Below are 56,596 nucleotides of genomic sequence, written 5' to 3' on the forward strand. Positions count from 1 at the left end.
GGTGCGCATTCCCCGCGGCTCGGAAAAGACCGACTGGGAGGTCGAGCTCGGCGTCGTCATCGGCAAGACTGCAAAATATGTCTCCGAGGCCGACGCCCTCGACTATGTCGCCGGCTACTGCGTCTCCCACGACGTCTCCGAGCGCGGCTTCCAGACCGAGCGTGCCGGCCAGTGGACCAAGGGCAAGTCCTGCGACACCTTCGGCCCGATCGGCCCGTGGCTCGTCACGAAGGACGAGGTCGCCGATCCGCAGGACCTCTCGATGTGGCTCAAGGTCAACGGCGAGACCATGCAGGACGGCTCCTCGAAGACCATGGTCTACGGCGTCGCCTTCCTCGTCTCCTACTTGAGCCAGTTCATGAGCCTCCACCCCGGCGACGTCATCTCCACCGGAACACCCCCCGGCGTCGGAATGGGCATGAAGCCGCCCCGCTACCTCAGGGACGGAGACACCGTCGAACTCGGCATCCAGGGCCTCGGCACACAGAAACAGACGTTCAGAGCCGATTGATGACTGCAAGAGAGACGAGGCGACTGCCATGACCAAGATCACCAGCCTGCGCAGCATCGACCTGCGCTTTCCCACCTCGCAGAGTCTCGACGGTTCGGACGCGATGAACCCGGATCCGGACTACTCCGCCGCCTATGTCGTGCTCGGCACCGACACGCCGGGCCTCGAAGGTCATGGCCTGACCTTCACCATCGGCCGCGGCAACGAGATCTGCTGCGCGGCGATCGATGCCCTGGAGCACCTCGTCGTCGGCCTCGACCTCGACTGGGTGAAGGCCAATCCGGGCCGCTTCTGGCACTATCTTACCGGCGACAGCCAGTTGCGCTGGATCGGGCCGGACAAGGGGGCAATGCATCTCGCCACCGGCGCCGTCGTCAATGCAGTCTGGGACCTCTGGGCCAAGGAGGCCGGCAAGCCCGTCTGGCGGCTGGTCGCCGACATGTCACCGGAAGAGATCGTCTCGATCGTCGACTTCCGCTACCTGACCGATGCGCTGACGCCCGCGGAAGCGCTCGATATCCTGCGGAAGGCCGAGGTGGGCAAGGCCGAACGCATAGCTCTCCTCGAGAGGGAGGGCTATCCCTGCTACACGACCTCGGCGGGGTGGCTCGGTTATTCCGACGAAAAGCTTCGCCGCCTCTGCCAGGAAGCCGTCGACGAGGGCTTCACCCATATCAAGCTGAAGGTCGGCCGCGATCTCGAGGACGACAAGCGGCGTCTCAGGATCGCCCGCGAGGTGATCGGCGACGATCGCTTCATGATGATCGATGCCAATCAGGTGTGGGAAGTCGGAGAGGCGGTCGAGTGGATGAAGGAGCTCGCGCCTTACCAGCCGTACTTCATCGAGGAACCGACGAGCCCCGACGATATCGCCGGCCACAAGGCTATCCGCGAGGCGATCGCGCCGATCAAGGTCGCAACCGGCGAGATGTGCCAGAACCGCATCGTGTTCAAGCAGATGATCGCCGGCGGCGCCATCGACATCGTCCAGATCGACAGCTGCCGCATGGGCGGCCTGAATGAGGTGCTGGCAGTGTTGCTGATGGCGGCGAAGTACCGGTTGCCGGTCTGGCCGCATGCCGGCGGCGTCGGTCTCTGCGAGTATGTCCAGCATCTCTCGATGATCGACTATCTCGTCGTCTCCGGCACCAAGGAAGGCCGCGTCATCGAATATGTCGATCATCTCCACGAGCATTTCCTCGAGCCCTGCCGGATCGAAAACGCGGCCTACATGCCGCCGAAGCTGCCGGGCTTCTCGATCGAAATGAAACCGGAAACGCTTTCGCACTACCGCTTCGGCGGCTGAGCATGCTGCACCGGGAGGCGGAGGACGTCGCTCCGCCTTTCGGGATTGACCCCTGCCCCTTCAGGCCGGGGCGTGAACGCGCAATGAGGAGAGAAGCGTCTGCTTGGACGTAGTGAGATGATCGGTCATCGCCGCCTGCGCGGCGGCCGCATCCCGCGCCTTCAACGCCGCAATCAGCCGCAGATGCTCGCCGATGGCCGCTTCGTTTCGCTGGCGTTCATGCGTCTTGTCCCATTGGAAATGGTAGTGGAAAATCAGCGAGACGATCTTCTGGAATTCCGCGGCAAAACGGTTGTGGACCGCGCTACCGATCAATGTGTGGAACTCTTCGTCCAGCAGCGAAAAATCGTGGAACCGCTCATCGATCTCGGCGGCGAGCGCTCGATGCTTCCGTTCGAGATCGTCGAGCCGTGCCCAGATGGGATCTTCAGGCGGCAGCCGGACCAGGTGCGACACCGCGTTCAGTTCCAGGATCATCCGGAATTCCGACAGTTCGACAGCGAATTCCCGCGTAAAGCCCAGAAGTTCCCAGCCGCCTTTCGGCCTGCGCCGCACGAGGCCGAACCGGCTGAGTGACGCCAGGAACTCATGCAGCATCTGCGGTGTGACGGAAAACTGCCGCCTGAGCTTGGCGACATTCAGGGCCGTTCCGGGCGCCACGTCGAAGCGGAGAATCCAGTCGAGAAACTGCCGTTCGAGTTGCTGCTCGCTGATCTGCCCGGACTGGACCTCCAGCCGATCCTTGTCCTTCGGCGTTCGAAGAAGCTGCTTCTGCCGGCCGACCCAGGTTATGATCTTCGCGTCCTGCAGCTTCTCCAGAATGGCGCGCACGACCGTGCGGCTGACGTCAAGCCGCTTCGCCAGGTCGTTTTCTGACGGCAACTGATCGCCGGCAGCCATGGTCTTGCAGAGGTCGAGCGCTTCGTTGAATGCTTCTCGAAACCGTTCGTCAGTTCGCGCCATTCATGCTCCAGGTCGGGATAGCATCATCGCACGCCGGCGAGTGCTCTATCGAGGTGGGTATAGCCGCCGTCGACGAAGAGCCATTGTCCCGTGAGATGCAGCGCCTGCTGCGAGAGTGCAAAGGCCACCATGGCGGCGATTTCGCGGGCTTCCGTCATGCGCTGTCCAAGCGGGATGCGCGCGGTAATCTCCGCCAGTTTCTCGGAAGGATTGTCGAAGGTCGCAATCCAGCGTTCGTAGAGCGGGGTCATCACCTCCGCAGGAATGACGGCATTCACGCGGACGCCGTCGCCTGCAAAGGCGGCAGCCCATTCGCGCGTCAGGCCGAGCTGCGCCGCCTTCGCCGCGACATAGGCCGAGGTCCCGCCCTGGCCGGTCACGGCGGTCTTGGAGCTTATGTTGACGATCGCACCCTTGGACTGCCGGAAGTCGTCCGCCAGCAGATGGACCAGCGTATAATAATGAATGAGGTTCTTCTCGAGCGAGGCGCGGAAGGCTTCCGGCCCGGCCTCGATGCCGACGCCGTCGTTGATGCCGGCATTGTTGACGAGGCCGTAGACGGTGCCGAAGCGCGCGCGCGTCTCGTCGACCGCCTTGCGACATTGATCGTCACTTGAAAGCTCGACTTCAACGAATGCCGCCTTCGCACCGAGGGAGGCGAACCATTCGGGGTCCGGGGGTCGTCGTGCGAAGATGACGGGGGTGGCTCCTTCGGCTGCGAGCAATTCCGTGATCGCGCCACCAATTCCGGCAGCACCGCCCGTGACGATGATGACTTTGCCTTCAAGTCCAAGATTCATGAGATATCTGCCATACTGAAAAACTGCTGGCCCGCAAGTGCGGGCCAGCAATTCCGGTTAGATCAATCGTAAAGAACAGCCGAGATTTCCGGGCTGTCCATATTGGTCTTGTCGTACCAGTAGAAGCCGGTGTCGATCGTCTTCGGGAGGCTCTCTCCCTTGATCGCGGCGACGGCGGCCTTGACGGTCTCGTAGCCGATGCCGACCGGGTTCTGCGTGATGGCGCCGGCCATGACGCCGTCCTTGATCGCCTGCTTCTGCGCAGCGCCGGAATCGTAACCGATGACGGCGACGCCCTTGGTGCCGGTTTCCTTGATGGCATTGACGATGCCGATCGCCGAACCTTCGTTCGCCCCGAAGAACCCCTTCAGATCCGAATTTGCAGCCAGGATCGCCTTGGCGATTTCGGTCGACTGCAGCTGGTCGCCGCCACCGTACTGGATGTCGACGATCTCGATATTCGGATGCTTCGCCTTCATCTGGTTCACGAAACCATCGCGCCGGTCGATGCCGGTCCGCGAGGTCTGGTCGTGAACCACGAGAGCGACCTTGCCGGCATCTCCGATCAGCTCGGCCATCTTGTCGGCGGCAAGCGCTGCCGCAGCGACGTTATCCGTCGTTGCCGTTGTGACGGGGATATCGCTGTCGACGCCGGAGTCGAACGCGATGACCGGGATCTTCGCATCCTGCGCCTGCTTCAGGAGCGGAATGGCCGCCTGCGTGTCGAGGGCGGCGAAGCCGATCGCCTGCGGGTTCTTGGCGAGGGCGGCAGACAGCATGTCGATCTGCTTGTCGACCTGCGTCTCGTTGTCGGGGCCTTCGAAGGTCACCTCGACGTTGAACTCGGCGGCGGCCTTGTCGGCACCGGCCTTCACCGCCTGCCAGAACTGGTGCTGGAAGCCTTTCGAAATCAGCGGAATATAGGTCTTGTCCTGAGCATATGCCGCCCCTCCGGCGCCCTGGATGGCGACCGCACCCAGTGCGGCCATGATGCTACGTCTCGTAATCATTTCACTCCTCCATTTTTCGGCGACATGCCGTTGCTGCGATTTGAGACTGCGTTGCGGGACGTTGATCGTCCTTCTCGGAAAAGATTTGCATGCTCCTCACATGCGTTGGCGGCGAACCATGTCGGCGTAGACTGCCAGGATGATGATCAGCCCGGTGACGACCGTTTGCCATTCCTGCGCGACCGACAGGATCCGGAGTCCATTCAGGAGGACGGACATGATGAATGCGCCGATGATCGTACCGAGGATCGACCCCCGTCCACCGGCCAGCGACGTTCCGCCGATGACGACGGCGGCAATGGCGTCGAGTTCGTAGCCGAGACCCAGCGCGGGTTGCGCCGAATTCAGTCGGGACGCGATGATCAGGCCCGCGATCCCGCAGATCCCGCCCGACAGGCTGTAGACGCAGATCTTCCAGAAGTCGGTGTTCACGCCGGACAGCCGCGCCGCTTCTTCGTTCGACCCAAGCGCGAACGTGTAGCGACCGAGAGCCGTGCGATTGAGGATGAACGCCATGAAGACGGCCAGGACGAAGAGAACGAGCACACCGTTCGGGATCGGAAGGAACGGAAGCACGGTGCCGATCAGCGAGCCGGTCGAGATCTGCGAGAACCCCGGCGTTCCGTTGAAGTAGATGGGCTTCGTCCCGGAGATGACCAGCGACAGGCCCTTCAAAATGAGCATCATGCCGAGCGTCGCGATAAAGGGCGGGATCTTCATCCGTGCGATGAGCGTGCCGGAAACGAAGCCACAAAGAGCACCCGTTCCGATCGCTGCCGCGATCCCGAGCGGAAGCGGCATCCCGAGATAGGTCAGAACCACGCCGGCGATCACCGCCGTGAACGTCATCAGTGTCCCGACGGAAAGGTCGATGCCGCCGGTTATGATCACCATCGTGACCGCCACGGCCAGCACGCCGTTGACGGACGTCGCCTGCAGGATACCGATGAGGTTCGAGGTCTGCAGGAACTTGTCGGAGGCCAGGCTGAAGAAGATCAGCATAACGATCAGGCTGGCGGAAGCGAGAAGCTTCTGATGGACCCCGGATGATGCCTTCTTCTTGATTTCGTTTTGAACCGTCAGCGTCATGCCGCCTCTCCCCCCGATTCGCCCCGGCGCTGTGTGGCCAGGTGCATTATTTCTTCTTGTGTTGTCGTCTTTCCTCCGGGGAGGATGCCCGTCAGGCGTCCTTCGCACATCACCGCGATCCGGTGTGACAACCTGAGCACCTCGGGAAGCTCGGACGAGATCACGATGATCGCCTTGCCGTCGCGCGCAAGCGATTGCAGCAATCGGTAGATTTCCGACTTCGCACCGATGTCGATGCCGCGCGTGGGTTCATCGAAGATCAGGATATCGCAGTTGCGCAGGAGCCATTTCGCCAGCACGACCTTCTGCTGATTGCCACCCGACAACAGCCGGACCTCCTGGCGCTCGGACGGTGTGCGGATACTCAGCTGCTTGATGTAATCGCGTGTGACGCCCCCGAGTCTGGCATCCGAGATCACGCCGAAGCTGTTTGAGAAGCGGGGAAGATTGGGCAATCCGACATTGGCGGTGACGTCAAGGCCGAGCGCCAGGCCGAGGTGTTTGCGGTCTTCGGAGAGATAGCCGATTCCGGAAGCCACCGCGTCCTTCGGACTGCCTATCGAGGCCGTCTTGCCGTGCACGACGATTTCCCCGCCATCTCTTCGGTCGGCGCCGAAGATCAGTCTCGCGACCTCGGTTCGTCCGGCCCCCATAAGGCCGGCAAAGCCGAGGATCTCGCCCGCCTTCACGGTGAAGCTCACGTCCCGGACAGCCTTGCCTCGCGAAAGCCCGCGGACCTCCAATGCGACCGGCGCATCGGATAGGTCGGGAATGTCCACCTCGGTATTTTCCAGTTCACGCCCGACCATCATTGAGATGATCGTCGAAATCGGTGTGTCTGACGCCTTGACCGTGCCGACATAGGCGCCGTCCCGCATCACCGTCACCCGATCCGCGATCTTCTTGATCTCATCCATCTTGTGGCTGATATAGACGATCCCCACGCCCTCCGACTTCAGCCTCTCGATGATCGTGAAGAGATCATGGACCTCCTTGTCATTGAGTGCGGCGGTCGGCTCGTCCATGACGAGCACACGGGATCTGTGGGAAAGGCTCTTGGCAATCTCGACCATCTGTTGCTGGGCAACCGACAAGGTCCGGACCTCGGCCCTCGGGTCGATGGAAATGTTCATTGCCGAGAATATGTCCTGCGCCGCCTGGTTGAGGGCAGCCTCGTCGAGGCGCCAGAAGGTCTTGCGCGGTTCGCGGCCAATAAAGATGTTCTGGGCGACGGTCAGGTCGTTCATCAGGGCAAGCTCCTGATGGATCATTCCGATGCCAAGTGCCTGGGCGGCATGTGGGCTGGGAATGGCGACCTCTTCTCCGGCAATACGGATCGTTCCTCCATCCGGCTGCCATATGCCGGAGAGAACCTTCATCAGCGTCGACTTTCCAGCTCCGTTTTCGCCCATCAGGGCGTGAACCTCACCGGCAACGAGGTCAAAACTTACGCCCCTCAGCGCATGCACGCCGGGGAAACGCTTGTCGATCGCCTCGAGTTTGATGAGTTCATGCATGACCCGACCTCCAGGCAGGCAGCGCGACCAGCGCCTTGATCAGTCCCGACCGGTCGGCCGCGAGTTCGGGCAGCCGCTCCGGCAGTTCTTCGAGGGACAGGACGGTCGAGACGAGCTTGCCGCCGTCGATCGCGCCAGAGGACAGCGCTTCCATCACATGGAGGAAATCAGGCCTCTGCGCGTTCCGGCTGCCGACGAGCTTCATCTCGCGCTTGTGGAACTCGGCGTCCGAAAATGTGAGATCACCCTTGACGACCGACACCAGCACATAGGTGCCTCCATGGGCGACGTGAAGAAAGCCCGCCTCCATCGCCTTCGGATTGCCCGTCGCGTCGAAGACGATGTCGAAACCGTCTTCGAGCCCGCCAACGAGGAGAGGCTGAGTGGCCAGGTGAAGCTGCGAAAAGCCCAAGGATCTCGCGGCCGCGAGACGTTCCTCGCTCATGTCCATCATATGGACCTCCGCACCGGCCAGACGCGCAAAGAGCGCTGCCCCCAGCCCGATCGGTCCGGCGCCGGTAACGAGAACCCGGTCGCCGGAGGCCGCTTCGGACCGGCGTACCGCATGAGCGCCGATCGCGAGAAACTCGACGAGGGCTGCATCGCGTTCCGACAGCTTGGACGCGTCATAGAGATTGCCGGCAGGAACCGCGATCCTTTCGCACATTCCTCCGTCCCGGTGGACGCCGAGAACGCCGATCGCCATGCAGCAGTTCGGCTTGCCGCGCAGACAGGCTCGACACTTGCCGCAGGCTATATAGGGATTGATGGTGACGAGCTGGCCCTTTTTCCACCCCTCCGCGTCTACCGCCACATATCCGGAAAGCTCGTGACCGATGACACGCGGATATTCCAGATAGGGATGCTTGCCCTCGAAGATGTGGTAGTCCGTCCCGCAAAGGCCCGCGGCGGCAATGTCGACGAGCACCCATCCGTCCGGCGCGGCGACCGGCAGATCTCTTTCGAGCAGACGAAACTCGCCGGGCTCCACGCACACGCCGCTCACCATGCGACGGACCGATGTCGACTGACCGCTCATATGTCCTCCCCGACCGTATGTTTTTTATGATTATAGACATCCTACAGTCGGCGCAAATGTTTTTTATTTTTTTGAGCAGATACGCTGACACGGTCGACCGGCAGAGATCTCGGCGGCCGGTTCCGGCGGCACACGTCCGCTCGCCAAGAGGTCGTCGCGAACGAGGTCAGCCGGGCCAGCTTCGCGCGAGGATCTGCACCGCGCGGAGGATCTGCGCCTCTTCCAGCGCCGCATAGCCGAGGCGAAAGGCCTGCGGCGCGGGGCCGCCAAAAGCAAACCGCGTACCCGGCAGCAAGGCCAGACCAGCCCGACCGGCACGCTCGGCCCAGACATCCACCTTCACGTCTTCGCTCCGCAGCCAAAGTGCCAGCCCGCCGGCCGGCAGATCAAATGCCACCCGCGTGCCCAGCTCTTGCGACAAGGCCCTCGCCAGCAGATCGCGACGGATGCGATAGACCCGCCGCGCCTTGCGGGCATGGCGCCCGAGTTCGCCGTCACGGACCAGCTCGGCCAACGCCGCCTCCAGCGCGACATCTCCCTGCCGATCGATCGCCGCCCGCGCCGTCGCCATACGGGTTAGCAGGGGCTCCGGCGCCACGACATAGCCCAGCCGGATGCCCGGCGAGAGCAGCTTGGAAAGAGAGCCGACATAGATCAGCGGCAGGTCCGCCGGCGCGCGCGTCGCAAGGGGCAGGACCGGGCGACCCTCGAAGCGATATTCATGGTCGTAGTCGTCTTCGATCAGCGTGATGCCATGACGCTGTGCCAGCTCGAGAAGCTGCAACCGCCGGGCCGCCCCCATGGTAACCGTGGTCGGATACTGGTGGTGCGGTGTGACATAGACCGCCCTGATGCGTGGATCGCACATCAGGGCAGCCTCCAGCGCGCAGACCGACAGCCCGCCGGCGTCGACCGGTATGCCATGGACGCCCGCCCCAGCGGCGCGGAACGCCTCCCAAGCGAGCGGATAACCGGGCTCCTCCACGGCAATCACCTGACCAGGCTCGATGACCGCTCTCGCCGCCAGAAACAGCGCCATCTGGCTGCCGCGTGCGATCAGCACGCGTGCAGGATCCGCAACCACGCCCCGGTCGGAAGCGAGATAGGCGGCGAGCGCCTGGCGCAGGGCAAGCGTGCCGCGCGCGTCTCCGTAGTCGGCCCCGGCCCGAAACGCCGGAGACAACAGCGCCCGGCGAAAGGCTCGCGCCAGCGCCTTGTTTGGCACCAGCTTCGGGTCGGGTGCGCCATCGGTGAAAGCCAATGCCGGGCGGACTTCCGCCGGCTCCTCCGGAACCGGCACGACACGCGAAGCCATCATGCCCTGAGGCAGATCCCCAGCGACGAATGTGCCACGCGCCCGCTCGGCACGCAGCCAACCTTGCGTCAGCAGCTCCTGGTACGCGGCATCAACCGTATTGCGATGCACTCCTAGCTCCCGCGCCAGCGCGCGTGTTCCCGGGAGGCGGGCACCGGGCGCCAGGCGGCCACGGGTGATGTCACGAATAATCGCATCGGCAATCGCCAGAAACACGGGGCCATGCGGCTTCTTCTCTATGTCCAGGGCAAGCAGATCACGCACCATATCGTTCCGGCCTATCACGATTCCAAAAACTGGACCTTCTGTATGGGCCAGTTATCTGCGAGACCGATACGGAAACGCAAGAGGACATCCGTGTCGAAATCCGCCCTTATCCTGCGCCACCTGGCCTTCGAAGACCTCGGCAGCTTTGCCCCTGTTCTGGAGGACGAAGGCTATCGGCTCCTCCTCGTCGAAGCCGGCATCGGCCCGCTGCCCGATCCGCTGGGCGCCGATCTCGTCGTGGTTCTGGGCGGCCCGATCGGCGTGAACGACGGGCGATCCCATCCGTCAATGGCAGCGGAACGCGACTGGCTCGCACCGCGCCTCGCCGCCCGCCGACCGACGCTCGGTATCTGCCTCGGCGCACAACTGATTGCGGCGGCAGCCGGCGCAAGGGTGGCCCCCATGCCCGGCAAGGAAATAGGCTTCGCTCCGCTGGAACTGACTGCGGCTGGACGAAAGGGGCCGCTCGCAGCCCTTGATGGCGTGCCGGTTCTACATTGGCACGGCGAGGCCTTCGAGACACCCGTCATGGCAGAGAACCTCGCGGCGACCGGCGCCTGGGCCTCGCAAGCCTTCGCGCTTGGGCGGACCGTGCTGGGGCTGCAATTTCATTCCGAAGCCGGAGAACTGCCCGCCTTCGAACGCTGGCTGATCGGCCACAGCGTGGAACTTACGCAAGCCGGCATCGCGCCCGAGGATCTTCGGCGAGCCGCTCAAGCAAACGGTCCTGCCCTGAGGGTCGCCGGACAGGCGATGCTCAAAGCGTGGTTGCGGGAGCTGCCGGCATGATGAGGATCACGCTTCTGACCGGCCGAGCGAGCCCCCTTCCCCACAGCGATGCCCTTAGCGGGATCAACAAGACACCGGTGGACCAGGCATTGGCCCTCGGTCGGCAAGGACTCGAAGGCGACGAACAGGCGGACCGCCGCGTGCACGGCGGGGTCGAAAAGGCGGTGCATCACTATCCGTTCGATCACTATGCCGTGTGGCGCAGCGAGCTTGGTCCCCTGCCTCCGCTGCTCACGCCCGGCGGCTTCGGCGAGAACATTTCGACGACCGGCCTGACCGAGACCACGGTCGCCGTAGGGGACGTCTTCCGGCTCGGCACCGCAATCCTGCAGGTGTCGCAGGGACGGCAACCCTGCTGGAAACTCAACCGCCGGTTCGACGTGCCGGACATGGCTTGGCGGGTGCAACAGACCGGCCGCACCGGTTGGTACTACCGTGTCCTGCAGCCGGGCGCCGTAGGGTCCGGCGACCGACTGGAACTGATCGAACGCGTCGCCCCCGACTGGAGCCTGCGCCGGATCTGGCACGCGCTCTATGTCGACCGGCTGAACCGACGCGAACTGGCAGGCATTGCCTCGCTCGACGTGCTGGCCGAAGGCTGGCGCAAATACGCGGTCCAGAGGCTGGAAAGCGGTCGGGTCGAAGACTGGAGCAAAAGACTGGACGGTACTGCATGACCCGCCCCCCTTTCGTAATCTCAATCCAGAGCCAGGTCGTCTTCGGCCATGTCGGCAATTCCGCCGCCGTCTTTCCGATGCAGGCGGCCGGGCTTGAGGTGGCATCGATCCCGACCGTCGTGTTCTCGAATACCCCAGATTACCCGACGCTTCGCGGCCGTGCCTTGCCGCCGGAGTTCTTTTCCGACCTGCTGCACGGTGCGCGGGAGCGAGGCCTGCCGGAGCGTGCGGCATTCATCGTCACAGGCTACATAGGCTCGCTCGACGTCGCCCTCATGGTGGCGGATTTTGTCGCCGAGGCGATGACGGCAAATCCCGAGATCACCTATCTTTGCGACCCGGTGATGGGCGATGCCGGTCCCGGCCTCTACGTCCCCGAGGCCATTGCCGACGTGATGCGCGAGCGACTGCTGCCGATGGCCGACATCGCAACACCCAATCCGTTCGAACTCAGTTGGCTGACCGGCCGCGAGATCGTGACAGTGGCGGACCTGGAAGCCGCAAGGCAGGTCCTGCGCATCGCGGCAGATGCCCGACTGATCGCCACCGGCTGCACTCTCGAAGACACGCCTGACGGCCATATCGAGAGCGTCATCCTCGGTTCCGACGGCATCAGCCGTCACCCGACGCCGCATCTGCCGATCGCCCTGCCCGGAACCGGCGATCTCTTCGCCGGTCTGATTGTTGCAGGATTGGGGCACGGTCTGGCACTGACCCGCGCGGTCGAAACAGCCCAGGTTCTGACCTCCCGCGCGCTGGGGCATGCAAGCGCGCTCGGCGCCGGCGAGGTGGTGCTCAGTGAACAGGAGTTCCGCCGGGCGTTGCTGACACTCGGTCCCGGTAGGGACGGCCGGTGAAGACATCGTTTACGCTGGCCCGCTGGTCACGAAGACCTTTCCGCTCCGCTGTCCGTTCCAGCGGCTACGATCACGTCGAAGGGTCATGGCGCTTGCGCACTATGGCGCCACGCAGGCGATCTTCCAGCGCTTGTGCCCTCAGCGAGGGCGACGTGAACCTGTGTTCGAGCGCTCTGCATACCGTGCGGCATGTGCGGTTACCGATCAAAATGGAGGGAAAACCGCACAGCTCGTCGTCTTCATTTAACGAACGATAATGTGACCCGTTTTTGGAGTTTCGCTTATTGGTCCCGGATAAGGGTAGATGTCGACCAACGATCGGACGATATAAGCACCAAAATCATCTCTCTTTTCGTGCAGCACCGCAAGGCCTGACATGTCCCTGCCCGACCTTTTCCGGAGAAGAGGTGAACGGCGCGCACCCGACACACTGCGATCAACCCGCTCGACCATCGGGCATCGTCGTGGCGATGTGAGACCGCCATCGCTACCCCTTTCCGAGAGCGCCGATGTCCGCCGGCCCGCGAGCAACGCAGCCGCAGAGCCGTGCCGGAAGAGCCCTCCCCTGTCCTTGAGGAATGGAAGGGGAGACAAAGCTGGAAAGGCGGATTGAAAATCGTCAGAATGAACGCGCCTCACGGGCCGGTTCGCATGGGTGAGTCGGGTGAGTCGCAGCGATTCTCCATCTTTACTGAGGTGGATCACAGCGAAACCAAGCACCGTCGCTGTCCGGACCTCGCGAAACCCAGGGCACCACCTCCGGCGGCCACACGGCTTAAGAGGCGGAAACATATGGCGAATCCGCGGCAGACGCTGTGCCAGCCCATCCGATCCATGCGGCGCCGGCACCCGTTACGGAACAGCCCGGCTTGTCTCCAGCAGAGAATCGCAGATAATAACGGTTAAGAGGCAAGAATAGCCTGAATACCGTTTTTTGAGAGCAAGCGCATAATGAGCACCAATCCATCCTTGGCTGTCGACGACTCCCTGCACTTTGAGGATCTCATTCTCGAGCAGGGCGACCTGATTTCCAAGAAACTGCACCTGCTCAGCGTGCAGCGTTTTCCGCCCAATGCACGCAAGAACCTCCGCTCCTTCTCGCTGGCAGAGGTTGCCAACTATATCGGCGTGTCGCAGAGCACGCTGAAGAAGCTCCATTTGGAGGGCAAGGGCCCCCTCCCCCAGACCTCCTCTTCCGGCCGGCGTTCCTACACGGCCGAGCAGATGATGGAACTGCGCTACTACCTGGATCAGCATGGGCGGTCGGAATCGAAGAACTACGTCCCCCATCGTCGGCCGGGAGAGCGACTGCAGGTCATCGCGGTCGTCAACTTCAAGGGCGGTTCCGGCAAGACCACGACTGCCGCGCATCTTGCGCAGTATCTCGCATTGACGGGCCACCGCGTGCTCGCCGTCGACCTCGACCCGCAAGCATCGCTCTCCTCGCTCCACGGCTTCCAGCCGGAGCTCGACCAGATGCCCTCGCTTTACGAGGCGATCCGCTACGACGATGAAAAGCGTTCGATTGCCGACATCATTCAGCCAACCAATTTCCCCGGCCTCGACATCGTTCCAGCCAATCTCGAGCTGCAGGAGTTCGAATACGACACGCCGCTTGCCATGTCGAACCGCTCGTCGAACGAGGGGAAGACCTTCTTCACGCGTATCTCGCGGGCTCTGTCGGAAGTCGACGATCGCTACGATGTCGTCGTCATCGACTGCCCGCCCCAGCTCGGCTATCTCACCATTACGGCGCTCACGGCGGCGACGAGCGTCCTGATCACCATTCACCCACAAATGCTCGACGTCATGTCGATGGGGCAGTTCCTGCTGATGCTGGGCGGCATCCTGAAGCCGATCCGCGATGCCGGCGCCGAGGTCAATCTCGAATGGTATCGCTACCTGATCACCCGTTACGAGCCGATGGATGTTCCGCAGGCCCAGATGGTCGGATTCATGCAGACACTCTTCCACCAATACGTGTTGAAGAACCACATGCTGAAGTCGACGGCGGTCTCCGATGCCGGGATCACCAAGCAGACGCTCTATGAAATCGACAAGAACCAGATGACCCGCTCCACTTACGAACGGGCGATGGAATCGCTCGAATCGGTGAACAATGAGATCTGCGAGTTGATCCACAAATCGTGGGGGCGCTGAGTTGTCAGCTGACAAAAACGAGGTTTTCGCGTTTATTTTCAGAATGATGCGCGAGAAACGGAGAGAATAGATGGCACGCAAGAACCTTTTGGCCGGATTGGTAGCTCCCGAGAGCGCGCCTGCTCCGCAATCCTCCAATACCGCCTACCCCATGCGCGGCGCCTCCAAGAACATGATCCGTTCTCTGGACGAGCTGGCAAAGCAGGCCGACAAGTTCCTCGAAGGCGAGGCCGTCGTCGAGATCGATCCCAAGCTTATCGAAGGCTCGTTCGTCTCCGATCGTCTGGAAGATGCGTCCGAACAGTTCGCCGAGCTGAAACAGGCAATCCTGGAACGCGGTCAGGATACGCCGATCCTTCTGCGGCCGCACCCTACCCTCCCCGGGCATTACCAGGTGGTCTTCGGTCATCGGCGTGTGCGAGCGGCCCGCGAACTCGGACGGCCGGTCAGGGCTGTCGTGAAACAGCTAGACGACAAGTCTCACGTCATCGCCCAGGGGCAGGAGAATTCCGCCCGGGCGAATCTGACGTTCATCGAACGCGCGCTGTTTGCACGCCGCCTCTTCGACCTCGGTTACGATCGCAATGTCATCTGCTCGGCGCTCGCAGCCAACCAGGCAACCGTATCGAAGATGATGTCCGTCACCGATCGCATCCCCGCCGATGTCGTCGAGCGAATCGGCCCCGCGCCGTCCGTCGGACGCGAGCGCTGGGTCGAACTCTCGCTGCTGGTCGGGAAGGCCTCGAACGCGGAAAGGGTGCAATCCCTGACGCAGGGCACAGACTTCACCAGACTTGAAAGCGACGAACGGTTCAACACGCTGTTTTCGGCCCTCAATAGGTCCGGTAAGGCCGTCAAGAAGACGGAAATGCCAACCGCGAAGCTTCTCTGGCAACCCTCTGACAAGGGAGTTTCCGCGCAAATATCAAACACCGGCAAGGCGTTCACGCTCGCGATGAAGGCGAAGAACGCTGCGCGCTTTGGCAAGTACCTGTCGGACAATCTCGACCGGCTCTATGCCGAATTCATGGACGAAATGACCAACGAAGGAGATTAGCGCGCAAAAGAAAAAGGCCCCCAAACGTTGCCGTCGTGGAAGCCCTTCTCAGGTGTAGCAAGCTGAGATTCTCATTTCCACGATTCATAGTCAAGAGTCTTTGGCACCGATTTTGGTGAGCGGACGTCTTTTGCCTAATCAAAGGTGAAAGAAATGGAACGTGGAAGTGTGACGACGCCTTTCGGGCGGCGGCCAATGACGCTTGCCTTATTGAAAGGCCAGCTCGATATCTCCCGGCCGTCGACGCAACGGACGGTCGACAAGTGGCATGTGTTTCGGGACGTCAGTGAAGCACGGGGAATGCTGGGTCTCGGCGATCGGGCGCTTGCCGTGCTCCATGCGCTGCTGTCTTTCTATCCCGAACAACAGCTCAGCGAGGGCGGACGCCTCGTCGTCTTCCCTTCGAACGCCCAGCTGAGCATCCGGGCCCACGGGATCGCCGGTTCCACGCTGCGCCGACATCTGGCCGCGCTCGTCGACGCAGGCGTCGTCATCCGCAAAGATAGCCCGAACGGCAAACGCTTCGCCCGAAAGGACAGCCGCGGCGCAATCGAGCAGGCCTACGGCTTCAGCCTTGCGCCCCTCCTCGCGAGGGCCGACGAATTCGCACAGCTGGCCCAGCGTGTGGTCGCCGAGCGTCAACGGCTCCGTCTCTTGCGCGAGCGGTTTTCGCTGGCACGCAGGGATGTCGCCAAACTGATTTCCGCAGCCATCACCGCAGAGACGCCAGGAGAATGGCACGCTCTCGAACAGCAATACGCAACGCTCTCGTCCGCCGTCGGTCGCACCGCCTCAGCCGAAGAACTGGACGCTGCGGTCCATGCACTCGACGAACTTCGCATTCACCTCGTCAAGTTGCTGGAAATTCATCTCAATTCACAAGATTTGGGCGCCGATGACCGCCAGATTGAGCGCCACATAGAGAATCCAGAATCCGATTCCATCTATGAATCTGAACAGGCACAGGAAACACCGCGTGATGAGAAATTGGCGCACCTCCCGTCTCCGGCTCCAGTAAACCAAGCCGTATTTCCACTCGGTCTGGTCCTCAAGGCGTGCCCGGATATCGCAATGTATGGCCCGGGAGGTACCGTCTGCGGCTGGCGTGACCTCTTTTCGGCGGCAATCGTCGTCCGCTCGATGCTCGGCGTCAGTCCGTCGGTGTATCAAGACGCCTGCGAGGCGATGGGACCAGAGAATGCGGCAACTGTCATGGCCTGTATTCTCGAACGAGCAGGGCATATCAGCACAGCGGGAGGCTATCTGAGGGACCTGACGGCCAAGGCTCGCAATGGTGTCTTCTCCGTCGGTCCGATGCTTTCCGCTCTCATCAAGACAAGGCACGAAGCCCAGCCTCGGGGCGAGGAGGTTCCTGTCCGAGCGAAACAGCAGGCAGAAAAGCGATCAAGTCCACCGTTGGCGGATCGATTGTAGGTCGCTGACGAGTGGGAAGGCGGCAAAGAGCATGAGCGGCAGGGCCAGGATCATCGCAGCCGGAATCCCGAGCATCTTGAAGAGAATGGCACCACAGATGCCTCCAATGAAGAAAAGGCCGATCAGGCTGGACAAGAGGCGCAGTTTGTCCCGGTCCGCTATCACCGGCGGACGGCCTTTCACCTCGGGGCTGTTGCGATAGAAGAGCTTTCCGATCTCGATACCGACGTCTGTCACCAGACCGGTCACGTGAGTTGTCCGGATACGCGCGCCGGAAAGCTTGGTGATCATCGCATTCTGCAGGCCCATGATAAAGCAGAGGAGCGCGACCGTGACCGCAGTCAGGATACCCTCCAGCAGCCCCGAGAGCCCGAAGGCGGCCATGGCGAATGCTTCGAAGGCAAGCGGCAAGGCATACTGGGAATGGAGGTCCTTGCGCTTCGCCCAGTTGATCAGGATCGCCGAGGTCGCGGCGCCGAGAACAAAGGCCACGAGCGCGGAAAGGCCACCCAGGAAGAGCTCCAGGTTGCCGAGGACGAGGTTGTCGGCCATCGACGAGACCATGCCGGACATATGGGACGTATATTGTTGAACGGCCATGAAGCCGCCGGCATTGGCCGCACCTGCGACAAACGTCAGGTAGAATGCGAGGTGTCGGTCACTGGCTTCTGTCCGGTGACGATCGGCGAGGGTTCTGATGTAAGCTTGCATGGGATGAAACTGCGGCGGGCTCGAGGGACTGATGAGAAGCTATTGACCGGCCGCAAGACTTGCAAGCGCTACCATCGGTATAGATGGGGTATCCGGTAACCGCGGGGTAGGGGGGGGCGGAAACTGCGACGACCGACCGCACCGTCAGGCCAGATAGGCGTAATAGGCCCAGACGACAACGAAGGCCAGAATAACGCCGGCAAACACCACTGCCTTGCGGAGTGCCGGTTGCGCCTTCCTCTTTTCTTTCGGCTTCGGCGGTCTCTTGAATTCGATGACGTTGGACATAGCCATTCCTTCGTTGGCATTTCGTTAGGACGAGCATTCTCATATACCCAAGAAATGGTTCTCGACTGCTCACGTCAAGGTGACAGTCTGCCTCTCCTGTCCTCCGCAACAAGAAAAGGCTTCGTCCGGCGCAGCGTTCTGACCGATAGGCAACCCATCGGGACCGCCACCGATGCCCGCTCGGCACACGCATGGCGAAGGGGGCTTCGCCGGACACGCTCGGGCATTCACTTCAGATGCAGCGAGCGGCTCGAAAACACCCCGGCTGGCGACGTCTCCGTGCCACCGGTTTCAAGGCCTGCAGCAAGGGCAGCGCGCTTTACCAGGCGTGCCACCTCCTGATCGTGCAGCCGATCCTTCCCGACTATCTTGCCGCCGCGAAGCACGCGACGGAAAACCGGTCCAGTTGCGATTCTGCCGAGCCGCATCCAGGTTCCGAGAGCCGTCACTGGACAGGAATGATCGGCTGACGCGTGAGCGATTTCGACTTGCCGCTGGCCGCCCTTGCCCGTCAAGGTCACCGTGACGCCCTGCGGGCCGAACGTGACCCAGCCGCGTCCGTCGACGCTTTCACCAGGCCCCGCATCAAGGCCGGTGATCTCGGAACGCGTGAGGCGACCGGCAAAGCCCAGCAGCAGAATGGCCCGATCACGCAGGCCCTTGAGGCTTCCCCGGTCGAGGGTTTCCAGCATCGAGGCAAGATCACCCGGCGTCAGCATCTCCTGGCGGGGAGCGGGCGGGCCAGCCGAGCGGCGGGCATCGGCGAGCGCGTTAGTGATCGCATCGTCCTGGCGGGGAAGAGCGAAGCCGCGCCGTGCATAGTTCCATGTCAGCGAGGAGAGCCTCCGCTCGATTGTGGAAGCGGAATTGGCTCGCCCCTCCTTGCGCCCCTCTCCCGACGCACAGGCGCGGATGTAGCGGGCGACAAGCTGTGGGTCGGCGGGGAGGGGAGGGGCGGCTTCCCGCCGGCACCATGCTGCGAAATGCTTCCAGTCCGACGCATAGGCGCGACGCGTGTGGGAGGATGCCGGCTCACCTGGAATGTCCGGCGCAGCGTCCGGTTCGCTGGACGATGGTGCCGTATGCGGGTCAAGTGCAGAGGCAGCGCGTAGACGGTCGTCTCTGGTTGGCGTATCCTTCGTTGTCGTGGTGGCTTTCTCGGGCATTGTGGGGTCGTTTATCTCCGTTGCGGCGACGATATACCGACGAGCGCGGACGAACAAGGAATTGAACGCGATTATCGTTCGTAATTTCCTGTCGGCAAGCTGTGCGCTTTCGAGGCATGAGGTGTTGAAAAGCGCACATCTCCGCTATGCTGCCTTTCATGGATTCTTTCACTGATTCGCCCATCATTGCTTCGCCCCGGGCCGCCGCTGCGCCGGCATGGGCGCAGCCGCGCGGCACCGCCGACAGCGAGGCGGATGCGGCCTTTGTGGCCGGTGCGGCACTGACGATGCTGTACGAGCGTGTCCGCGAACCGCCTGCATGGGCGGGATGTTGGCGCAATCGGCTGGCGCTTGCCTCGGCGCAGGCTGCCGTCCGCCTGATGGGACGCAGGGAGGATGAAGCAGCACTCCGCGATGCCGTGTTCCTCTGTCCTCCCGGGGGAGACCCAGGACCGGCGGGCCGCGTTCTGGTCGCCTACAGAAGGCTGGCGTCACGCAAGCCCGTCATGCGCGATGAGATGATCCGGGAGGTCAGCGATCTTCTCGCCGTTCGCTGGAGTGAGGCGCTAACCGGCGTGCCCGCTGTCGTCGACGAATTGTTGCAGTCGCGACGGGCGGTGCCGTTCGTCATCGCCGCACTCGTTGAACGGGTCGTCGCGATGCGGCCGGATGCCGAAGTCCTCGCATGGTGGCTGGCAGACTGGGTGCTCGCGCGGCTCATCCATCTGGACCTGCCGGTTCCGTTCTTCACGCAGGCACGCTACGGGGCGGCATTTCGCACCACGAGCGGCAACGGCCGGCTCCGGCCCGGCGACGAAGGCTTCGCCCGCGCTGTCTGTCTGGCGCTTGCCTTGCAGGTGCCGGAGACGCTCCGGCTCGCAACCGAGATCGAACGACACGCCGACAGCCTGGTTGCTGTTTCACCGAAGCTTCGCACAAAGGGCGGGGAAGGCGTCGTTCAAAGACTGCTGGCGGACGATGCCGTCGCCGCCTCGCTGCCGGGCACAGGGCTCTCCCGGTGGGCAGGTCGTCGCCTCTTCGAACGGCTCGAGGCGTTCGGCGTCGTCCGGGAGCTTTCCGGTCGCCCGACCTTCCGGATCTACGGATTGTGACGATGGTCGACGCAACCACGACCGAACGAATGGCAAGCCGGCGCAAGAGCGGCGACGCGGCTCCCCTCGACCGCGAGCTCGCACACGTCTCACCGGCGGCTCGCTGGCGCGAATGGATGATGCGGATCGAGGCCGTCATCTTTGCCTCGACCGAACCAGTGACCCGCGAAACACTGGCGCGCGTGGTGGGTTCCGGGTGCAGCGTCGACCTGCTGATCGATGATCTGCGCGAGGAGATACGCGATCGACCTTACGAGATCGTATCCGTTGCCGGCGGCTTCCAGCACCGCACGAGGGCGAGCTACGGACCGGCGATCCGCGCCGCCGCGGTTCCTACCCGTTCGGCCAGTTCCGCGCTCTCCCAGCATGAGGCGGCGGTGATCGTGGCGGTTGGCTATTTCCAGCCGGTGACACGTAGCGAGCTGTCGAAGATCTTCGGCAAGGAGATTTCCCGGGATACGATCGCGAGCCTGAAGGCGGCCGGCTTTCTCGCGTCCGGCCCGCGAAGCCCAGCGCCCGGCGCTCCTTACACCTATGTGACAACGAAGCACTTTCTCTCCACCTTCGGCTTCGAGACGCTACGGGATCTGCCCGATATGGAAGCGCTCGAGGATGCCGGATTGCTCAACCGGTATGCGCAGGCCGACACCGACCGATTGATGGACGCCCAGGACGGCGAGGAACTGACTGAGGACGAGGAACTCTAACGGCTCGAGGACGCTGCCGAGGAGGCCGACACCGCATTGTGGTGAGCCTGCGTCATCCGAATTGCGATGGCCGCGACCGTGGCCTGATGAAGACAGACGAAACCTGCTGCAATTCGGCGTGTACGTTTTCCTGAATGCGATTCACGGATGCTTCAATGTCCGGCGTTTTGAGCTCGTCGTGGAACTCGACGTCGATTGCGGCCACAACATCGGACGGCCCGAGATGGACCGTGAGGATGTCGACAACGCCGGCGACGTCGCGGTCGGATGCCGCAAGCTCGGATATGCGGCGCCGGACAGCCGGCAGCGCCTGCTCCCCGATCAGCAAACCCTTGCTCTCGATCGCGAGAAAAATCGCGGTCGCCGCAAGCACAAGGGCGATGCCGATCGAACCGATCCCGTCCAGGACGGGCATCTCCAAGACATGAGCGGCGGTGATGGCGACGAAGGCGATCACCAGGCCGAGCAGCGCGGCGGAGTCCTCGAACAGCACAGTGAACGTCGTGGGATCCTTGCTGCGTCGAACGGCAGCGAGATAGCTTTGATGACCCTTTTCGTGTCGGAAGTGCCGTAGCGCGAAAAACCACGCCGATCCCTCGAAGACTGCAGACTGGCCGATGACGACATAGTTGATCGCAATATTTTGTGCCGGTGCCGGATGACGCAGATGCACGATGCCTTCGTAGAACGATACGCCGGCACCCACCGCAAAGACCAGCAGCGCGACAACGAAGCTCCAGAAGTAGACTTCTCGCCCGTAGCCGAGTGGATGCGTCTCGTCGGGAGGGCTCGCGGCCTTGCGCAGGCCGTGTAGCATCAGGACCTGGTTTCCGGTGTCCACGACGGAGTGGACGCCCTCGCTCAGCATTGCTGAACTGCCGGTGAAGAGCGCGGCGGTAAACTTCGTAGCTGCGATCAGCGCATTGCCTGCCAGAGCGGCATAGATAACGGTCCTGGATCCACCTTGAGCGGCCACACGTTTCTCCCCTGCAGCTTTGCCGCAGGGGCAACCCTCTGCCGCCTCCTTTGTTCCGCAGGGCGCGATATCAAGTGCAGTCCGCTCCGGGAACATTGGTCATGAGAGCAAGTTTCAGCTTTTGTGTTTCCGTATACTCGCCGTTCGACGGAGAACGATCGATGCGGGTGGACGTGCACGAAGCGCTGATTGGGGGGTGGGCGGTCCGCCCGCTCTTCCCAAGAGGATCGGAGAAAGGCATGGAGCAGCAAGACAGGGACGAGTACGTCCGTAGGCGAGCCTATGAGATTTGGGAACAAGAGGGGCGGCCGGAAGGCGAACATGATCGCCATTGGCGTCAGGCGAACGAGGAATACGAAGCCGGTCTCGTCGCGAGCGCGGAGGTAACGGACCTTCCTCGAGGCTCGCAGGGGATCGCCTCGGGCCTGCAGCCAGGTGGCGTGACCCCGGCTGGTGGTCCTGGCCGGGGCGCAGACAGCATCGGTGCAGCAGGAAGGCGCGGAAGAGGCAAGGGGGGCGTTGTTTAGCGAAGCGTTGCCGGCGTCCTTCCACCGTACTCCTGCAGCTCGGGACGATCCCGAGCGAATTTCGGGCCGACACATTCGGCTTTCGCGACGGGAAAAGTCGCATTTCTGCCTGTGAAACGACGATCGGAGGCAAGCGCCGATCCGGAATTTCGAATATTATAAAACCTGTTCGCAGATGTAGGAACTTGGCTGCCGATTGGCCGCCTGCCCGCATACGAATTCTCATTTTCGGAGCCTCTTATCTGGAACAGGCGAGCGTTGAGCAGATATGTCCCCTCTCCCGGCCGGCGCATCGACGCCTCGGCTGGGAAATGTGCCGGACGTGCAGCTCATTCCGCAAGCCGTATGAGCGGTCGTCATCGACCGACGCCATTCTCTTGAAACCTCCTGTCAATGGTGGTGCACTGGTCACCCGCAAAACGCGACCCGCAGCTAACGAGCTGAGAGTTGTCGTGTTTGCGCGCGTGCAGAGCAACGGGTCGAGGCGGCACCCCGTTGCGAAACAAATGCCGCATTAAAGAGGGAACGGACATGAAACATCTTCTTGCTTCCACCTGCCTCGTCGCTGGCCTCCTGGCCATGACGGGTGCGGCGCGCGCAGAGTGCGGCGACGTGACCATTGCCAGCATGAACTGGCAGAGCGCCGAGGTGCTCGCTGCTCTCGACAAGTTCATCCTGACCGAAGGTTACGGCTGCAATGCCGAGGTCATCGTGGGAGACACGGTTCCGACCATCACCTCGATGATCGAGAAGGGCGAGCCGGACCTCGCACCGGAAGGCTGGGTCGACCTGCTGCCGGACGTCGTCAATCGTGGCATTGAGGAAGGCAAGCTCATCGGCGCTGCCGTAGCGCTTTCCGATGCCGCCGTCCAGGGATGGTGGATTCCGAAATACATCGCCGATGCCAACCCGGACATCAAGACGATCGATGATGCGTTCAAGCATCCTGAGCTGTTCCCGGACCCGGAAGACAAGAGCAAGGGCGCCGTTCACAACGGCCCGCAGGGGTGGGGCGGCACGGTAGTGACCAGTCAGCTCTACAAGGCCTATGGTGGTGAGGCCGCCAACTTCACCCTGGTCGACACGGGCTCGGCAGCCGGCCTCGATGGCTCCATTGCCAAGGCCTACGAACGCAAGGAAGGCTGGGTCGGTTACTACTGGGCTCCGACGGCCTTGCTCGGCAAGTACGAGATGGTGAAGCTCGAGCACGGCGTCCCTTATGACGCTGCCGAGTGGAAGCGCTGCAACACCGTTGCCGATTGCCCGGATCCGAAGAAAAACGACTGGCCGAAGGACAAGGTCCAGACGCTGGTGACCAAGGCCTTCGCCGAACGGGCCGGCGAGGACGTCATGGGGTATCTCAACAAGCGCGCCTGGAGCAACGACACGGTCAACAAGCTGATGGCGTGGATGACCGACAACCAATCGAGCGGCGACGACGGCGCCAAGCACTTCCTCCAGGAAAATGAAGCGCTCTGGAAGGAATGGGTCTCGCCGGAAGCTGCAGAGAAGATCAAGGCGGCTCTCTGACCGTCCGGGCAAAGAGAGAAGACGGCATGTCCCTGACGTGCCGTCCTTCTCCTCTGTCTGGGATACGCTGCAAAGAACGTTCGCGGCGGGATTGACGTTTTGAGCCCGAAAGCCGGCGCTAGATCGGCAGAGGCTGGAAGGGGATCGACATGGAATGGTTCAACAAATTTCCGGCGATGAATCCGGATTCACTGCGTGACCTCAAGAAGGCGATCGACGAGGGCTTTCGCAGCTTCACCCGCGCTTACGGGGACGGCATAGAGTCCGTTTTCGAACCGCTTCAGCACTTTCTGATCTGGTCGGAGCGCTTCATGACGCGCACGCCGTGGCCGGTCATCCTCCTGCTCATCGCGCTCTTTGCCTGGTTCGCCAGCCGCAACTGGAAGATCGTTGCAGGTAGCGTGGTCACGCTTCTCGTCATCGGCTATTTCGACATGTGGGACGACACGATGAAGACGGTCTCGATGATCTTCGTCTGCACCGTCCTCTCCATTGTGATCGGTATTCCGATCGGCACCCTGATGTCGCGGTCGGATCGTGTGCAGAGCGCCATCAACCCGGTTCTCGACATCATGCAGACGATGCCGAGCTTCGTCTATCTGATCCCTGTCGTGATGCTGCTCGGCATCGGCAAGGTCCCCGGCCTGATCGCCGTCGTCATCTACGCCATCCCGCCGATGATCCGCCTGACGAATCTCGGGATACGCCTCGTCGACAAGGACGTGCTGGAGGCCGCTGACGCCTTTGGGTCGTCAAGCTGGCAGAAGCTGAAGAAGGTCCAGATGCCGCTGGCGCTTCCAACCATCATGGCCGGGATCAACCAGACGATCATGATGGCGCTCGCCATGGTCGTCATCGCATCGATGATCGGTGTGCAGGGTCTCGGACAGCCGGTGCTCAAAGCCATCTCCAACCAGTATTTCACCCTCGGTATCTTCAACGGCCTGGCGATCGTCGGCATCGCGATCATCTTCGATCGCGTCAGCCAGGCATTCGGCAAGCGGCTCCAGCAGCACCTGGAGATTGTCCATGGCTGATCAGCACTTCGACGGCATCAAGATCCGCCACCTCTACAAGATCTTCGGGCCGAACGCCGCGTCCCATGTCGAAGCTATCCGCAACGGGCTGTCGAAGGCCGAACTGAACGAACAGTTCGGCCATGTACTGGGTCTCAAGGACATCAACATCGAGATGCCCTCGGGTTGCATACAGGTCATCATGGGTCTGTCCGGCTCGGGAAAATCGACCCTGATCCGGCATATCAACCGTCTGATCGACCCGACTGCCGGTGAGTTGCTGGTGAACGGCATCGATGTCGTGAAGATGAACGACCGCGAGCTCCGCGAGTTTCGACGACACCAGACGGCAATGGTGTTTCAGAAATTCGCACTGCTTCCGCATCGTAACGTCCTCGACAATACGCTCTATGGGCTTGAGGTACAGGGTGTTGCTCGCTCCAAGGCGGTCGATATCGCCATGCGATGGATCGATCGCGTCGGTCTCAAGGGCTTCGAAAGCAAGTATCCGAACCAGCTCTCCGGCGGCATGCAGCAGCGCGTCGGTCTCGCCCGCGCGCTTTCGAACGACGCGCCCGTGCTGCTCATGGACGAAGCCTACTCGGCGCTCGATCCGCTGATCCGCACCGACATGCAGACGGTGCTCCTCGACCTGCAAAAGGAGATCAAGAAGACGATCGTCTTCATCACGCACGATCTCGACGAAGCGCTCCGGCTCGGAGATCAGATCGCGATCCTTCGCGACGGTGAGGTCATCCAGCAGGGCACGCGTCAGGACATCGTGCTTTCTCCGGCCGACGAATATGTCGCGAACTTCGTCAAGGAGGTCAATCGGGGCCGCGTCGTGACCGTCGAGGCCGTCATGGCGACTCTGCCGCCGGGTCAGGCACCGAGCGGAACGATGATCCAAGCCGGCACCACTGTGGAGGAGGCCGTTCGCATCATAGCGACGACTTCCGAAAGTGACGTGGCCGTGGTTGTCGGCGCGGGCGGGGAGGCGCTCGGCTACGTCAGTCTGCGCCAGCTTGCCAGTGCGATGGTCAGCCCTTCCGGCGCCGCGCAAAGATAATCGGATTGCTGATCGTGTCCGGGGTGAGTCGGTACCCCGGCTCCTCCGAAGAAAGAGAAGCCGTTTCTCGACCGGCTGGAGTATCCGGCGGGCGCTAGTACGGCGGTATTTCAGCCGATCTGCAGCGACCGCGTGGTTTTGCCAAGGTCGACGGCGAGTTCCGAGGTGACCTCGAGCGCACGCTCCTGACGCACCGCGTCAGCGGGCACATCCCCATGCCAGGTGACGATCCGCCTATCGCGTTCGCGGATGAGCTCGGCGATCTCCGGCTCGTAGAGGCGCAGCACACCGGTCAGCCAGCGGTTCGCGAGGTAGGAGGGGCGCCCGAGCTGGACGTCGAAGCGCGGCAGAAGTTCGATCGTCTCTTCGGCTGACAGCCACGTATCGCCGACCACCCATTGGTTGACGGTGAAGAGACGAAGCAGGCGCCCGTGCGCATCCACGCCAACGGCGATGAGATGATGGACCGGCCCCTCACGACCGTCGGGCCGGATGAAGCAGTGGAAGTGCCCGTGTTCGCCCGCCATGCCCGGTTCCGGATGAGCATGGTAATACCACTGCGCGCCGCTTTCGGGATCGAAGACGTCACCAGGCGGATAATGCTGCCAGACCGTCATGTCTGCGGCGCCGCGCAGCACGTCGAGCAGGACCGTATCACCGGTCTTGCGCAGGACTGCTTCGCAAAACAGGACCTCGCGCGCGGCCTGTCGCCGCTGATCGTCGTTTGCCATTTCGCTCTCCTGCGTCAACCGCGGGGAATCATGGTCAAGGTTGGGAGGCAGCGCAAGGTGCGGCGGCAGCACATGGTGCCGCTGCCGCACACGGGGCGGCCGCCGAACAAGGCGCCGCCGCAGCACACGGTGCCGACGCGGCGCATGGGGCGGCGGCTGAGCACGGGCTCTCCGAAGCCGCGCAAGGTGCCGCTGCCGAGCAGGGATTGTCGGCCGAGCACGGGTTTGCCGCGGGAACTGAGGCTTCTCCGGGCTGGCTTGCCGCCGGTACCGCCGGCGGATTCATGCTGTGGCCTCTATGATCAGCCGCGACGGCAGCCGCGGCAACCGCGAAGGCGGCGCCGAAGAGGAGTGTATTACGGTTACTCATTTTTTGAAGCCATCCAATCCAAAGACCGGCCGAAGCGCGATGCCGAGGCAACTCCCCGCGAACGCTGCCGCGAACCAGAGCCAGCCATGCAGGCTGCCCGAAGCAATGCCGGAAAACAGCGCGCCGATATTGCAGCCGAAGGAAAGCCTCGCGCCGTAGCCCATCAGTATCCCACCGACCACAGCGGCAAGCAGCGAGCCGATCGGGATAGCGGCCTTCGGCGCGAACTTGCCTGCAAGGCCGGCTGCGAGGCCGGCGCCGAGGATGATGCCGAAATTCATGACCGAGGTATTGTCGGCAAGAACGCTGGCGCCGAGCGCCTTTGCCGGTCCCGGCCAGGTCCAGAAGGTCCATGTTTCGACGGGGACGCCGGCCGCCTGAGCGATCTTCGCCCCCCAGAGGCCGAAGCCGAAGGTGACCGACCAGGGATGACCGGCGGTCAGAAGGGTAGCCAGGTTGAGCCCCGCGAGCAGCAGCGCCGCGACAACGAGCGACCAGGGACCTCGGATGAGCCTCTCGGTGAAGGGCTTATTTGGGGCGCTCACGGCTTCAAGCGATCCGTGCTCCTTTTTCTCGACGAAAGCGGTGACGACCGCGACGGCGGCGAGGCCTGCGAGCGTGACCGCGATCGCGAGCGGCACTCCGAGCGCCTGGCCGAGGCTCACCTGCGGCAAGGAAGGCTGCGCCAGCCACCACGGCAGGTGGGCGGTGCCGAGAACCGCACCGACGATGAAGAAGATCAACGTGACGAGCATGCGCGCCGAGCCACCGCCGACCGTGAACAAAGTTCCAGATCCGCATCCTCCACCAAGCTGCATGCCGAGGCCGAACATCAGAGCGCCGACCAGGACGGAAACGCCGACTGGCGCGAAAGCACCCGCGAGAACCGTTCCGCCGACCGAACCCTGTGCCAGCAAGGGAATGAAGGCAAGCGCGGCCAGCCCGATCATCAGCATCTGCACCCGCATTGCGCGGCCGCGCCGTTCGACGACCATCCGCCGCCATCCGCCGGTGAAACCGAAGGAGGCGTGATAGAGCGTCACGCCGAGAAGCCCGCCGATGCCGAAGAGCAGCGCCTGGACTGGGCTCACCGCAGCGCCGATCGCCACGGCGACGGCGGCAAAGGCGACGGAAATGAAGAGGACCGGCGCGCGGTCGGAAGACGGCAGCGTCGGTGCTGTTGTGGCATTCGCCATGGACTGTCTCCTGAAAGGTGAGGGACCACGCCCAGAGAGTGTGGTCCCCTCGTGCGCAGGATATTACTGCGTGACGGGGCGTGCCGGATCGGCGGCCCATTCGGCCATGGAGCCGTCGTAGAGCTTGACGTTCTTCTTGCCGTCGACCTCGGAAAGACCGAACCACGCGATCGAAGCCCAATGGCCGGTATTGCAGAAGGCGATGCTCTGCTCATCGTCCTTCACGCCCGCCGCACCGGCGAGGGCTGCGACCCTTTCAGCGCTCACAAAGGAGCCCTTCTGGGCGTCGTAGAGCTTCCCCTGCTCGAGATTGACCGCGCCGGGAATAGTGCCGGCAACGCGGACGACGGGGCTCTTGGCCTTGCCGGCGAACTGCTCGGCGGGGCGACCGTCAATGAGCTGAACGTCACCGTTCTGCCGCGCCTTCTCAACGTCGGCGGTGGAGGCATAGAGTTCGCTTCGGAAAGTCGCCTTGAAGGCGGCCGGCTGTGGCTGAACGGCCTCGGCACTCGTCTCGCCGTTGGCCGCCTGCCAGGCGCGCCACCCACCGTCGAGAATGGTCACGGCGTCATGACCGAGAACCTTGAAGGTCCAGTAGACGCGGGTCGCCGCGCCGAATTCCGACGAATCCGTGCCGGCCGGAACGATGACGACCTGGCTCTCGTTCGAAACACCGAGGGCGGCGATCTTCGCTTCGATATCGGCAAGCGGCGGCAACTGGCCCGGCACGCCGTCTACCTTGGCACGCCAGCCATAGGTCGAATATGGCGCGCTGACGCTGCCCGGGATATGAGCGGCAACATAGGGATTCGCCTTGTCCTTCTCGGCATCGCGGACGTCGATGACCACGACACCATCCTTGCCGAGATTGGACTGAAGCCAGGCTGCATCGACGAGCGGCTTTTCCGTCAGGCGCTCGGCGTTGGCCGGTACAGCGGCAGCGTAGGTGAGAGCCGCAACAACGGCGAGGGAAGCAAATCGCATGGGTACACTCCGGATACGGATGAGGATTGCCGCAGTTGTCGCGCAAATCCCGCAAAATTGCAGGGTACAGGCTCATAAAGCTGCCGAGTTTTCCGGAATTTCCTTCCGCTCGCCGCGGCTTTGGGCGAAGACCATTTCAGGGGTCGGCGCCTGACCCACCAGGGCCTGGGCGACCGATGCGACTAACCGAGCAGGGGAAGCGCAATCTGGTTGATCGCGAGGTCGATCGCAGCACTCTCGTTATCGCCATCGGTGATAAACCAGGCCGCGGATAATCCTGTCCACGCGACGATCAATCTCAGCAGTCGCTCAGGCTCAATGCCCGTTACATCGGTTAGGATTCGCAGCCTCGCTTCCATCGAGGGACCATGCCATTGGTTGCGAGGGCGCAGAGGTGGAACATCATCTCTTCGGTCAGGATAAACCGACGCTTCCGGCAGTCGATTGGACCGAACGTAGAAGGATCCTATGTGCGGACGCTCCCGACGCTCTCCTTCCATAGGGGCAGGCAAACCTCAGCCACGAGTCCCGGGGCGCCGCTGCGCTCGCCGAGCGTGAGATTTCCCCCGTGATGCTCGGCAATGGCAACGACGATGGACAGTCCCAATCCGCTTCCGGGCGTTGTAGCGCCGTTGACCCGGAAGAAGCGATCCTTGACGCGCTCACGCAGCTCCAATGGTATGCCCGGTCCGGAGTCCTCGACGCGCAGAAGCAAGTGGTCATCACGCCGTGACAACTGAACGGTAACCTGCGCACCCTCAGGGATGTACCGCAGAGCATTGTCGACGAGATTGCGCACCATGACAGCCAGAAGATCGGCATTGCCCCGAATGATGGCGTCGAAGCCAGGCTCCACTTCGAGTGCCAGGTCGATATTGCGCGCGACCGCCTGTGGCGCCATCATCGCAACCGTGTCGCGAACGAGGTCAACCATGTCGATCGGTTGCGCTGACTCCCCTGTCGTGCTGTCGTCGATCCTGGCCAGGGCCAGGAGCTGCTCGACGATGCGTGTGCCGCGATCTACGCCGGTGAGCACTTCCGAGACTGCCGCGTGGCATTCAGCGATATCGTCGGTACTCCTCGCAACCTGTGCATGCGCCCGGATTGCGGCAAGCGGCGTGCGCAGCTCATGGGCAGCGTCGGCGGCAAAGCGCCGGTCGCGCTCCCGGGCCGATTTGATGCGGGCGAAGAGCGCATTGAGTGCTTCGACCAGTGGAAGGACCTCGGTCGGAGCGGATCGCGAAGCGAGTGGCGAAAGGTCCGTTGGCGATCGCCGTCTGACACCTGCCGTCAACCTCTCCAGTGGTCCAAGCCCCCATCGCACAAGAAGCCATATGACGACGGCGAGTACCGGGGCGGCGATCCATACCGGGTGGAGAATATGGGCTGCAATGCGCGCGGCAAAGCTTTCGCGAACGGTTTGTCGAACCGCCACCTCGACCCGGATGCCGGCGCCGTCGCCCGCACGATAGACGCGCCAGTCCTCGCCATTGTTCGTGATGTTGCTGAAACCTGCGCGCCAGTCTCCTTCCGGCGGGTGGGTTCCGCCGGGGGCTTCCGCGGTCAGGATGCGGTACGAGAGCCGCTGTTCGGGTCTGCGCTCGGCTGCCAGAACCTTCGGAATGAGGTCCGGAGGAATGTGTTCAACCAAGCCAAGCATCATCTCGGCGGATTGCTGGAGGTGCTCATCGGTTACCTGATCGATCAGGCTGCTGGTATCATGGTAGGTAAAGAAGGCAGTTGCCAGCCAGGCAGTCACCAAACTGCCGCAAAGTGACAGGACAAGGCGACGACGCAAGGAACCTGTCATGGCGCGGCCGGAATGATGTAGCCGATGCCGCGCATGGTCCGTATGACCTCCGGGAACAGCTTGCGTCGCAGATTGTGAATGTGCACCTCGACGGCATTGCTGTCGATCTGCTCGTCCCAGCCGTAAAGCTGTTCTTCCAACTGGCTACGCGTCATGACGCGGCCTGCATGCATCATCAGCCCTTGTAGGACAGCAAATTCACGATTCGACAGAAGTACGGGCGTTCCATCCAGCGTCACAGTATGGGCTGCCGGGTCGAGTGCGACGCGACCGGATCGGAGAATTGGCATCGCCTCGCCCGCCGACCGGCGCAGCAGTGCACGAAGTCTGGCGCGCAATTCCTCCAGGTCAACGGGTTTGATCATGTAATCGTCCCCGCCGGCATCGAGGCCGGAAACGCGCTCTGCAATTGTGTCGCGCGCAGTCAGCACTAGAACAGGCGTCTTGTCGCCTGCAGCCCGCCTCCGTCGCAGGAGGCTCAAGCCATCCATGCCCGGCAATCCGAGATCCAGAACGACGACATCGTAGCTCGTCGTGGCAAGAGCGGCATCGGCATCATTGCCATCGCGAACCCAGTCCACGGCAAAACCGCCCTGACCAAGGCCCGCCACCAGACCACGGCCCAACAACGTGTCATCTTCGACCAGCAAGAGCCTCATCACATCCGCCATAGGCAACACTGTTCGTCAAGACTGTGCCTGCCTGAGGGAGCCCGCCAGACAGGCACTTCTCCAGTCTGGCAGTTCCGGCAGGCTGGCACAATCCATCGATGGCCGACGGTCACTCGAGCGGCTGCCAGTTGGGATGCTCGAAGTATGTGCCATAGGCGTTCAGCGCCTGCACCATCCGGACTGCGCCGCTGCGCGGATCGGTGTCGCCTTCCAGTTCCGCCACCCCGTCGAGCACATGCCCCAGGACGATGTGAAACTGCTCATCCACTTCGGGTGCAAGCTTGCAGTTTGTCACCATGAAGTCGACCTGTGCCTGCACCTCGGAGGCAAGCGTCTTATAGTCTGCCGCTGGCAAGCTGCCGTCGTGGATGGCGGGGAGCCGCGTGGCGAGCGCGCTGCGGATACCGTTCATGCCTTTCAACATGTTCTCGTCGCCTTGCCATTTCGCCTGGCCATTCAGCGTCAGATCGATCGCTGCACTCTGGTGACCCTCATGGGAGGTGGTTGCAGCCCAGGATGGAGTGCTCCACGCACCAAGCGCGATAATCAGCCCAGGCAAGATCAGATGTCTACGGAAGTTCATTTTGGGATTCCTTTCGATGCTCGCGGAATTTCTTGCCGCCAGATCGGGATAGCGCGCTCAGCTTATGGCTCGCTTAAATGCCGGAAATTTTCCTGGCAGACCGGATCATGCACGGCCTCACGGCGCCCAGCGTCGTGCGACGGCATTGCCGTGTGGAACAGACGTAGACTTGCGGGGGCGTGTCTCCCTGCGGAACGGCCTTCGTTCGAAGCGAAATGGTGGCGGCGCTAACGGTGCCGTGCGAAGAAGCGGTCGAGTTCTCGCTGCTCGGGGATCTGGCCGGTGTGGATCTCGATGTATTGGGGAATGCGCTGCATGCGCAGGGCAAGGTCCTCCTGCGTCTGCATCGAGATGTATCCGATCTGGACCAGGTAGGTCGCGCGTGCACGCACGTCCGCATCCTGCTCGCCAAAGCCGAAGCGCATGAACATCCGGGTAAGGGCATCCATTCTCGCCTGGTCGGCCTTCCGTACTTCTGCCAGGACCTCCGGCGACTGCAAGGCCCAGCTGCGCACGGCAAACTCGAACTGGGAGTCGAACGATTCCCGGTTCAGCCAGCAGTCGAAGACGTTCAGCATGGCCTCTACGAGCGATTCCGCGTAGGCCTCCGACTGCTTCACGAGACTGCCCGTGTTCTTTTGTCTCCATCGCGCGATGAGGGCGTCCAGAAGCTCCTCGCGATCCTTGAAAAACCAGTAGAAGCTGGTCCGGGAGACGCCGAGCCGCTTGGCGAGCGGCAGGATCTTCACGGAATCGACGCCACCCTCGAGCAGGGCGTCGTAGGCCGCAGCGAGCCACCCCTCATACGAGCCTTTCCATCCACTCTCGCTTGTCGCCTGTTCCATGACAAACCGTCCTATCAAACACGGCTCGGCCTTACAACATAATGTGCAGCAGCGTCGATATTATATACGGCACTGTTTCATATCTTGACACTTATGTACATTCACTCCTAACATCGGCAGGTCCACACGACGGGAGCCTTTCGCATGTCGAACGACCCTCTGCTTCAGCCGTTTCAATTGAAACACCTGACGCTGCGCAACCGCATCATCGTTACCTCGCACGAGCCCGCCTATCCCGAAGACGGCATGCCAAAGGGTCGTTATCGCGCCTACACGGTGGAGCGGGCGAGGGGCGGCGTGGCCCTGACGATGACGGCCGGCTCCGCCGCCGTTTCCAGGGACAGCCCACCGGTCTTCAACAATCTGCTGGCCTATAAGGACGAGATCGTCCCGTGGATTCGGGAAATGAGCGATTCCGTCCACGAAGAGGGCGCGGCAATCATGATCCAGCTCACCCATCTCGGGCGGCGAACACGCTGGGACAAGGGCGACTGGCTGCCCATCCTTGCTCCGTCCCATCACCGCGAGGCGGCGCACCGTGCGTTCCCCAAGAAGATCGAGGACTGGGATATCGAGCGCATCATCAGGGACTTTGCCGATGCTGCCGAGCGCATGAAAGCGGGCGGCATGGATGGGGTCGAACTGGAAGCCTACGGCCACCTGATCGACCAGTTTGTCTCGCCGCTCACCAATGAACTCGACGAACCTTACGGCGGCTCGCTCGACAATCGCATGCGCTTCTGTTTCGACGTCCTGAAAGCAATCCGCAAACGGGTGGGCGACGATTTTATTCTCGGCGTGCGCTACACCGCCGACGAGTGTCTTCCCGGCGGGACGGGAAAGACCGAGGGACTGGAGATCTCCCGCAGGCTCAAGGAAAGCGGTCTCATCGACTACCTGAACGTCATCCGTGGGCATATCGACACCGACCCCGGCCTCACCGACGTCATCCCGATCCAGGGCATGGCGAGCGCGCCGCATCTCGATTTCGCCGGCGAAGTCCGGGCAGTGACGAACTTTCCAACCTTCCATGCCGCGAAAATCCAGGACGTCGCGACGGCCCGTCATGCGATCGCCGCCGGCAAGGTCGACATGATCGGCATGACCCGTGCACACATGGCCGATCCGCATATCGTTCGCAAGATCATCGACAAACGCGAGGACGACATCCGCCCCTGCGTCGGCGCGAACTACTGTCTCGACCGCATCTACCAGGGTGGTCTTGCCTTCTGCATACACAACCCGGCGACAGGCCGCGAAGAGACGATGCCACACAAGATCGCCAAGGCGCCGCAGCGCAAGAAGGTGGTGATTGTCGGGGCCGGCCCCGCCGGTCTGGAGGCAGCACGCGTCGCAGCCGAACGCGGCCATGAGGTCGTCGTCTTCGAAGCCGCGAACGACCCCGGCGGCCAGGTCCGCCTGACGGCACAGAGCGAACGCCGCCGCGAGATGATCGGCATCATAGACTGGCGCATGAGCCAGTGCGAAAAGTGCGGCGTCGTCTTCCATTTCAACACCTGGGCGGATGCGAAGACCGTTCTGGGGGAAACCCCCGATGTCGTAATTGTCGCGACCGGTGGGATGGCGCACACGGAGGTTCTCTCGAAAGGCAACGAGCTTGTCGTCTCCTCCTGGGACATTATTTCCGGAGATGTGAAGCCGGGCGCCAACGTGCTCGTCTATGACGATGCCGGCGATCATGCCGGCCTGCAGGCGGCAGAGATCATTGCCAAGGCGGGCGGCAAGGTCGAGATCATGACCCCGGATCGTTCCTTCGCCCCGGAAGTCATGGCGATGAACCTCGTGCCATACATGCGTTCGCTGCAAAAGCTCGATGCGACCTTCACCGTTACCTATCGCCTCGAGGCAGCTGAGCGGAACGGCAACCAGATCGTCGCTCATCTCGGCAGCGACTATGGCGATATTTCCAGGCAACGCGTGGTCGACCAGATCGTCATCAATCATGGCACCATCCCGCTGGATGACCTCTATTTCGACCTGAAGCCCGGTTCGAAGAACCTCGGTGAAATTTCCCATGACGCGCTGCTGTCGGGAGCGCCCCAGACCATCGAGCGGAATCCGCAAGGCAGATATCAGCTCTTCCGGATCGGCGATGCGGTTGCGGCTCGCAACACACACGCCGCGATCTACGATGGGCTGCGCCTCGCTAAGGACCTCTGAGGTAGATCCGCGAGCGATGGGCGATGAAGAGGGGTTGAACGTGCAAGCGCCATCCGATCGTGGCACCGTCCTGTTGACGATCGCCATCCCGTGGCGCATGGATTTGAAGATAGGCGAGCAATGAACGGAAAAACCGGATTTGATGGACGGAACGAACCATTGATGACCGTTCCTCCGCAGACATCGCCAGCAAGAGAAGATGTGATGGGACAGGCCGGTCAGCTACGCGCGTCCGACGGGGCATCGCCGGTGCCCCGCCTGAGAATTGGCTTTGTTCTCTCAAGGTCGTTCACGCTTTCGGCCTTCGCGCTGTTTGTCGACACCCTTCGACTGGCGAGCGATCAGCTCGACCGGTCGGGCAGGGTTCTGGCAGACTGGCAGGTTCTTGGCAGCACCCGGCACCTGATCAGCTCGAGTTGCGGTATTCAGGTCGCTCCTACCTCCGACTTCGTCGACCCGCGTCAATTCGACTATATCGCTGTGGTGGGCGGGCTTCTCAGCGTCAAGCAACCGGTCGACAACGAGACCGTGCAATTCCTCAAGGACGCAGCGTCGAAGCGGGTGCCGTTGATCGGCCTTTGCACGGGAACCTTCATCCTGGCCGACGCAGGCCTGATGAAGGGACATCCGACCTGCGTGAGCTGGCTCCACTACCAGGAGTTCCGCGAACGTTTTCCCGATCTCGAGGTTCGAGCGGACCGGTTGTTCAACCTGGACCGCAGGCGCGGCTCGTGTGCTGGAGGAAGCAGTGCCGCCGATCTTGCCGCCGCACTCGTCAGGCGGCACATCAGCCGGGATGCGGAGCGCAATGCGCTCGAGGTCCTGCAGATCGAAAAGGCCCGCACCCAGTTCGACATCCAGACGCGGCAGCCGCTCCGCGAGTATGTCAGCGATCCCCGTGTCGCGGCTGTCCTGATCATCATGGAGCAACATATCGAGGCGGGGATTTCGATCGAAAAGCTCGCGGCACAGGTCGGTCTCTCCAGGCGCCAACTCGAGCGTGTGTTCCAGGAGAAGGCAAAGATGTCGCCCGCCACGGCATTCCGTCGTCTTCGCATGGAGCGCGCGCGGCAGATCTTGCTTGCAAGCGAGAAGCCGATCATCGAAGTGGCTTTGGACGTCGGCTTTGCGAGCACCTCGCATTTCACCAGGGAATTCCGACGAACCTATGATCGGACGCCCGCTGAAGTGCGGGATACAGCGGCCCGGGAGCGTAAAGAGATGCACGAGACGGCGTCTCGCCGGTGAAACTCGGTTGGGTGCGGAGAACGCCTCGGCATCCACGATCCGCCAAGGCCGAGACACGGATCGAAAGAAAAGAGGAGAATCGCGAGTCCGATCAGGAGGAACGGGACATGTTGATGGTGCCACCCACGAGCGCCGCGAGGCCGATCACCTAACCGACATTCGCCCTGTAAAGTCATAGATCAAGCGCTTCGGCGCCGCGTCCGCTCTCAGTGTCATGGATGTTGCATAAGCGATCGGCCGATAGCGTCAGATTTGAGTTTTCAGGGCACCAGCGCCTCGATTCGGGTGCCGGCCAGCACTTCAAAGCCCGTCCGTCGACCCGCTTCGCGGGTGATGCCTGTTCATCTCGTTCGCTGATCAGCCGATCTCAGCATCCGCGTTACGGGGATGGAGCCGCCGACTAGACGGCCCTGACGTTTTCTGCCTTTGACTTTCCGGTCTTGCGGTCCTGACCTAGCTCGTAGCTAACTTTCTGCCCGTCTCGAAGAGGAACGGAGCCCTCCACCGCCGACACATGGACGAACACATCTGCGCCGCCATTGTCCGGTGTGATGAAGCCATAGCCCTTGTCCTGGCTGAAAAATTTGACGATACCTGTTGCCATTGTCTTCCTCTTCAACTGAGCGGCTCACACGCCGCGAGCCGAAGCTATTTCCGAACGCGCGCGTGCGCAAGCTCTTGTCGGCACCCGCGACGATTACGAGGGGCGCCGGCGCTGGATCAATGGGGACTCGAGCATTCGAGGTCTGCGGCACGGCGGCGATAGCGCGACAGCGGGTGAGGGACAGGCGAGGCGGCCGCACTGCCATACCTTGCAATCGCGCAACGGCTGAGCAGACGCACCGCGTTGACCGTCCCGCGGTACTTCACCGAAATTTGGAGTGCGGATCGCGACTGGACTTTCTCGCTCTCGCTCTCGCTCTCGCTCTCGCTCGGCCAACGCATGCGACCCACCGGCGGAGTGAGGCCTCAAACACGCAGGGCCCAGACTCAACGCTTGCGCATCCCGTCGACAAAAATGTCAACCATCCGCAATGCCGTCGGCTGCCAATCGCCAGGTCCCTGCGAGTAGAAAATGCCGATCAGCGTCCGAAACAAGTCCTCAGGCAGCACGTCGTCGCGGACCTTGCCGGCACTCACGGCGCGCCCGAGCAAGAGGCGGATCGCTCCGACCATCCGCTCCGACGAATAGGCTTTGAGTTCGGATGACCCGGCCGCCGCAAGCTGCAGTGCCTGAATCATTCCTTTCTTCGTCGCCGCGAGCCGTACATTCGCCTGCAGCCAGCGCTTGAGGGCATCAACCGGATCCGTTTCCGCGGCAAGCTGCTCGGCCAGATCGGCAAGCAGGTCCACTTCATGTCGGTAGACCGCCTCGAACAAGCTGTCCCGCGTTGGAAAATGCCGATAGAGCGTACCTATCCCAACCCCGGCCCGGCGTGCCACGGCCTCCAGGCTGGCGTGCTGCCCCCCCGCACTGAAGATCTCCGTTGCGGCCTCGAGCAGACGCTCCCGGTTGCGGATTGAGTCTGCCCGCAGTCGCCTTGTCTTTCCGTCTCGTGGTTCCATATTCGTAGACAGGATTTTTCCTCTTGATAAACGGAGGATGCCTCCGTATAAATCGATCAGCCGGACAATCATAGAGCGATCCGGCCGTGGCGCCTCATCTGCGCCCGTTTTGCATTCCCGCCGATCCGGCGGTCCTAATCCATATATCCCACGATCACTGAATGGAGTATCCCATGACACTCTCCATCAGCCTTACCATCAATGGCCAGCCGCGCAGTATCGCTGTCGATGACCCGCGTGTGACGCTGCTCGATCTCCTTCGCGAGAGGCTTCATCTGACGGGGACAAAAAAAGGCTGTGACCGCGGCCAGTGCGGTGCCTGCACCGTCCTTGTCGATGGACGGCGCGTCAATGCCTGCCTTTTGCTCGCCGTCAGTCTCGACGGTGCCGAGATCACCACCATCGAAGGCCTTGCCGAGGGCGAGGCCTTGCATCCGCTCCAGCAAGCCTTCATCGAGTGTGATGCCTTTCAATGCGGCTTTTGCACGCCCGGGCAGATCATGAGTGCCATCGGGCTGATCTCGGAAGGCCATGCCGGCGACGACCCCGAACGCGTCCGCGAACTGATGAGCGGCAACCTCTGTCGATGCAGCGCCTACCAGGGCATTACGGAAGCGATCCTTCAGGCGCAGCGGACCCTCGCAGAAGAGAAGGGGAGGGATGCAGCATGAACAGGTTCGACTATATTCGTCCCGCGAGCATTGCTGACGCGGTGGCAGCCGTTGCGGAGCCCGGTGCCACCTATCTCGCAGCCGGTACCAATCTTCTCGACCTGATGAAGGTCGGTGTCTCTCGACCCCGTCGCCTGGTCGACATTTCCCGGCTTCCCGGCCTCGACTCCATTGAGTGGCAGCCCGACGGCAGCGTTCGAGTGGGCGCCATGGTCCGCAATTCCGATCTTGCCTATGATGCCCGTTTCGCAGAAACGTTCCCGGCAGTCTCGGAAGCCCTCCTGTCCGGAGCCTCGGCGCAGATCCGCAATGTGGCAACGGTCAGCGGCAACTTGATGCAACGCACGCGCTGCGCCTACTTCCAGGATGCCGCCAGCCGCTGCAACCGGCGTGATCCGGGATCCGGATGCGATGCGCTTGAGGGCGAAAACCGTCTCCACGCGATCCTCGGCTGGTCCGAACATTGCATTGCAACGCATCCCTCGGATTTCTGCGTTCCGTTGGTGGCATTCGATACGGTCGTCGAGGTCGAAGGCCCGGAGGGAAAGCGGACGATCCCGTTGGAGACCTTCCACTGTCTGCCGGGAGAGACGCCTGAGAAGGAGACGGCCCTCGCGCCCGGTGAACTCATTACCGCAATCCATCTCCCTGCAGAGGCGGCCCGGTTCAAAGCCAACGCCCGTTACCTGAAGCTTCGGGAGCGCACCTCGTTCGCGTTCGCCGTTGTCTCTGCCGCCGCGGCACTCGATCTTCAAGACGGCGTAATTCGGCAGGCACGACTCTCGCTGGGCGGGGTGGCCGCCAAGCCGTGGCGCGCTCGTGAGGCGGAGAAGGTTCTTGTTGGCAGTTCGCCCGGTGTCGAAGCCTTTAGCCGCGCCGCTGAGGCAGCGCTCGAGAGTGCAAGCCCCTCCGGTGACAATGCCTTCAAGATCGAACTGGCGCGACGGATCACAGTGCGGGCGCTTGCCCTCGCGGCAGAGGGAACGCCGGGAGTCATGGCTGCCTTGCCGGGTTCGCCTTTTTCAACAATTCCGGGAGTGAGCCATGTCGCTTGATGTTCCATCTGCTCAGATGACCCGCTACGGCTCCAACGCCGGCCAGCCGCTTACCCGCCGGGACGGGCTGCTCAAGGTGACCGGCCGCGCAACCTATGCCGCCGACAACCATCCCGAGGGCCTGCTCTACGCGGTCACGGCTGTCAGCACGATCGCACGCGGCCGCGTGACATCGCTCGATGTCGCTGCAGCCAGGGCTCATCCTGGCGTTGTCGAGGTCCTCACACCGGAAAACCGGCCGCCTCTTGCACATGATCCCGATGACAAGATGCCGCCTTTCGGCTTCCGGATCGAGGTCCTGCAGGACAACACAGTACGTTATGCCAACCAGCCGATCGCTCTTGTGGTGGCGGAAACGCTCGAGGCCGCAACCGAGGGCGCCGCGCTGCTCAAGCCGCAGTATGAGGTCGCGGTGCCTCGCGTCAGCCCCGGCAACGGGGCCCGTTTCGATCCGCCTGCCGTCGGCGTCGGCGGTCTTCCGAAGGTCGAGCATGGTGATGTCGAGGCCGGGCTCGCGGCCGCCGCCAGGGTGATCGAGGGCGAATACGAGACCCCGGCCCAGTACCATAACGCCATGGAACCCCATGCGGTGGTGGCCGAATGGCATGGCGACAAGCTGACGCTCGACATGCCGAACCAGGCGCTCGCAATGAGTTGCGCGTCCTACGCGGCCTATTTCGGCATTCCGGCGGAAAACGTCGTCATCCGCTCTCCCTTCCTCGGCGGCGGCTTCGGATCGAAGGCGATCCTCAATGGGCCGCAGATGCTGGCGATGATCGCCGCCCGCATGCTGAAGCGGCCGGTCAAGCTCGCGCTGAGCCGCGCGCAGATGTATGGCCCCGTCGGACACCGCGGCAATACCTGGCAGACACTGCGGATCGGGGTGGATGAGCGCGGGCACCTCACCGCACTTAATCACCGGTCCATCTCCGCGACGTCTTCCTTCGACGACTTCCTCGAACCCGCGGCCAATGCATCCACCCACCTCTATGCAAGTCCCGCGCTGCGCGCCGAGCACGAGGGATTGAGACTGGACGTCGGCACTCCGGGCCCGATGCGGGCGCCGGGGGAAGCATCGGGATCTGCCGCGCTGGAGGTGGCGATGGACGAGGCCGCCGAAGCCGCGGGCATCGATCCTCTGGAGTTCCGTTTGAAGAATTATGCCGAGACGGAGCCGGGCACAGGACGGCCCTATTCCTCCAAGGCGTTGCGGGAATGCTATGCCGAAGGCGCCAAGCGCTTCGGCTGGGCATCTCGCCCGCTCGCCCCGCGCCAGATGCGCGACGAAAACGGCTTTCTGGTCGGCTGGGGCATGGGGACCGCGCTGTTTCCCTGCCCACACTTCCCTGCCGAAGCCCGAGCCACGCTTCGCGCCGACGGGACGGCTCTAGTGGAAACGGCCGGAGCGGACATGGGGCAGGGGGCGTGGACGGCGCTTGCGCAGATCGCTGCAGAAGCCCTTGGCCTCGACCCTGACCGGGTCACATTTCATTCGGGGGTGTCGACGCTGCCGAACGGCGGAGTGGCGGGAGGTTCGGCCCACACGGCAAGTGCGGGCCTTGCGCTTCACAACGCCGGAAGGGATGCAATCGAAACGCTTGCGGCATTTGCGACCGCCGACCCGGCGTCTCCGCTCTTCGGCGCCGGCAATATCGGTGTTGTCGCCCGGAACGGGAGGCTTCACCGTCGCGATGACGAGAGGCGCAGTGAAAGCTATGTGGAGATCCTCAAACGCGCCGGACGATTGGAAGTCGTTGGAACGGGCCAGTCCGCCCGTGATCCAGAACATGCCCAGTCCTATGCAATGTACTCGCACGGCGCAGTCTTTGCCGAGGTGAAGGTGGACCCCGATCTCGGGCAGGTCCGCGTGGCGCGCCTTGTCGGCGCGTTCGCCGCGGGCCGGGTCATCAATCCGCGGCTGGTCGAAAGTCAGTACTTCGGCGGCATGATCTGGGGAGCCTCCTTTGCCCTGCACGAGGAGGCGATCGTCGACCATCGTACCGGTAGGGTCATGAACGCCGATCTGGCCGAGTACCGTGTTCCGGTCAATGCCGACATTCCTTCGCTGGAGGCCATCCTCATCCCCGAGGAGGACCCTTACGTGAACCCTCTCGGAGTAAAGGGCGTCGGAGAAATCGGCATCACCGGCACGGTCGGGGCCGTCGCCAATGCCGTATGGCATGCGACCGGATTCAGGGTACGCAAGTTCCCGATCCGCATCGAAAACCTCATCGCCTGAGGAGGAGGCCAAGAGCGGATTGTGCGGATGAGATCCTCCGACCGGCCATGGCTGGCTGTGTCCGTGGCCGCGGAAGCTGACCTTTCGCGCAAACTGTCAACGATGGCTGACCAGGCGCCGCGTTCCCGGACGTCGATTGCCGGCAGCATCTGAAATCTCAGGTGCAGGCGCAACGCACCGGGTCCGGCGGCTGGCTCGCCCAGCCGCTGCACCACGGTGGGGCCCGTCAGGCTGAACGCGATAGCGACAGCCTGGAGACGAGGTGGCCGTTCCCGACATCATCGAAGGCGTTGTTCTCGGGGATATAATCCAGCGGCCGGATCGGACTTTTGAGCTCTCGAACATTTTCGTTGTAAAGCCGCCGCTCGCGCCGCGGATCGGGAACCGGCACGGCACTCATAAGCTGCCGGGTATAGTCATGCTGCGGATTCTCGAAAACTTGACGACGACTTCCGATCTCGACGAACCGGCCCATATACATGACCGCGACGCGGTGGCTGATCTGTTCCACCACGGCCATGTCGTGCGAAATGAAGAGGTATGCGATGCCCGTCTCGTTCTGGATGTCCTGGAGCAGGTCGAGGACCTGCGCCTGAATAGAGACGTCGAGCGCCGAGACGCTTTCGTCCGCGATGATTACCTTGGGTGACAGCGAGAGCGCCCGGGCAATCGAGATGCGCTGGCGCTGGCCGCCCGAAAATTCGTGTGGGTATCGATTGATCTGGCCCGGGGATAGGCCAACGCGCTTGAACAGGTACTCCACCCTGTCCTTCAGTTCCGAGCCGGACGAAACGCCGTGAATGATTAGTGGCTCGGCCACCAGGTCACCGACCCTGAATCGAGGGTCGAGCGACGCGTATGGATCCTGGAACACCATCTGTATGTCGCGCAGCACGGGCGCCATCCGGCGTCGGGAAAGCCCGCTCGTCTCTTGGCCCGCGATCCTGACGGAGCCGCTCCACGGAACGAGGTTCATGAGCGCCTTGCCGGTCGTCGACTTGCCACAGCCACTTTCGCCGACCAGGGCCAGGGTCTCGCCCCTGTGGATTGAGAAGGTCAGCCCTTCGACTGCATGCACGCGGTTGACCGGCCTCTGGAGAATGCCGCCCTTGATGTCGAAGCGGACGGTGAGGTCCGTCACGTCGACGATCGGGGCGCGTGCCGGTACCGGGCTTTCGGCAAGGGCTTCAGCTGCAAGAGGCTTTGCACGCTTGGGCGTGTCAGTTCCCTCCATCTCCCCAAGCTTGGGCACGGCCGCAAGCAGGCTATGGGTATAAGGGTGCTGGGGATTCTCGAAGATGTCGCGCACGGTACCGTATTCGACCGCCTTTCCGTGACGCATGACCAGCACGTGATCCGCCATTTCCGCGACCACGCCCATGTCGTGCGTGATCATGATGACCGCCGTGCCCCGTTCCTTCTGAAGGTGGCGGATCAGGCTGAGGATCTGTGCCTGCACTGTCACGTCGAGGGCGGTGGTCGGTTCGTCTGCGATGAGGATGTCGGGCCCCTGCGAGAGCGCAATTGCGATCATTACGCGCTGGCGCATTCCGCCGGACAGCTCGTGCGGATACTGGCCAAGACGCCGCGATGCGTCGGTGATCTGCACCTGTTCCAGCAGCTTGCGCGCTTCCGCGAGCGCCTGCCGCTGACCGATCGCCCTGTGTGCCATGATGGCCTCGGTGAGCTGGCGGCCGATCGTCAGAACGGGATTGAGGGACGTCATCGGCTCCTGAAAGATCATGCCGATTTCGCGACCGCGGATGGCACGCAGCCGTTCTTCGTCAAGGGTCATCAGATCCCGGCCCTTGAACATCACCTGTCCGGCCGACACACGCGCCATCGGTTTCGGCAAGAGCTGCATCAGCGACAGAGCGGTCATCGACTTTCCCGAGCCGCTTTCTCCGGCGATGCACAGCGTTTCACCGCGTAAGAGATCGACGCTCAATCCGTCGACAACGGTCTTGGCGCCGCTCGGCGTCGCGACCTGGGTCGTCAGGCCTCTGATCGAGAGAAGCAGGTCGGAGGAAGTCTTGGCTTCAGAGGTCATGGCACACGCGAAAGTTCACGGGGAAATGGCTGGCGGCCGCGGACGATCCGCGGCCGCCGTCGGTCTTACTCAAAGACGCTGCGCGGGAAGTAAAACGAGACCACCCAGTTCGGCATATCGACAATCTCGCTGATGCGTAGATCGCCGCAGACCGAGCAGAGCATGTAGGCCTCTTCCGCCGGTATGTTCTGGGTCTGGACCAGAAGATCGACCATGTTGGCGACTGCGGCCCTTGCACCTTCCATCAGGTCCGGACCGATCCCTGTCGTCACCTCGTAGCCCTTTGTGTCGAGGTGACGGGTGACCGGGCCCGGCGTTGTAAACCGCGGCATGGCAAGCCTGGTGTCTTTGACCAGATCGAGCGTCACGGTCACATTCATCTGGCTTTCGATCGCCGTACCACAAACCTCACCGTCGCCCTGTGCCGCGTGGGTGTCTCCGATCGAGAACAGACCGCCCGAGACCTCGACCGGCAAGTACAGTGTCGTGCCGGCCGTGATGTCTCGAATGTCAAGATTCCCGCCGACCCGACGGGGCGGCACGATGCTGTGCGGCCCAGGCTCTGCGGGGGCAAGGCCTATCGTGCCGGCGAACGGCTTGAGCGGGACGCGGCCGTTCTTGCCGTAAAGCGCCGGTTCCATCGTCTTCTCGTAGGTCCAGAGAAGAAGAGCCGGATTCTTGAACTGGTCCGCGAGCAGGCCAAAGCCAGGGATATTGGCGGTCCAGCCAAAGCCTGAAGGTTCGAACTCGTGGATGGTGACCTTCAGCACGTCGCCGGGCTCGGCCCCATCCACGTGGATGGGGCCGGTGACCGGATTGACCTTCGAAAAGTCCATCGACGATACGTCCGCGACGGTGCTTTCGCGCGTGTAGTGGCCGGCGCTGCTGTCAAGGCACTCGAAACGGATGGTCGAACCGGGCGCTACCTTTTCGACCGGAGCGATTGCATTGTCCCACCCGAAGTGATGATGGCGGCCGTGGATCGTGTAGTTGCAGTTATTGCACATCTTTTGCGTACACCTGGTCATAGTTGACGGGAATGTGGACCGGATCGACGAAGATTGCGTCCGGACCGCCGAGGCGTTCGGAGCGGATCGTGAACCGCTGCTCGTTGAAGACAGGCACCCAGGGAGCATCCTTCATGATGTCGAGGTAGATCGAGCGCCAGGCTTCCTCACGCTCTCCTGCCTTGGCTGGATTGGTGATCGAGTCCGCCGCCGTGGCGCGCGCATCCAGATCCTTGTTGCAATAATAGGACCAGTTCCAGCCGCCCTTTACGGCGCCGGCGCAGCCGAGAATCGGTCCGTAAAAGTTGGAAGGATCCGGGAAATCGGCAATCCAGGCCATGCCGCCAGACCAGACCATGGGTGCCTGGTCCGGTTCGCCGCCGGCCGCGATGACGTTCGCCTGTGCGAGCGACTTGATTTCGGCCTTGATACCGACCGCAGCGAGATCCTGCTGGATGGCCTGCGCGATACGCGGATTGGGATCGGTGTTGTAAACGTAGAGCTCGGTGTCGAAACCATCCGGATAACCCGCATCCGCCAAAAGGGCCTTGGCGCCGTCGACGTCGAACTTGTAGCCCGCGAAGTCCTTTGCGTAACCGGGCATCGAAGGTGGCAGCGGCTGCGTTGCCGGCACTGCCCGACCGTTGATGATGCGGATGATCCGGTCCTTGTTGATCGCCATATTGACGGCCTGTCGCACTTTCACGTCATCGAAAGGCTTCATGGTCGTTTTCATGGTCAGATAGCCGGTGTGCAACTGGCCGCCCTCGACGATCAGCTTCGCATAGTTCGGGTCGTTCTTGACCTCGAGAAACTTCGCCGGAGGAATGCCGTCACCTGCAATGTCCACTTCGCCGTTCTGCAGGCGCAGCAGCGCCACGACAGGCTCCTGGCCGACCTCGAAGGTGATCTGGTCGAGCTTCGGCAGACCCGGTTCCCAGTAGTCTTTGTTGCGCTCGAAAACGAGCTTTTGTCCCAATGTCCATTCTGCAAGCTTGAAGGCACCGGATCCGACCGGGTGCTTACCGAAGTCGGCGCCCCATTTTTCTACCTCTTCCTTCGGGACGATCGAGGAGAAGTTTAGCGCCATGACATGGAGGAAGGTAGCGTCAGGCCGGGACAGTTCGAACTTGATCGTGTAGGGATCGACGACGGTCACGCCTTCCAGCGTCTTGGCCGAGCCGTCGGCCATCTTGTCGAAGCCCTTGATGGAACCGAAGAAGCCGGCGCCGGGGCTCTGGGTTTCCGGGTTGGTCACGCGATCGAGCGAATACTTGACGTCGTCCGCGGTCATTTCCCGGCCATTGTGGAACTTGACGCCCTTGCGTAGCGTGAACGTGAAGATCTGGCCATCCTCGGAAATGGTGTAGGTTTCAGCCAGAGCGTTCTTCAACGTCGCGGTTCCTGGCTCATAGCTCATCAAACCATCGAAAAGGCTCTTGATCATCGACCAGTTCTGCCAGTCGTAGCCGATCGCCGGATCAAGTGTTGCGACATCGTCCTTGTATGTGACGACCATCGAGCCGCCCTGCTTGATCTCCTCGGCATTGGCTGCCTGGAGAGCGGGTGCGGCAATCGCGAGGGCCGCGACGCCGGCGAGAAGTAGCTTGCGCATGAGAAAATTCTCCTCTGGTTGGTTTCTTGGTTTGTGCCGCCCGACGGCCGGGCTCAGCGGATCTTGATGCGTGGATCGATCAAAGGTGCGACGAGGTCGGCGATCAGATTGCCCACGACGATTGCGCAGGCCGAGACCAGGGTCACACCCATGATGATCGGAATGTCCACTCGCTGGATCGCCTGCCATGCCAGCTGGCCAATGCCCGGCCAGCCGAACACACTTTCCACCACGACGATGCCGGACATGAACATTCCGATGTCGATGCCGATCATGGCGATGACGGGGAGGATGGCGTTGGGCAGAGCGTGGCGAAACAGAATGACGCGGCCCCTCAGTCCTTTGGAGCGGGCGGTGCGAATAAAGTCTTGCCGAAGCACGTCGATCATCGACGAGCGCATCATGCGCGCGTACCATCCGGCGCCGAGGATGCCGAGCGTCAGCGAAGGCAGCACGAGATGCGAGAAAGTGCCGTAGCCGCCGATCGGGAACCATCCGAGGAGGACCGAGAACAGATAGAGCATCATGATGGCGACCACGAATTGCGGCGCCGACACGCCCACGAACGAAAATAGCATCAGCGCATTGTCGAATGCCGACCCACGCTTCAAGGCGGCAATGAGCCCAAGCCCGATGCCGATTACGAGCTCGCAGACGATCGCGCTTGCCATGAGCAGGAGGCTCGCTGGAAGTCGGGCAGCAATGAGTTCGGCAACCTCGGTCTTCTGCAGATAGGAGCGACCGAAATCGCCCTGCAGCAGCCCGACGGCATAACGCAGATATTGCTGATAGAACGGGAGATTGAGCCCCAACTGCTCCCGGATATTGGCGACGGTCTCGGCTGTTGCACTGCGGCCGGCAATCTGGCGCGCCGGATCAGCCGGCAGGAGATAGAGGAGTGCAAAGGTAACGAGACTGATGCCGAGAAGGATCAGCACTGACTGCAGAAGGCGACGAGCAATATAGGCGACCATCAGTGATGCCCCTGCTGCGTTGGATCGAGAATGTCACGCATGGCGTCTCCGACGAGATTGAAGGCGAGGGCCAAGAGAATAATGGCCAAACCGGGAATGAAGACGAGCCACGGTGCGCTGGTGAAGTAGGTCTGGTTCTCGAAGATGATGTTGCCCCACGTTGCAGTCGGCGGCTGCACCCCGATGCCGAGAAAACTGAGCGTTGCCTCCAGCAGGACAGTCGTGGCGATCCCGAGCGTGGCGTAGACGACGATCGTCGGGGCGAGGTGCGGCAGAATATGTCGGGTCAAGATCCGCAAGGTGCCGGCGCCCAGAGCTCGTTCGGCCTCGATGAAATCCCGAGAGGCGAGTGAACGGACTTCGGTATAGACGACGCGTGACATCTGCACCCAGTTCACCATCGCAATCACCATGGCGACGATCAGCAGGCTCGGCCGGAAGATCGCGGCGAGCACAATGGCGAGCAGCAAAGCGGGAAATGCCATCATGAGGTCGGTGAAGCGCATCAATGCCCCACTGACCCAGTTCCGGAAATAGCCTGCGGTGATCCCCACGGCCGACCCGATCAGGACGGCGACCCCATTGGCAATCACGCCGATGATCAGCGAGGTCTGTGCGCCGAAGATCAGCCTGCTGAGAAGGTCCCGCCCTACGAGATCGGTACCGAGCAGGAACTTCGCGTTCGGTGCGAGGGGCGCGCCTTCGAGCGTCAATCCGTCAAAGAACTGCTCATCCGGGTTATAGGGCGCAATCCACGGCGCGAAGATGGCTGCAGACACGATGACAGCGATGATCATCAGTCCACATGCGGCGAGCTTACGCTTCAATAGTCGGCGCAGGACGCCCCGCTCGGCGGGCGCGGCGGGCGGGGTCGTGGAAAGATCATTGGCCACGGCGGTACTCGTTGTTTTCTGAAACATTGGCAAGGATGCGAAGGGCGGCATCGTCGATCGTGAGACGCTGCTCCATCGCCTGACGGCGCAACATCTGGTAGGCAGATTCCGCTGAAACCGCGTGGCGAACCATCAAGACGGCTGTCGCTTCAGCCAAGGCCTCGCGTCTGGCCACACGTTCTTCGAGACTTGCAACTCTCTCCTCCAATTCCTTGCGGCGGCGAAAGGCATGGGTTGCGATCACGAGTGCTGCATAGACACCTGAACTGCCGATCGGCTTCAGCAACTGGGCGTCGGCGCCGTGGCTGACGGCCCAGGTGACGCGGCCGGGAGCTTCCGAACCGATCAGGGCAATGGTCGGGATGGGAGCTTCGCCGGCCGCCCAGACGAATTGTTCATCGTAGCCCATGTCGGCGTCGAAGAGCAGGATGTCGAACTCACCGAAGGTCTGCGGTGGCCGGAGTTCGGGCCAGCAGGTCACGGCAGTCATCCCGATGCGGGCAAACTGCCGCTCCAATGCTTCCGTATTGGCGTGTTCGCGATGGAGAATGAGGGCGCGAAAGCCTTCGAATGAAGGTGTCGTATAGCTACTGATCACTTGACGATCCTCAAACGAGACTGCGGGACGGGGGAAGCGCTGCTGATCTGCAGATTGGCGCGGGTCAGGAACGGATCGGGCGCAATGGTCGACGTGCCTTCATGCACGAGCCTGTAGCGTCCCTCCGCTGTCGCTTGGGCGATGTGAGCCCTTGCGTGAATGTGATTGTTGCCTCGATCGATTCGAAGAGTACCAAGCGGCGTCTCCACCGCCCCCACTTTCACCGCCTCGAGCACGTCCATGGCCGGGCCACCGGCGCTGACGGCCAAGCCATGCGCGATCAAAAGCACGGCGCTGTAGGCCTGGGCAAAGAGGGCCGAAACGCCGTCCTTGCGGCTCTCTTCGTCGAGACCGGCAAGAAAGGATCGGTTTCCCGCTCCCGGCATCGCCTCGAAATAGGTTGCGCAGGTCAGATGGCCGTCCGCGGCCGGCGCAATCCTCGCGATTTCGTTCTCGCAGAGATTGCAGCTGAGTGCCGGCTTGTTTGCAAAGCTCGGATCTTCCGCGATCAATCGATGATAGGCTTCCAGGAAGGCATAGGAGGATGGACCGATGAGAGAATTCAGGATGAAATCTGGGCGCTTGCGACGGATCTCTTCGATGATGCGATCGATGTCGGTGTCACCGATCGGAACATGTCTCTCCCCGAGCACGGTTCCGCCCGAACGCGTCACCACGTCACGCGCAAGGCGGCAAGTCTCCCATCCCCAGACGTAGTTGGAACCCAGAAGGAAGGCCTTGCGGCCGTAGCTGGGCAGCACGTGCTCAAGCAGTAACAGGATGTGCTGGTTGGCGCAGGCTCCGACATAAACGACGTTCTCGTTTGCTTCAAAGCCCTCATAGACGCAGGGGTACCAAAGGAGCGTCTGCGTCTTCTCCATCACTGGAATGACCTCCTTGCGGCTCCAGGACGTCGTGCACCCGACGATATGCTGGAGCGATCTACCGCTGATGAGATCGTAGGCCAGAATAGCATAACGGTCCGCATTCCCTTGTGGATCGGCGACAGCCGGGGCAAGAGCGAACGGGAGGTCACGACGATTGACCTCCTCTATGCCGGCCATCGCTCCGCGGAATCCCTGTTCGCCAAGCTCGGCATAAGGGCCGGAGCGCGAAAACAGGACGCCGATCTCGATAACATTCTTTGACAATTTCGATCGCTCCAAAAGCGAAAAAACCCCACAGGGGATGTTCTCCCCGGTGAGGCTCAAGTGCCCGCTTCCCTAGATTTACACTGAATAAACGGCTTGGGCTTGCGCCTGTCAAGCCGTTTTTGCGCAAACTTTGGAGTTGCCTATTATTTATGCGCCAGGCTTCCGTGCAAGGCAGCTAGACCAGCTTTCAAAGAGCAATCGGACGGGCAAGGGCGTCATGTCGTGATGGTCGCGGTGTAGTCCGGCGGCCCAGCAATCCAAGTAGGGTGCGAAGGGAGACTAACCTGGATCCTTCGTACGGAACCAATTCTGGCTACGGATTTCCCGTTGCGTTGCCTTCGTGGGAAAGGAATGGAAGACGCTGAAGGCATCGCAGTCGTGATGGCGACATGAATTGACCAAATCACCTCGTGTTGACATTCCGCATATCTCGATCCTATCGTGACGAAACGTCAGGTCGGTGACGGGCGGCAAGGCTGCCGCCATACTTCTGAGCGCAATGTCGCCTCCTATGCCTCGCATCCTTCCGAGGCTGGGAGGTTTTTTGTTTTCTCACGAGAGAATGAAAACAAGCGCGACAGCAGAATCCGGGCGGACGGTACTTCGGCAAGCTGTGACGATGAGGCGACAAGACCTTAACAGCGCCAGCCGACAAAAAAGGGGATCAAGAACAGGGATGAACACAGAAAATGGGAGCTACCAACCGAAACCAGCGAAGTTCCGCGCCGTGGCGCGTCGGTGTCCTCTTCTCGAAGACCGGATTCATGTCGGTTATCGAGGAAACACAGCTGCGCGGCACCCTGATAGCCATCGATGAAATCAATGATCGCGGCGGCGTCAATGGGCGCCCGATCGAGCCCGTGGTCTACGATCCAGGCTCGGAAGTTCGCTCGTATGGACAATATGCCAAACGCCTGATGGTCGAGGACGGTGTCAGCACGATCTTCGGCTGTTACACCTCGTCGAGCCGCAAGGCGGTTCTGCCGGTCGTCGAGCGGCTCGATGGTCTCTTGTGGTATCCGACACTCTACGAGGGCTTCGAGTTTTCGCCGAACGTCATCTACACCGGCGCGACGCCGAACCAGAATTCAGTGCAGCTTTGCAGGGCGCTGATGAGTCAGTTCGGGAACCGGTTCTTCTTCGTCGGTTCGGACTATGTCTACCCACGCGAATCCAACCGCGTGATGCGCGAACTAGTGCGCAACAACGGTGGCACCGTCGTCGGCGAGCGCTATCTGCGGCTCGAGGCCGATCGCAGCGAATTCATGCCGCTCGTGCGCGAAATCAAACATGCTCAACCCGACGTCATTTTCTCGACGGTGGTTGGGGAATCCACCACGTTCCTTTATCAAGCCTATCACGACCTTGGCCTAAATCCGAAAACCGTGCCGATCGCGAGTCTTACGACGACCGAGGCGGAAATCCGCGCGATGGGCTATGATGTGGGCGAAGGCCATTATACGGCCGCCTCCTATTTCCAGGGCGTCGACACTGCGTGCAACAGCAGCTTCGTCAGCTACTACCAGAAGCGATATGGCGAAGACGAGCCAACCAACATGTGCCTCGAGGCGTCCTATTTTCAGGTGAACCTTTTCGCGCGCACGCTTGAGCAGACTAATTCGCTCGATACAAGGCAACTGCGCACCTCTGTGATGGGGGCGGAGTTCGAGGCGCCCCAGGGCTGCGTTTCGATCAATCCAGTCTGGGGGCACGCCGACGTCTGGACGCGCATCGGGCGGGCGAATCGCCATGGCCAATTCGACATAGTGTCCCAGTCGGCGGCAAGCGTGAAGGCCGATCCGTATCTTATCGGCTACGGCCGTTGTCTGGAGAATTGTTGAATGCGAATGATGGGAATGGGTCGTCTCGGGCGGGAGGAACAAATGCCTGACATGTCGAGGGCAGACTACGGACATGACCGCTGGATCGGAGGCCAGATGCCGGAAAACCGGGCGGGAGCGGAAGAGCGCGTCCCCAAACAAGGCGCTTTACCTGCCGAATTCACCGTTGCTGTCATCGTCGAGCGGGACGACAACGGAGAATTCCTGATTCGGGAACTGCAGCGCCAGCGCGTCGCGGTCCGGCACATCTGGCCGAAGCCGGCACAGATCCCGCTGCAGTATGATGCGATTTTCTGCCAGCTGTCGGACGATCTTCCGCAACGCATTCCCTGGGTGCCAGGCGAGCCGTCATCGGCGCTGATCCTTGTCGACGATGGCAAGGCGCCACTCAATTTAAAGCTGATCCATAATTGTGCTGCACATGGTCTGCTGCACTACCCGGCCACCTCGCGGATGATCCAGTCGGTGCTAATGCTGGGGCGCGAGCATTTCCAGTACGAGCGGCGCCTCCGCGGGCGGATCGACAAGCTCGACGAGAATCTAAGGACGATGCGCCTCGTCGAGCGGGCGAAGGCGCTGCTCATTCGGCTGAAGAACCTCAGTGAGGAGGAGGCTTACAACTTCCTTCGCAAGCAGGCGATGGAGAAACGCGTGACGATCGGGGCTGTCGCTGCGGCGGTGATTGACTCCCACGAACTTCTCAGTTAGCCTTTCTCTACTGTACGCAGCAATGGAGCTGCGCGCATCAAGGGTGACGAAACCCCCGCAAGTCCGTGGAAACGGAATGCGGGGTTTTTTGTTTTTCTACATGACCTAGCGCATTCCCGCGGCGAGGGCGCCGCAGTTAAATCCAGAGGCGAAGAGGCCCCGACACGTCCGTCCTTCCGACGGAGCAGTGCGGGGCCTTTGTTTTTGATGGAGACAGAGGGTGAACAAGAACAGGCGTGAATTTCTCAAGACCGGCGCGGCAGTAAGCGCATTCTCGCTGGTCGGCTTTCCACATATCTGGTCAAAGAACTCCTCGCTGGCCTTCGCACAGGGCGGCGAGATCAAGGTCGGGGTTCTCTTCTCGCTTACGGGGACGACGGCGATCATTGAGGAGTCGCTCAACAAGGCGACGCTGATGGCGATCGAGGAGATCAATGCGAGCGGTGGCATTAACGGACTGAAGATCACACCGGTAATCGAGGACCCCGCCTCCGATCCGGCGACGTTTGCGGAAAAAGCCCGCAAGCTGGTGCTCAGTGACCGCTGCGTTTCCGTCTTCGGCTCCTATACATCCGCGAGCCGCAAGGCGGTACTTCCGGTCTTCGAGAAGCAGGAGAACCTGTTTTGGTATCCGACGCTCTATGAGGGGCGCGAATGCTCGAAAAACGTAATCTATACGGGCGCAGTCCCCAACCAGCAGCAGGACGACTTTGTTCCCTGGCTCGTCGAGAAGTTCGGCAAACGCTGGTACTTGATCGGCTCTAACTACATTTATCCGAAGGAGGAGAACAACTACTGCAAGAAGCTGCTCGAAGGGCTCGGCGCTGAAGTCATTGCAGAGGAATATGTGCCTCTCGGCCATTCCGAATTCTCCTCCGTCATCAACAAGTTCCGCTCGGAAAAACCGAACGTCATCTTCTCGACGGTGGTGGGTGACTCTGTGGTCGCGCTGCACCGACAGTACCGTGCTGCAGGCCTTGACCCGGCGACGATGCCGATGGCTAGCCTCACCACCTCGGAGAACGAGGTGGCGGCGATGGGGGGCGATGCAGCGGCGGGCCACTTTACCTCGGCGCCGTATTTCATGGTCTTCGATTCCCCCGAGAACCAGCGCTTCGTCGAGGCCTACCGGTCGCGGTGGGGTGGCGACAAGGTCACGCACTTTGTATCAGAATCTGCCTACTTCCAGGTGCACCTTTTCAAGCAAGCTGTCGCGAAGCTCACGGCGGGCGACATCAACCCGCTCACCATCCGCGAGGCGGTGAAAGGAGAGGAGTACAAGGCGCCGCAGGGCCTCGTGAAGGTCGAGTCAGAAAACCTGCATTGCTGGCTGCGTCCGAAGATCGGTCAGTGCAAGCCAGATGGGCAATTCGATATTCTGACGCAGTCCGCCGACTGGCTCGAGCCCAATCCCTACAGTGCTTACCCCAACCAGAAGTGCACCGTCGAAGGCCTCAAGCAGATTTGATCCCACAAGCCGCCGGCGACTGATTGTCGGTCGCCGGCCAAACCTGCGGAGAAGGTGGAGATGGATTTCGTCGTTTCACAAATTCTGACCGGTCTCAGCCTGTCGTCGATCCTGCTTCTTGTAGCCCTCGGGCTTGCGATAATCTATGGGGTCACCGGCGTCATCAACCTTGCCCATGGCGAGTTCGTGATGCTTGGCGCCTATTGCGCCTGGCTGCTCCAGACCGAGTTTGGTTGGAGTCTGCTACCGAGCCTCGCCGTGGTCTTCGTGCTGATTGCCGCCCTTGGCTGGCTGATAGAGGTTACGGTGATCCGTCACCTCTATGATCGGCCGCTCGATACGATCCTCGCGACATGGGGGCTCGGCGTGATGACCCAGCAGATCGTTCGGCTGACAGCCGGCGGCGAGCTTCGCTATGTGCAAATGCCGCCGTCGCTCTCCGGCAGTGTCGATATTCTTGGGGCGACAGACTCGGCCTACCGGCTCTTCGTTCTTTCGGTGGCAGTCGGCCTCTTCCTCATTACCTGGTGCATATACCGCTACACGTCTTTCGGGCTGAAGCTGAGGGGGATTACCCAGAACCGTGCCATCGCGTCGAGCTTCGGCATCAATTCTGCTGCGGCGTTCCGGCTGACCTTCGCCTATGGGGCGGGCATCGCGGGGCTCGCCGGAGCGCTGATCTCGCCTTTGAAGAGCGTGTCGCCGGAAATGGGCACCACCTATGTGGTGGATGCCTTCATGGTGGTCGTGCTCGGCGGGGTACAGAGCCTGCTCGGCACGTTGGCAAGCTCGGCCGTGCTCGGCGAGACTACGGGCCTCATCGCCTTTTACAGCAACGATACGATCGCCAAGGCGCTCGTTCTCCTCGCTATCGTCATCGTCATCCGGTTCCGGCCGCAGGGCCTGTTCGCCCATAACGTCCGCGCCTGATTCCCCGGCTAAAGAGAGGTATGCCCTTGTCTGGAAAAGTTTCACGCCAAATCCTGCTTTACGGCGCAGTCTGCCTGGTGCTTCTGCTGGCGCCGGTCCTGATCGACGACGCCTTCCTGCTCAACAAATATGCCCGCTACCTGATCTTCGGCATGCTCGCAATCGCACTCAGCCTGTCATGGGGTTATGCCGGCATCCTCAACCTTGGTCAGGCAACGACCTTCGGCATCGGGTCCTACTGCATGGCGATGTTCTTAAAGCTGAAGACCGTGCCGATTCACACGGGCAGCGACGGGCTTCCCGATTTCATGGTCTGGAACAACGTGACCGAACTGCCCTGGATATGGGTGCCGTTCCAGTCGGTGTCGTTCGCACTGCTCGCAGGCATCCTCGTTCCGGCGCTGTTTGCAGCGCTGCTCGGCTGGTTCATGTTTGGCGGGCGAGTCACGGGGGTCTATGCGGCGATCATAACTCTCGCTGCCATGGTCGTAGTGAACCTCATCATCATCGACCAGCAGAGCTACACCGGCGGCTTCAACGGCATCACCGATCTCGCCCAGTTCGAAATCGTCGGCCTTACGTTCGACGCCTATTCCGCCTCGACCTACTACCTCGTTGCCACTTGCCTCACCGTGACGCTCTTCCTGGCGTTCGCAGTCTCGCGCAGCAAGACTGGCCTCATCCTGCAGGCAGTACGCGACCAGGAGGAACGGGTGCGCTTCTTCGGTTACGACGTTGCACTCTACAAGACCTTTGTCTTTGCGTTATCCGCCGCGATCGCCGGCCTTGCGGGCATGCTCTACACGATCGTCATGGAATTTGCCTCGCCGACCTTTCTTGGCGTACCGCTCAGCCTGTCCATCGTGATCTGGGTCGCCGTCGGTGGCCGGCAGAGCCTCCTCGGCGCAATGCTTGGCGCGCTGCTCGTAACCGGTGTCCAGGGTGCTCTGTCGGAGTCCGAGGCGTTCCTCGAAACCTGGACCCTCATCATGGGCGGGCTCTTCGTCCTCATTGTGCTGTTCATGCCGAAGGGGCTGGCGGGAGCCTTCGAAACCTTCGCGCGTCGCTTCCCTTCACCAGACGGCAAGCAGGGCACGCGCCATGCCAGAGACCAGCAATCCAAGTCCCATCCCCATCTCGGAGGCGCGCTATGACACCCGCACGCGAACAGCTTCTCGGTCTGAAAGCGGTCACGGTATCGTTCTCGGGTTTCCGCGCGGTCGACCGGCTCGATTTCGAGGTGGGGTCCGGCGAACTCCGATGCCTGATCGGCCCCAACGGAGCTGGCAAGTCCACGACCCTTGACCTCATCTGC

The 56,596-nt window shown here is 61.9% G+C and carries 52 protein-coding genes (1 of these 52 cut by a window edge); 25 read left to right on the plus strand and 27 right to left on the minus strand.

Features of this window, described 5'->3' with window-relative positions:
- Both ACM6UT_RS20645 and ACM6UT_RS20650 read left to right on the plus strand, forming a co-directional pair.
- Positions 1–511 (plus strand): fumarylacetoacetate hydrolase family protein (locus ACM6UT_RS20645; protein ID WP_416799221.1); only part of this gene is annotated, 511 nt, incomplete at its 5' end.
- 28 nt (positions 512–539) lie between these two features.
- Positions 540–1,817, plus strand: a complete 1,278-nt coding sequence (locus ACM6UT_RS20650; protein ID WP_416799222.1) for an L-fuconate dehydratase — start codon at positions 540–542, stop codon at positions 1,815–1,817.
- A gap of 60 nt (positions 1,818–1,877) precedes the next feature.
- Here ACM6UT_RS20650 and ACM6UT_RS20655 read toward each other — a convergent pair whose 3' ends face one another.
- The 7 genes from ACM6UT_RS20655 to pdxR all read right to left on the minus strand — a co-directional run bounded on the left by ACM6UT_RS20655 (position 1,878) and on the right by pdxR (position 9,817).
- A complete protein-coding gene (locus ACM6UT_RS20655; protein WP_416799223.1) occupies positions 1,878–2,780 on the minus strand; it encodes a GntR family transcriptional regulator in 903 nt (300 codons plus the stop codon).
- 23 nt (positions 2,781–2,803) lie between these two features.
- Positions 2,804–3,580, minus strand: a complete 777-nt coding sequence (locus ACM6UT_RS20660) for an L-fucose dehydrogenase (protein ID WP_416799224.1) — start codon at positions 3,578–3,580, stop codon at positions 2,804–2,806.
- A 62-nt stretch (positions 3,581–3,642) separates the two neighbouring features.
- Positions 3,643–4,590: an ABC transporter substrate-binding protein gene (locus ACM6UT_RS20665; protein ID WP_416799225.1), complete on the minus strand. Its 948-nt coding sequence runs from the start codon at positions 4,588–4,590 to the stop codon at positions 3,643–3,645.
- Positions 4,591–4,686: 96 nt separating this feature from the next.
- Positions 4,687–5,679, minus strand: coding sequence for an ABC transporter permease (locus ACM6UT_RS20670; RefSeq protein ID WP_416799226.1), 993 nt, complete (start codon positions 5,677–5,679; stop codon positions 4,687–4,689).
- The gene (locus ACM6UT_RS20675) at positions 5,676–7,196 is read right to left on the minus strand and encodes a sugar ABC transporter ATP-binding protein (RefSeq protein WP_416799227.1); all 1,521 of its coding nucleotides are present in this window, start codon (positions 7,194–7,196) and stop codon (positions 5,676–5,678) included. The genes ACM6UT_RS20670 and ACM6UT_RS20675 overlap by 4 nt, the downstream gene beginning before the upstream one ends.
- Complete coding sequence (locus ACM6UT_RS20680; protein WP_416799287.1) at positions 7,189–8,205, minus strand: zinc-binding alcohol dehydrogenase family protein; 1,017 nt, start codon at positions 8,203–8,205, stop codon at positions 7,189–7,191. The genes ACM6UT_RS20675 and ACM6UT_RS20680 overlap by 8 nt, the downstream gene beginning before the upstream one ends.
- A gap of 196 nt (positions 8,206–8,401) precedes the next feature.
- Positions 8,402–9,817: a MocR-like pyridoxine biosynthesis transcription factor PdxR gene (gene pdxR / locus ACM6UT_RS20685; RefSeq protein WP_416799228.1), complete on the minus strand. Its 1,416-nt coding sequence runs from the start codon at positions 9,815–9,817 to the stop codon at positions 8,402–8,404.
- A 90-nt stretch (positions 9,818–9,907) separates the two neighbouring features.
- On the opposite strand from pdxR, the gene ACM6UT_RS20690 reads away from it, so the two are divergent.
- The 6 genes from ACM6UT_RS20690 (at position 9,908) to repC (ending at position 16,791) form a co-directional block, all read left to right on the plus strand.
- Entirely contained in the window at positions 9,908–10,606 is a 699-nt protein-coding gene (locus ACM6UT_RS20690) for a glutamine amidotransferase (RefSeq protein WP_416799229.1), read from the plus strand.
- Positions 10,603–11,283 (plus strand): MOSC domain-containing protein, encoded by a 681-nt coding sequence (locus ACM6UT_RS20695; RefSeq protein ID WP_416799230.1) that lies wholly within the window; start codon positions 10,603–10,605, stop codon positions 11,281–11,283. Before ACM6UT_RS20690 ends, ACM6UT_RS20695 begins: the two co-directional genes overlap by 4 nt.
- On the plus strand, positions 11,280–12,140 hold the full coding sequence (pdxY, locus tag ACM6UT_RS20700) for a pyridoxal kinase (protein ID WP_416799231.1): 861 nt from the start codon (positions 11,280–11,282) through the stop codon (positions 12,138–12,140). Before ACM6UT_RS20695 ends, pdxY begins: the two co-directional genes overlap by 4 nt.
- A gap of 951 nt (positions 12,141–13,091) precedes the next feature.
- Entirely contained in the window at positions 13,092–14,300 is a 1,209-nt protein-coding gene (gene repA / locus ACM6UT_RS20705) for a plasmid partitioning protein RepA (RefSeq protein WP_416799232.1), read from the plus strand.
- Between the two features lie 70 nt (positions 14,301–14,370).
- On the plus strand, positions 14,371–15,357 hold the full coding sequence (gene repB / locus ACM6UT_RS20710) for a plasmid partitioning protein RepB (RefSeq protein WP_416799233.1): 987 nt from the start codon (positions 14,371–14,373) through the stop codon (positions 15,355–15,357).
- 153 nt (positions 15,358–15,510) lie between these two features.
- A complete protein-coding gene (repC, locus tag ACM6UT_RS20715) occupies positions 15,511–16,791 on the plus strand; it encodes a plasmid replication protein RepC (protein WP_416799234.1) in 1,281 nt (426 codons plus the stop codon).
- Here the strand turns inward: repC and ACM6UT_RS20720 are convergent.
- The 3 genes from ACM6UT_RS20720 to ACM6UT_RS20730 all read right to left on the minus strand — a co-directional run bounded on the left by ACM6UT_RS20720 (position 16,762) and on the right by ACM6UT_RS20730 (position 18,956).
- Positions 16,762–17,502: a YoaK family protein gene (locus ACM6UT_RS20720; RefSeq protein WP_416799235.1), complete on the minus strand. Its 741-nt coding sequence runs from the start codon at positions 17,500–17,502 to the stop codon at positions 16,762–16,764. The genes repC and ACM6UT_RS20720 overlap by 30 nt on opposite strands.
- A 144-nt stretch (positions 17,503–17,646) precedes the next feature.
- Positions 17,647–17,790, minus strand: a complete 144-nt coding sequence (locus tag ACM6UT_RS20725) for a hypothetical protein (RefSeq protein ID WP_416799236.1) — start codon at positions 17,788–17,790, stop codon at positions 17,647–17,649.
- A 227-nt stretch (positions 17,791–18,017) separates the two neighbouring features.
- Positions 18,018–18,956 carry an integrase gene (locus ACM6UT_RS20730; protein WP_416799237.1) on the minus strand — a complete coding sequence of 313 codons (939 nt, stop codon included), beginning with the start codon at positions 18,954–18,956 and terminating at the stop codon, positions 18,018–18,020.
- Between the two features lie 158 nt (positions 18,957–19,114).
- On the opposite strand from ACM6UT_RS20730, the gene ACM6UT_RS20735 reads away from it, so the two are divergent.
- Together ACM6UT_RS20735 and scpB are read left to right on the plus strand one after the other, a co-directional pair.
- Positions 19,115–20,068, plus strand: coding sequence for a DUF1403 family protein (locus ACM6UT_RS20735; protein ID WP_416799238.1), 954 nt, complete (start codon positions 19,115–19,117; stop codon positions 20,066–20,068).
- Between the two features lie 2 nt (positions 20,069–20,070).
- Positions 20,071–20,775 (plus strand): SMC-Scp complex subunit ScpB, encoded by a 705-nt coding sequence (scpB, locus tag ACM6UT_RS20740; RefSeq protein WP_416799239.1) that lies wholly within the window; start codon positions 20,071–20,073, stop codon positions 20,773–20,775.
- A 52-nt stretch (positions 20,776–20,827) separates the two neighbouring features.
- Here scpB and ACM6UT_RS20745 read toward each other — a convergent pair whose 3' ends face one another.
- Positions 20,828–21,751, minus strand: coding sequence for a cation diffusion facilitator family transporter (locus tag ACM6UT_RS20745; protein WP_416799240.1), 924 nt, complete (start codon positions 21,749–21,751; stop codon positions 20,828–20,830).
- A gap of 239 nt (positions 21,752–21,990) precedes the next feature.
- On the opposite strand from ACM6UT_RS20745, the gene ACM6UT_RS20750 reads away from it, so the two are divergent.
- The 4 genes from ACM6UT_RS20750 (at position 21,991) to ACM6UT_RS20765 (ending at position 25,893) form a co-directional block, all read left to right on the plus strand.
- Positions 21,991–22,278 carry a DUF2934 domain-containing protein gene (locus ACM6UT_RS20750; RefSeq protein WP_416799241.1) on the plus strand — a complete coding sequence of 96 codons (288 nt, stop codon included), beginning with the start codon at positions 21,991–21,993 and terminating at the stop codon, positions 22,276–22,278.
- A gap of 531 nt (positions 22,279–22,809) precedes the next feature.
- Entirely contained in the window at positions 22,810–23,808 is a 999-nt protein-coding gene (locus ACM6UT_RS20755) for an ABC transporter substrate-binding protein (RefSeq protein WP_416799242.1), read from the plus strand.
- Positions 23,809–23,957: 149 nt separating this feature from the next.
- A complete protein-coding gene (locus ACM6UT_RS20760; protein ID WP_416799243.1) occupies positions 23,958–24,845 on the plus strand; it encodes an ABC transporter permease in 888 nt (295 codons plus the stop codon).
- Complete coding sequence (locus ACM6UT_RS20765; protein ID WP_416799244.1) at positions 24,838–25,893, plus strand: quaternary amine ABC transporter ATP-binding protein; 1,056 nt, start codon at positions 24,838–24,840, stop codon at positions 25,891–25,893. The genes ACM6UT_RS20760 and ACM6UT_RS20765 overlap by 8 nt, the downstream gene beginning before the upstream one ends.
- Before the next feature lie 110 nt (positions 25,894–26,003).
- Here the strand turns inward: ACM6UT_RS20765 and ACM6UT_RS20770 are convergent, their stop codons facing one another.
- From ACM6UT_RS20770 to ACM6UT_RS20800, 7 genes are all read right to left on the minus strand, one after another.
- Entirely contained in the window at positions 26,004–26,624 is a 621-nt protein-coding gene (locus tag ACM6UT_RS20770; protein WP_416799245.1) for a DUF6969 family protein, read from the minus strand.
- 366 nt (positions 26,625–26,990) lie between these two features.
- Positions 26,991–28,190 carry a YeeE/YedE family protein gene (locus tag ACM6UT_RS20775; protein ID WP_416799246.1) on the minus strand — a complete coding sequence of 400 codons (1,200 nt, stop codon included), beginning with the start codon at positions 28,188–28,190 and terminating at the stop codon, positions 26,991–26,993.
- 63 nt (positions 28,191–28,253) lie between these two features.
- Positions 28,254–29,174: a sulfurtransferase gene (locus ACM6UT_RS20780; RefSeq protein ID WP_416799247.1), complete on the minus strand. Its 921-nt coding sequence runs from the start codon at positions 29,172–29,174 to the stop codon at positions 28,254–28,256.
- Between the two features lie 466 nt (positions 29,175–29,640).
- Positions 29,641–30,933, minus strand: a complete 1,293-nt coding sequence (locus tag ACM6UT_RS20785; protein WP_416799248.1) for an ATP-binding protein — start codon at positions 30,931–30,933, stop codon at positions 29,641–29,643.
- Positions 30,934–30,980: 47 nt separating this feature from the next.
- Positions 30,981–31,643: a response regulator gene (locus tag ACM6UT_RS20790; RefSeq protein WP_416799249.1), complete on the minus strand. Its 663-nt coding sequence runs from the start codon at positions 31,641–31,643 to the stop codon at positions 30,981–30,983.
- A gap of 121 nt (positions 31,644–31,764) precedes the next feature.
- Entirely contained in the window at positions 31,765–32,238 is a 474-nt protein-coding gene (locus ACM6UT_RS20795; protein ID WP_416799250.1) for a hypothetical protein, read from the minus strand.
- A gap of 227 nt (positions 32,239–32,465) precedes the next feature.
- Positions 32,466–33,083 carry a TetR/AcrR family transcriptional regulator gene (locus ACM6UT_RS20800; protein WP_416799251.1) on the minus strand — a complete coding sequence of 206 codons (618 nt, stop codon included), beginning with the start codon at positions 33,081–33,083 and terminating at the stop codon, positions 32,466–32,468.
- Positions 33,084–33,227: 144 nt separating this feature from the next.
- Here ACM6UT_RS20800 and ACM6UT_RS20805 point away from each other — a divergent pair, with 144 nt between their 5' ends.
- Together ACM6UT_RS20805 and ACM6UT_RS20810 are read left to right on the plus strand one after the other, a co-directional pair.
- Positions 33,228–35,264 carry an oxidoreductase gene (locus ACM6UT_RS20805; RefSeq protein ID WP_416799252.1) on the plus strand — a complete coding sequence of 679 codons (2,037 nt, stop codon included), beginning with the start codon at positions 33,228–33,230 and terminating at the stop codon, positions 35,262–35,264.
- Positions 35,265–35,468: 204 nt separating this feature from the next.
- Positions 35,469–36,512: a GlxA family transcriptional regulator gene (locus ACM6UT_RS20810; protein ID WP_416799253.1), complete on the plus strand. Its 1,044-nt coding sequence runs from the start codon at positions 35,469–35,471 to the stop codon at positions 36,510–36,512.
- 400 nt (positions 36,513–36,912) lie between these two features.
- Here ACM6UT_RS20810 and ACM6UT_RS20815 read toward each other — a convergent pair whose 3' ends face one another.
- Together ACM6UT_RS20815 and ACM6UT_RS20820 are read right to left on the minus strand one after the other, a co-directional pair.
- On the minus strand, positions 36,913–37,116 hold the full coding sequence (locus ACM6UT_RS20815) for a cold-shock protein (RefSeq protein ID WP_416799254.1): 204 nt from the start codon (positions 37,114–37,116) through the stop codon (positions 36,913–36,915).
- A 386-nt stretch (positions 37,117–37,502) separates the two neighbouring features.
- On the minus strand, positions 37,503–38,150 hold the full coding sequence (locus tag ACM6UT_RS20820; protein WP_416799255.1) for a TetR/AcrR family transcriptional regulator: 648 nt from the start codon (positions 38,148–38,150) through the stop codon (positions 37,503–37,505).
- Positions 38,151–38,251: 101 nt separating this feature from the next.
- Between ACM6UT_RS20820 and ACM6UT_RS20825 the strand changes: the two genes are divergently transcribed.
- From ACM6UT_RS20825 to ACM6UT_RS20835, 3 genes are read left to right on the plus strand one after another with little or no spacing between them, the layout of a single operon-like run.
- On the plus strand, positions 38,252–38,749 hold the full coding sequence (locus ACM6UT_RS20825) for a (2Fe-2S)-binding protein (RefSeq protein WP_416799256.1): 498 nt from the start codon (positions 38,252–38,254) through the stop codon (positions 38,747–38,749).
- The gene (locus ACM6UT_RS20830; RefSeq protein ID WP_416799257.1) at positions 38,746–39,804 is read left to right on the plus strand and encodes an FAD binding domain-containing protein; all 1,059 of its coding nucleotides are present in this window, start codon (positions 38,746–38,748) and stop codon (positions 39,802–39,804) included. Before ACM6UT_RS20825 ends, ACM6UT_RS20830 begins: the two co-directional genes overlap by 4 nt.
- Entirely contained in the window at positions 39,794–42,043 is a 2,250-nt protein-coding gene (locus ACM6UT_RS20835; RefSeq protein WP_416799258.1) for a xanthine dehydrogenase family protein molybdopterin-binding subunit, read from the plus strand. Before ACM6UT_RS20830 ends, ACM6UT_RS20835 begins: the two co-directional genes overlap by 11 nt.
- 226 nt (positions 42,044–42,269) lie before the next feature.
- Here ACM6UT_RS20835 and ACM6UT_RS20840 read toward each other — a convergent pair whose 3' ends face one another.
- From ACM6UT_RS20840 to ACM6UT_RS20870, 7 genes are all read right to left on the minus strand, one after another.
- On the minus strand, positions 42,270–44,093 hold the full coding sequence (locus ACM6UT_RS20840; protein WP_416799259.1) for an ABC transporter ATP-binding protein: 1,824 nt from the start codon (positions 44,091–44,093) through the stop codon (positions 42,270–42,272).
- Positions 44,094–44,158: 65 nt separating this feature from the next.
- Positions 44,159–45,100 (minus strand): acetamidase/formamidase family protein, encoded by a 942-nt coding sequence (locus ACM6UT_RS20845; RefSeq protein WP_416799260.1) that lies wholly within the window; start codon positions 45,098–45,100, stop codon positions 44,159–44,161.
- Positions 45,090–46,715 (minus strand): ABC transporter substrate-binding protein, encoded by a 1,626-nt coding sequence (locus ACM6UT_RS20850; RefSeq protein WP_416799261.1) that lies wholly within the window; start codon positions 46,713–46,715, stop codon positions 45,090–45,092. The genes ACM6UT_RS20845 and ACM6UT_RS20850 overlap by 11 nt, the downstream gene beginning before the upstream one ends.
- Positions 46,716–46,768: 53 nt before the next feature.
- Complete coding sequence (locus tag ACM6UT_RS20855; protein ID WP_416799262.1) at positions 46,769–47,689, minus strand: ABC transporter permease; 921 nt, start codon at positions 47,687–47,689, stop codon at positions 46,769–46,771.
- Positions 47,689–48,609: an ABC transporter permease gene (locus tag ACM6UT_RS20860; RefSeq protein WP_416799263.1), complete on the minus strand. Its 921-nt coding sequence runs from the start codon at positions 48,607–48,609 to the stop codon at positions 47,689–47,691. The genes ACM6UT_RS20855 and ACM6UT_RS20860 overlap by 1 nt, the downstream gene beginning before the upstream one ends.
- A complete protein-coding gene (locus ACM6UT_RS20865) occupies positions 48,572–49,180 on the minus strand; it encodes an ANTAR domain-containing response regulator (protein WP_416799264.1) in 609 nt (202 codons plus the stop codon). Before ACM6UT_RS20865 ends, ACM6UT_RS20860 begins: the two co-directional genes overlap by 38 nt.
- Positions 49,177–50,331: a transporter substrate-binding protein gene (locus ACM6UT_RS20870; protein WP_416799265.1), complete on the minus strand. Its 1,155-nt coding sequence runs from the start codon at positions 50,329–50,331 to the stop codon at positions 49,177–49,179. The genes ACM6UT_RS20865 and ACM6UT_RS20870 overlap by 4 nt, the downstream gene beginning before the upstream one ends.
- 692 nt (positions 50,332–51,023) lie before the next feature.
- On the opposite strand from ACM6UT_RS20870, the gene ACM6UT_RS20875 reads away from it, so the two are divergent.
- The 6 genes from ACM6UT_RS20875 to urtD form a co-directional block, all read left to right on the plus strand.
- Positions 51,024–52,175: a transporter substrate-binding domain-containing protein gene (locus ACM6UT_RS20875; protein WP_416799266.1), complete on the plus strand. Its 1,152-nt coding sequence runs from the start codon at positions 51,024–51,026 to the stop codon at positions 52,173–52,175.
- Between the two features lie 42 nt (positions 52,176–52,217).
- On the plus strand, positions 52,218–52,883 hold the full coding sequence (locus ACM6UT_RS20880) for an ANTAR domain-containing response regulator (protein WP_416799267.1): 666 nt from the start codon (positions 52,218–52,220) through the stop codon (positions 52,881–52,883).
- A 220-nt stretch (positions 52,884–53,103) separates the two neighbouring features.
- Positions 53,104–54,351 (plus strand): transporter substrate-binding domain-containing protein, encoded by a 1,248-nt coding sequence (locus ACM6UT_RS20885; RefSeq protein ID WP_416799268.1) that lies wholly within the window; start codon positions 53,104–53,106, stop codon positions 54,349–54,351.
- A gap of 60 nt (positions 54,352–54,411) precedes the next feature.
- A complete protein-coding gene (gene urtB, locus ACM6UT_RS20890) occupies positions 54,412–55,281 on the plus strand; it encodes an urea ABC transporter permease subunit UrtB (protein ID WP_416799269.1) in 870 nt (289 codons plus the stop codon).
- 20 nt (positions 55,282–55,301) lie between these two features.
- The gene (gene urtC, locus ACM6UT_RS20895) at positions 55,302–56,435 is read left to right on the plus strand and encodes an urea ABC transporter permease subunit UrtC (protein WP_416799270.1); all 1,134 of its coding nucleotides are present in this window, start codon (positions 55,302–55,304) and stop codon (positions 56,433–56,435) included.
- On the plus strand, positions 56,432–56,596 hold the 5' portion of the coding sequence (gene urtD, locus ACM6UT_RS20900) for an urea ABC transporter ATP-binding protein UrtD (protein ID WP_416799271.1). Its footprint extends 600 nt past the window's final position; the window shows 165 of its 765 coding nt (coding positions 1–165); it begins with the start codon at positions 56,432–56,434; its stop codon lies off the right edge, out of view. The genes urtC and urtD overlap by 4 nt, the downstream gene beginning before the upstream one ends.

It is taken from the genome of Ciceribacter azotifigens (assembly GCF_048159625.1).
In the GTDB taxonomy this organism is placed as follows: domain Bacteria; phylum Pseudomonadota; class Alphaproteobacteria; order Rhizobiales; family Rhizobiaceae; genus Allorhizobium; species Allorhizobium azotifigens.

What these genes read in the sequence shown, in the direction of transcription:
- ACM6UT_RS20730 (WP_416799237.1), bottom strand. Translation starts at nt 18,956, where the DNA reads ATGCCCGAGAAAGCCACCACGACAACGAAGGATACGCCAACCAGAGAC.
- ACM6UT_RS20655 (WP_416799223.1), bottom strand. Translation starts at nt 2,780, where the DNA reads ATGGCGCGAACTGACGAACGGTTTCGAGAAGCATTCAACGAAGCGCTC.
- ACM6UT_RS20760 (WP_416799243.1), top strand. Translation starts at nt 23,958, where the DNA reads ATGGAATGGTTCAACAAATTTCCGGCGATGAATCCGGATTCACTGCGT.
- ACM6UT_RS20770 (WP_416799245.1), bottom strand. Translation starts at nt 26,624, where the DNA reads ATGGCAAACGACGATCAGCGGCGACAGGCCGCGCGCGAGGTCCTGTTT.
- ACM6UT_RS20815 (WP_416799254.1), bottom strand. Translation starts at nt 37,116, where the DNA reads ATGGCAACAGGTATCGTCAAATTTTTCAGCCAGGACAAGGGCTATGGC.
- repA (WP_416799232.1), top strand. Translation starts at nt 13,092, where the DNA reads ATGAGCACCAATCCATCCTTGGCTGTCGACGACTCCCTGCACTTTGAG.
- ACM6UT_RS20875 (WP_416799266.1), top strand. Translation starts at nt 51,024, where the DNA reads ATGGGAGCTACCAACCGAAACCAGCGAAGTTCCGCGCCGTGGCGCGTC.
- ACM6UT_RS20665 (WP_416799225.1), bottom strand. Translation starts at nt 4,590, where the DNA reads ATGATTACGAGACGTAGCATCATGGCCGCACTGGGTGCGGTCGCCATC.
- ACM6UT_RS20790 (WP_416799249.1), bottom strand. Translation starts at nt 31,643, where the DNA reads ATGAGGCTCTTGCTGGTCGAAGATGACACGTTGTTGGGCCGTGGTCTG.
- pdxR (WP_416799228.1), bottom strand. Translation starts at nt 9,817, where the DNA reads ATGGTGCGTGATCTGCTTGCCCTGGACATAGAGAAGAAGCCGCATGGC.
- ACM6UT_RS20840 (WP_416799259.1), bottom strand. Translation starts at nt 44,093, where the DNA reads ATGACCTCTGAAGCCAAGACTTCCTCCGACCTGCTTCTCTCGATCAGA.
- repB (WP_416799233.1), top strand. Translation starts at nt 14,371, where the DNA reads ATGGCACGCAAGAACCTTTTGGCCGGATTGGTAGCTCCCGAGAGCGCG.
- ACM6UT_RS20800 (WP_416799251.1), bottom strand. Translation starts at nt 33,083, where the DNA reads ATGGAACAGGCGACAAGCGAGAGTGGATGGAAAGGCTCGTATGAGGGG.
- ACM6UT_RS20810 (WP_416799253.1), top strand. Translation starts at nt 35,469, where the DNA reads ATGGGACAGGCCGGTCAGCTACGCGCGTCCGACGGGGCATCGCCGGTG.
- ACM6UT_RS20735 (WP_416799238.1), top strand. Translation starts at nt 19,115, where the DNA reads ATGGATTCTTTCACTGATTCGCCCATCATTGCTTCGCCCCGGGCCGCC.
- ACM6UT_RS20795 (WP_416799250.1), bottom strand. Translation starts at nt 32,238, where the DNA reads ATGAACTTCCGTAGACATCTGATCTTGCCTGGGCTGATTATCGCGCTT.
- ACM6UT_RS20860 (WP_416799263.1), bottom strand. Translation starts at nt 48,609, where the DNA reads ATGTTTCAGAAAACAACGAGTACCGCCGTGGCCAATGATCTTTCCACG.
- ACM6UT_RS20775 (WP_416799246.1), bottom strand. Translation starts at nt 28,190, where the DNA reads ATGGCGAATGCCACAACAGCACCGACGCTGCCGTCTTCCGACCGCGCG.
- ACM6UT_RS20725 (WP_416799236.1), bottom strand. Translation starts at nt 17,790, where the DNA reads ATGTCCAACGTCATCGAATTCAAGAGACCGCCGAAGCCGAAAGAAAAG.
- urtC (WP_416799270.1), top strand. Translation starts at nt 55,302, where the DNA reads ATGCCCTTGTCTGGAAAAGTTTCACGCCAAATCCTGCTTTACGGCGCA.
- ACM6UT_RS20830 (WP_416799257.1), top strand. Translation starts at nt 38,746, where the DNA reads ATGAACAGGTTCGACTATATTCGTCCCGCGAGCATTGCTGACGCGGTG.
- ACM6UT_RS20750 (WP_416799241.1), top strand. Translation starts at nt 21,991, where the DNA reads ATGGAGCAGCAAGACAGGGACGAGTACGTCCGTAGGCGAGCCTATGAG.
- ACM6UT_RS20765 (WP_416799244.1), top strand. Translation starts at nt 24,838, where the DNA reads ATGGCTGATCAGCACTTCGACGGCATCAAGATCCGCCACCTCTACAAG.
- ACM6UT_RS20880 (WP_416799267.1), top strand. Translation starts at nt 52,218, where the DNA reads ATGCCTGACATGTCGAGGGCAGACTACGGACATGACCGCTGGATCGGA.
- ACM6UT_RS20825 (WP_416799256.1), top strand. Translation starts at nt 38,252, where the DNA reads ATGACACTCTCCATCAGCCTTACCATCAATGGCCAGCCGCGCAGTATC.
- ACM6UT_RS20650 (WP_416799222.1), top strand. Translation starts at nt 540, where the DNA reads ATGACCAAGATCACCAGCCTGCGCAGCATCGACCTGCGCTTTCCCACC.
- ACM6UT_RS20755 (WP_416799242.1), top strand. Translation starts at nt 22,810, where the DNA reads ATGAAACATCTTCTTGCTTCCACCTGCCTCGTCGCTGGCCTCCTGGCC.
- ACM6UT_RS20820 (WP_416799255.1), bottom strand. Translation starts at nt 38,150, where the DNA reads ATGATTGTCCGGCTGATCGATTTATACGGAGGCATCCTCCGTTTATCA.
- ACM6UT_RS20660 (WP_416799224.1), bottom strand. Translation starts at nt 3,580, where the DNA reads ATGAATCTTGGACTTGAAGGCAAAGTCATCATCGTCACGGGCGGTGCT.
- ACM6UT_RS20835 (WP_416799258.1), top strand. Translation starts at nt 39,794, where the DNA reads ATGTCGCTTGATGTTCCATCTGCTCAGATGACCCGCTACGGCTCCAAC.
- ACM6UT_RS20845 (WP_416799260.1), bottom strand. Translation starts at nt 45,100, where the DNA reads ATGTGCAATAACTGCAACTACACGATCCACGGCCGCCATCATCACTTC.
- ACM6UT_RS20680 (WP_416799287.1), bottom strand. Translation starts at nt 8,205, where the DNA reads ATGGTGAGCGGCGTGTGCGTGGAGCCCGGCGAGTTTCGTCTGCTCGAA.
- pdxY (WP_416799231.1), top strand. Translation starts at nt 11,280, where the DNA reads ATGACCCGCCCCCCTTTCGTAATCTCAATCCAGAGCCAGGTCGTCTTC.
- scpB (WP_416799239.1), top strand. Translation starts at nt 20,071, where the DNA reads ATGGTCGACGCAACCACGACCGAACGAATGGCAAGCCGGCGCAAGAGC.
- ACM6UT_RS20850 (WP_416799261.1), bottom strand. Translation starts at nt 46,715, where the DNA reads ATGCGCAAGCTACTTCTCGCCGGCGTCGCGGCCCTCGCGATTGCCGCA.
- ACM6UT_RS20805 (WP_416799252.1), top strand. Translation starts at nt 33,228, where the DNA reads ATGTCGAACGACCCTCTGCTTCAGCCGTTTCAATTGAAACACCTGACG.
- urtB (WP_416799269.1), top strand. Translation starts at nt 54,412, where the DNA reads ATGGATTTCGTCGTTTCACAAATTCTGACCGGTCTCAGCCTGTCGTCG.
- ACM6UT_RS20695 (WP_416799230.1), top strand. Translation starts at nt 10,603, where the DNA reads ATGATGAGGATCACGCTTCTGACCGGCCGAGCGAGCCCCCTTCCCCAC.
- ACM6UT_RS20855 (WP_416799262.1), bottom strand. Translation starts at nt 47,689, where the DNA reads ATGGTCGCCTATATTGCTCGTCGCCTTCTGCAGTCAGTGCTGATCCTT.
- ACM6UT_RS20780 (WP_416799247.1), bottom strand. Translation starts at nt 29,174, where the DNA reads ATGCGATTTGCTTCCCTCGCCGTTGTTGCGGCTCTCACCTACGCTGCC.
- ACM6UT_RS20675 (WP_416799227.1), bottom strand. Translation starts at nt 7,196, where the DNA reads ATGCATGAACTCATCAAACTCGAGGCGATCGACAAGCGTTTCCCCGGC.
- ACM6UT_RS20720 (WP_416799235.1), bottom strand. Translation starts at nt 17,502, where the DNA reads ATGCAAGCTTACATCAGAACCCTCGCCGATCGTCACCGGACAGAAGCC.
- repC (WP_416799234.1), top strand. Translation starts at nt 15,511, where the DNA reads ATGGAACGTGGAAGTGTGACGACGCCTTTCGGGCGGCGGCCAATGACG.
- ACM6UT_RS20670 (WP_416799226.1), bottom strand. Translation starts at nt 5,679, where the DNA reads ATGACGCTGACGGTTCAAAACGAAATCAAGAAGAAGGCATCATCCGGG.